The 57,218-nt window shown below is 66.3% G+C and carries 50 protein-coding genes and 1 riboswitch (1 of these 51 running past the window's edge); of the genes, 21 read left to right on the forward strand and 29 right to left on the reverse strand.

All coding sequences use genetic code 11. The annotated features are described in order from the left end of the window. Positions 1 to 1,184, forward strand: a 1,184-nt coding sequence (locus tag A9W99_RS20920; protein WP_067382664.1) for a DNA polymerase, incomplete at its 5' end; no start/stop codon positions are given. A 2-nt stretch (positions 1,185 to 1,186) separates the two neighbouring features. Here A9W99_RS20920 and A9W99_RS20925 read toward each other — a convergent pair. Both A9W99_RS20925 and A9W99_RS20930 read right to left on the reverse strand, forming a co-directional pair. Further along, on the reverse strand, positions 1,187 to 2,353 hold the full coding sequence (locus A9W99_RS20925) for an alpha-hydroxy-acid oxidizing protein (RefSeq protein WP_067382667.1): 1,167 nt from the start codon (positions 2,351 to 2,353) through the stop codon (positions 1,187 to 1,189). Positions 2,354 to 2,511: 158 nt separating this feature from the next. Beyond that, positions 2,512 to 3,252 (reverse strand): cutinase family protein, encoded by a 741-nt coding sequence (locus tag A9W99_RS20930; RefSeq protein WP_067382670.1) that lies wholly within the window; start codon positions 3,250 to 3,252, stop codon positions 2,512 to 2,514. 482 nt (positions 3,253 to 3,734) lie between these two features. Here A9W99_RS20930 and A9W99_RS20935 point away from each other — a divergent pair, with 482 nt between their 5' ends. Further along, a complete protein-coding gene (locus A9W99_RS20935) occupies positions 3,735 to 4,361 on the forward strand; it encodes a class I SAM-dependent methyltransferase (RefSeq protein WP_067382673.1) in 627 nt (208 codons plus the stop codon). Between the two features lie 50 nt (positions 4,362 to 4,411). Continuing rightward, positions 4,412 to 5,680 (forward strand): KasA/KasB family beta-ketoacyl-ACP synthase, encoded by a 1,269-nt coding sequence (locus A9W99_RS20940; protein ID WP_067382824.1) that lies wholly within the window; start codon positions 4,412 to 4,414, stop codon positions 5,678 to 5,680. Here A9W99_RS20940 and A9W99_RS20945 read toward each other — a convergent pair whose 3' ends face one another. The 3 genes from A9W99_RS20945 to A9W99_RS20955 form a co-directional block, all read right to left on the reverse strand. Next, positions 5,681 to 6,421: a cutinase family protein gene (locus A9W99_RS20945; protein WP_067382676.1), complete on the reverse strand. Its 741-nt coding sequence runs from the start codon at positions 6,419 to 6,421 to the stop codon at positions 5,681 to 5,683. 788 nt (positions 6,422 to 7,209) lie between these two features. Then, positions 7,210 to 10,320 carry an FAD-binding and (Fe-S)-binding domain-containing protein gene (locus A9W99_RS20950; protein WP_067382679.1) on the reverse strand — a complete coding sequence of 1,037 codons (3,111 nt, stop codon included), beginning with the start codon at positions 10,318 to 10,320 and terminating at the stop codon, positions 7,210 to 7,212. A 107-nt stretch (positions 10,321 to 10,427) separates the two neighbouring features. After that, the gene (locus tag A9W99_RS20955) at positions 10,428 to 12,218 is read right to left on the reverse strand and encodes a glycoside hydrolase family 15 protein (protein WP_067382682.1); all 1,791 of its coding nucleotides are present in this window, start codon (positions 12,216 to 12,218) and stop codon (positions 10,428 to 10,430) included. A gap of 44 nt (positions 12,219 to 12,262) precedes the next feature. Between A9W99_RS20955 and A9W99_RS20960 the strand changes: the two genes are divergently transcribed. Next, a complete protein-coding gene (locus A9W99_RS20960; protein WP_067382685.1) occupies positions 12,263 to 13,375 on the forward strand; it encodes an enolase C-terminal domain-like protein in 1,113 nt (370 codons plus the stop codon). Here the strand turns inward: A9W99_RS20960 and A9W99_RS27415 are convergent. Both A9W99_RS27415 and A9W99_RS27420 read right to left on the reverse strand, forming a co-directional pair. Next, on the reverse strand, positions 13,362 to 13,589 hold the full coding sequence (locus A9W99_RS27415; RefSeq protein WP_253870153.1) for a hypothetical protein: 228 nt from the start codon (positions 13,587 to 13,589) through the stop codon (positions 13,362 to 13,364). The two genes, A9W99_RS20960 and A9W99_RS27415, sit on opposite strands and share 14 nt — an antisense overlap. Further along, complete coding sequence (locus A9W99_RS27420) at positions 13,586 to 13,813, reverse strand: hypothetical protein (protein WP_253870156.1); 228 nt, start codon at positions 13,811 to 13,813, stop codon at positions 13,586 to 13,588. The genes A9W99_RS27415 and A9W99_RS27420 overlap by 4 nt, the downstream gene beginning before the upstream one ends. Before the next feature lie 105 nt (positions 13,814 to 13,918). Between A9W99_RS27420 and A9W99_RS20970 the strand changes: the two genes are divergently transcribed. Next, on the forward strand, positions 13,919 to 14,317 hold the full coding sequence (locus A9W99_RS20970; RefSeq protein WP_172828923.1) for a nuclear transport factor 2 family protein: 399 nt from the start codon (positions 13,919 to 13,921) through the stop codon (positions 14,315 to 14,317). On the opposite strand, the gene A9W99_RS20975 is transcribed toward A9W99_RS20970, so the two are convergent. Continuing rightward, complete coding sequence (locus A9W99_RS20975; protein ID WP_067382691.1) at positions 14,314 to 15,258, reverse strand: nucleoside hydrolase; 945 nt, start codon at positions 15,256 to 15,258, stop codon at positions 14,314 to 14,316. The two genes, A9W99_RS20970 and A9W99_RS20975, sit on opposite strands and share 4 nt — an antisense overlap. A gap of 60 nt (positions 15,259 to 15,318) precedes the next feature. On the opposite strand from A9W99_RS20975, the gene A9W99_RS20980 reads away from it, so the two are divergent. Beyond that, the gene (locus A9W99_RS20980) at positions 15,319 to 15,570 is read left to right on the forward strand and encodes a hypothetical protein (RefSeq protein WP_067382694.1); all 252 of its coding nucleotides are present in this window, start codon (positions 15,319 to 15,321) and stop codon (positions 15,568 to 15,570) included. Positions 15,571 to 15,813: 243 nt separating this feature from the next. Here the strand turns inward: A9W99_RS20980 and A9W99_RS20985 are convergent, their stop codons facing one another. The 4 genes from A9W99_RS20985 to A9W99_RS21000 form a co-directional block, all read right to left on the reverse strand. Continuing rightward, positions 15,814 to 17,400, reverse strand: a complete 1,587-nt coding sequence (locus A9W99_RS20985) for an HNH endonuclease signature motif containing protein (protein ID WP_067382697.1) — start codon at positions 17,398 to 17,400, stop codon at positions 15,814 to 15,816. A gap of 65 nt (positions 17,401 to 17,465) precedes the next feature. Next, positions 17,466 to 18,116 carry a 2OG-Fe dioxygenase family protein gene (locus tag A9W99_RS20990; RefSeq protein ID WP_082930138.1) on the reverse strand — a complete coding sequence of 217 codons (651 nt, stop codon included), beginning with the start codon at positions 18,114 to 18,116 and terminating at the stop codon, positions 17,466 to 17,468. A 125-nt stretch (positions 18,117 to 18,241) separates the two neighbouring features. Then, the gene (locus tag A9W99_RS20995) at positions 18,242 to 20,248 is read right to left on the reverse strand and encodes an SDR family oxidoreductase (protein ID WP_067382700.1); all 2,007 of its coding nucleotides are present in this window, start codon (positions 20,246 to 20,248) and stop codon (positions 18,242 to 18,244) included. Positions 20,249 to 20,303: 55 nt separating this feature from the next. Then, complete coding sequence (locus A9W99_RS21000; RefSeq protein ID WP_067382703.1) at positions 20,304 to 21,011, reverse strand: histidine phosphatase family protein; 708 nt, start codon at positions 21,009 to 21,011, stop codon at positions 20,304 to 20,306. 94 nt (positions 21,012 to 21,105) lie between these two features. Between A9W99_RS21000 and A9W99_RS21005 the strand changes: the two genes are divergently transcribed. Next, positions 21,106 to 21,969 carry a MaoC/PaaZ C-terminal domain-containing protein gene (locus tag A9W99_RS21005; protein WP_067382706.1) on the forward strand — a complete coding sequence of 288 codons (864 nt, stop codon included), beginning with the start codon at positions 21,106 to 21,108 and terminating at the stop codon, positions 21,967 to 21,969. Positions 21,970 to 22,171: 202 nt separating this feature from the next. On the opposite strand, the gene otsB is transcribed toward A9W99_RS21005, so the two are convergent. Next, on the reverse strand, positions 22,172 to 23,329 hold the full coding sequence (gene otsB / locus A9W99_RS21010) for a trehalose-phosphatase (protein ID WP_067382709.1): 1,158 nt from the start codon (positions 23,327 to 23,329) through the stop codon (positions 22,172 to 22,174). 79 nt (positions 23,330 to 23,408) lie between these two features. Between otsB and A9W99_RS21015 the strand changes: the two genes are divergently transcribed. Continuing rightward, complete coding sequence (locus A9W99_RS21015; protein WP_067382712.1) at positions 23,409 to 26,696, forward strand: error-prone DNA polymerase; 3,288 nt, start codon at positions 23,409 to 23,411, stop codon at positions 26,694 to 26,696. A 94-nt stretch (positions 26,697 to 26,790) separates the two neighbouring features. Here A9W99_RS21015 and A9W99_RS21020 read toward each other — a convergent pair whose 3' ends face one another. Beyond that, a complete protein-coding gene (locus tag A9W99_RS21020) occupies positions 26,791 to 27,201 on the reverse strand; it encodes a TIGR03667 family PPOX class F420-dependent oxidoreductase (protein ID WP_067382714.1) in 411 nt (136 codons plus the stop codon). Between the two features lie 23 nt (positions 27,202 to 27,224). Here A9W99_RS21020 and A9W99_RS21025 point away from each other — a divergent pair, with 23 nt between their 5' ends. Next, positions 27,225 to 27,869, forward strand: a complete 645-nt coding sequence (locus tag A9W99_RS21025; RefSeq protein ID WP_067382717.1) for a nitroreductase family protein — start codon at positions 27,225 to 27,227, stop codon at positions 27,867 to 27,869. A 3-nt stretch (positions 27,870 to 27,872) separates the two neighbouring features. Here A9W99_RS21025 and A9W99_RS21030 read toward each other — a convergent pair whose 3' ends face one another. Continuing rightward, positions 27,873 to 28,337 (reverse strand): tRNA (cytidine(34)-2'-O)-methyltransferase, encoded by a 465-nt coding sequence (locus A9W99_RS21030; protein WP_067382720.1) that lies wholly within the window; start codon positions 28,335 to 28,337, stop codon positions 27,873 to 27,875. 368 nt (positions 28,338 to 28,705) lie between these two features. Here A9W99_RS21030 and A9W99_RS21035 point away from each other — a divergent pair, with 368 nt between their 5' ends. Genes A9W99_RS21035 through A9W99_RS21055 form a run of 5 tightly spaced genes read left to right on the forward strand, consistent with a single transcriptional unit; the run spans position 28,706 to position 33,417 of the window. Then, positions 28,706 to 31,498 (forward strand): HAMP domain-containing sensor histidine kinase, encoded by a 2,793-nt coding sequence (locus A9W99_RS21035; protein ID WP_067382830.1) that lies wholly within the window; start codon positions 28,706 to 28,708, stop codon positions 31,496 to 31,498. Then, a complete protein-coding gene (locus tag A9W99_RS21040; RefSeq protein WP_067382723.1) occupies positions 31,495 to 31,911 on the forward strand; it encodes a serine protease inhibitor in 417 nt (138 codons plus the stop codon). Before A9W99_RS21035 ends, A9W99_RS21040 begins: the two co-directional genes overlap by 4 nt. 6 nt (positions 31,912 to 31,917) lie before the next feature. After that, positions 31,918 to 32,295: a DUF742 domain-containing protein gene (locus A9W99_RS21045; protein WP_067241253.1), complete on the forward strand. Its 378-nt coding sequence runs from the start codon at positions 31,918 to 31,920 to the stop codon at positions 32,293 to 32,295. Continuing rightward, entirely contained in the window at positions 32,276 to 32,860 is a 585-nt protein-coding gene (locus tag A9W99_RS21050; RefSeq protein WP_067382726.1) for an ATP/GTP-binding protein, read from the forward strand. Before A9W99_RS21045 ends, A9W99_RS21050 begins: the two co-directional genes overlap by 20 nt. Continuing rightward, positions 32,860 to 33,417, forward strand: coding sequence for a pentapeptide repeat-containing protein (locus A9W99_RS21055; RefSeq protein WP_067382730.1), 558 nt, complete (start codon positions 32,860 to 32,862; stop codon positions 33,415 to 33,417). Before A9W99_RS21050 ends, A9W99_RS21055 begins: the two co-directional genes overlap by 1 nt. Before the next feature lie 11 nt (positions 33,418 to 33,428). On the opposite strand, the gene A9W99_RS21060 is transcribed toward A9W99_RS21055, so the two are convergent. The 3 genes from A9W99_RS21060 to A9W99_RS21070 all read right to left on the reverse strand — a co-directional run bounded on the left by A9W99_RS21060 (position 33,429) and on the right by A9W99_RS21070 (position 39,946). Then, the gene (locus A9W99_RS21060) at positions 33,429 to 36,038 is read right to left on the reverse strand and encodes an ATP-binding cassette domain-containing protein (protein ID WP_067382733.1); all 2,610 of its coding nucleotides are present in this window, start codon (positions 36,036 to 36,038) and stop codon (positions 33,429 to 33,431) included. Positions 36,039 to 36,097: 59 nt separating this feature from the next. Next, complete coding sequence (locus tag A9W99_RS21065) at positions 36,098 to 38,683, reverse strand: FHA domain-containing protein (RefSeq protein WP_082930134.1); 2,586 nt, start codon at positions 38,681 to 38,683, stop codon at positions 36,098 to 36,100. A gap of 66 nt (positions 38,684 to 38,749) precedes the next feature. After that, on the reverse strand, positions 38,750 to 39,946 hold the full coding sequence (locus A9W99_RS21070) for an NADH:flavin oxidoreductase (RefSeq protein ID WP_067382737.1): 1,197 nt from the start codon (positions 39,944 to 39,946) through the stop codon (positions 38,750 to 38,752). 40 nt (positions 39,947 to 39,986) lie between these two features. On the opposite strand from A9W99_RS21070, the gene A9W99_RS21075 reads away from it, so the two are divergent. Next, the gene (locus A9W99_RS21075; RefSeq protein ID WP_067382740.1) at positions 39,987 to 40,832 is read left to right on the forward strand and encodes a bifunctional methylenetetrahydrofolate dehydrogenase/methenyltetrahydrofolate cyclohydrolase; all 846 of its coding nucleotides are present in this window, start codon (positions 39,987 to 39,989) and stop codon (positions 40,830 to 40,832) included. An 11-nt stretch (positions 40,833 to 40,843) separates the two neighbouring features. Then, positions 40,844 to 41,110, forward strand: coding sequence for a DUF3017 domain-containing protein (locus A9W99_RS21080; protein ID WP_172828924.1), 267 nt, complete (start codon positions 40,844 to 40,846; stop codon positions 41,108 to 41,110). A gap of 10 nt (positions 41,111 to 41,120) precedes the next feature. Here the strand turns inward: A9W99_RS21080 and A9W99_RS21085 are convergent, their stop codons facing one another. From A9W99_RS21085 to A9W99_RS21105, 5 genes are all read right to left on the reverse strand, one after another. Further along, positions 41,121 to 41,546, reverse strand: a complete 426-nt coding sequence (locus tag A9W99_RS21085) for a DUF732 domain-containing protein (RefSeq protein WP_082930135.1) — start codon at positions 41,544 to 41,546, stop codon at positions 41,121 to 41,123. Between the two features lie 132 nt (positions 41,547 to 41,678). After that, on the reverse strand, positions 41,679 to 42,410 hold the full coding sequence (locus tag A9W99_RS21090) for a class I SAM-dependent methyltransferase (RefSeq protein WP_067382748.1): 732 nt from the start codon (positions 42,408 to 42,410) through the stop codon (positions 41,679 to 41,681). Next, positions 42,407 to 43,549, reverse strand: a complete 1,143-nt coding sequence (locus A9W99_RS21095; RefSeq protein WP_067382751.1) for a homoserine O-acetyltransferase — start codon at positions 43,547 to 43,549, stop codon at positions 42,407 to 42,409. The genes A9W99_RS21090 and A9W99_RS21095 overlap by 4 nt, the downstream gene beginning before the upstream one ends. A 69-nt stretch (positions 43,550 to 43,618) precedes the next feature. Further along, the gene (locus A9W99_RS21100) at positions 43,619 to 44,797 is read right to left on the reverse strand and encodes a homoserine O-acetyltransferase (RefSeq protein ID WP_067382754.1); all 1,179 of its coding nucleotides are present in this window, start codon (positions 44,795 to 44,797) and stop codon (positions 43,619 to 43,621) included. An 11-nt stretch (positions 44,798 to 44,808) separates the two neighbouring features. Next, positions 44,809 to 46,152 carry a bifunctional o-acetylhomoserine/o-acetylserine sulfhydrylase gene (locus A9W99_RS21105; RefSeq protein ID WP_067382758.1) on the reverse strand — a complete coding sequence of 448 codons (1,344 nt, stop codon included), beginning with the start codon at positions 46,150 to 46,152 and terminating at the stop codon, positions 44,809 to 44,811. Positions 46,153 to 46,308: 156 nt separating this feature from the next. Next, positions 46,309 to 46,427: riboswitch (SAM riboswitch) on the reverse strand. Positions 46,428 to 46,532: 105 nt separating this feature from the next. Here A9W99_RS21105 and A9W99_RS21110 point away from each other — a divergent pair. Then, positions 46,533 to 47,768: an NADP-dependent isocitrate dehydrogenase gene (locus A9W99_RS21110; protein ID WP_067382836.1), complete on the forward strand. Its 1,236-nt coding sequence runs from the start codon at positions 46,533 to 46,535 to the stop codon at positions 47,766 to 47,768. A 20-nt stretch (positions 47,769 to 47,788) separates the two neighbouring features. On the opposite strand, the gene A9W99_RS21115 is transcribed toward A9W99_RS21110, so the two are convergent. Beyond that, entirely contained in the window at positions 47,789 to 48,643 is an 855-nt protein-coding gene (locus A9W99_RS21115) for an alpha/beta fold hydrolase (RefSeq protein WP_156623219.1), read from the reverse strand. Positions 48,644 to 48,744: 101 nt separating this feature from the next. On the opposite strand from A9W99_RS21115, the gene trpS reads away from it, so the two are divergent. Next, complete coding sequence (trpS, locus tag A9W99_RS21120) at positions 48,745 to 49,764, forward strand: tryptophan--tRNA ligase (protein ID WP_067382760.1); 1,020 nt, start codon at positions 48,745 to 48,747, stop codon at positions 49,762 to 49,764. 7 nt (positions 49,765 to 49,771) lie between these two features. Then, on the forward strand, positions 49,772 to 50,809 hold the full coding sequence (gene yhjD / locus A9W99_RS21125) for an inner membrane protein YhjD (RefSeq protein ID WP_067382763.1): 1,038 nt from the start codon (positions 49,772 to 49,774) through the stop codon (positions 50,807 to 50,809). A gap of 4 nt (positions 50,810 to 50,813) precedes the next feature. On the opposite strand, the gene A9W99_RS21130 is transcribed toward yhjD, so the two are convergent. After that, positions 50,814 to 51,401, reverse strand: coding sequence for a TetR/AcrR family transcriptional regulator (locus A9W99_RS21130; protein WP_067382766.1), 588 nt, complete (start codon positions 51,399 to 51,401; stop codon positions 50,814 to 50,816). A 100-nt stretch (positions 51,402 to 51,501) separates the two neighbouring features. Between A9W99_RS21130 and A9W99_RS21135 the strand changes: the two genes are divergently transcribed. After that, positions 51,502 to 52,662, forward strand: coding sequence for an acyl-CoA dehydrogenase family protein (locus tag A9W99_RS21135; RefSeq protein ID WP_067382770.1), 1,161 nt, complete (start codon positions 51,502 to 51,504; stop codon positions 52,660 to 52,662). Here the strand turns inward: A9W99_RS21135 and nagA are convergent. From nagA to A9W99_RS21155, 4 genes are read right to left on the reverse strand one after another with little or no spacing between them, the layout of a single operon-like run. Next, positions 52,643 to 53,800, reverse strand: a complete 1,158-nt coding sequence (gene nagA, locus A9W99_RS21140) for an N-acetylglucosamine-6-phosphate deacetylase (RefSeq protein ID WP_253870162.1) — start codon at positions 53,798 to 53,800, stop codon at positions 52,643 to 52,645. The two genes, A9W99_RS21135 and nagA, sit on opposite strands and share 20 nt — an antisense overlap. Continuing rightward, on the reverse strand, positions 53,779 to 55,113 hold the full coding sequence (locus A9W99_RS21145; protein WP_067382773.1) for a sugar porter family MFS transporter: 1,335 nt from the start codon (positions 55,111 to 55,113) through the stop codon (positions 53,779 to 53,781). The genes nagA and A9W99_RS21145 overlap by 22 nt, the downstream gene beginning before the upstream one ends. A 7-nt stretch (positions 55,114 to 55,120) precedes the next feature. After that, the gene (locus tag A9W99_RS21150; protein WP_067382776.1) at positions 55,121 to 55,447 is read right to left on the reverse strand and encodes a hypothetical protein; all 327 of its coding nucleotides are present in this window, start codon (positions 55,445 to 55,447) and stop codon (positions 55,121 to 55,123) included. Positions 55,448 to 55,457: 10 nt separating this feature from the next. Further along, positions 55,458 to 56,699, reverse strand: a complete 1,242-nt coding sequence (locus tag A9W99_RS21155) for a D-alanyl-D-alanine carboxypeptidase family protein (RefSeq protein ID WP_067382779.1) — start codon at positions 56,697 to 56,699, stop codon at positions 55,458 to 55,460. Positions 56,700 to 56,845: 146 nt separating this feature from the next. Here A9W99_RS21155 and A9W99_RS21160 point away from each other — a divergent pair, with 146 nt between their 5' ends. Then, positions 56,846 to 57,218, forward strand: the 5' portion of a protein-coding gene (locus tag A9W99_RS21160; RefSeq protein ID WP_253870165.1) for a MerR family transcriptional regulator. It continues 206 nt past the right edge of the window; only the first 373 of its 579 coding nucleotides appear in the window; its start codon is at positions 56,846 to 56,848; its stop codon lies off the right edge, out of view.

Consider the following 57,218-nt stretch of genomic DNA (forward strand, 5'->3'; position numbering starts at 1 on the left):
CCGCGGCCGGTGCCGAGTGTCAGGTAGGGATCGCAGACCAGCTGTCCAGCGCGGTCTTGGCTGCGCGGGCGGGCCGTGTCGTAGAGCCGGGAGGCGACGCGCGGTTTCTGTCGGTGCTGTCGATCCGGCAGCTTGCCACCGAGCCGAGCCTGTCTGGTCCGGGCCGGGAAGAGCTGACGGATCTGTTGTGGCGGATGGGGATTCGCACCATTGGTCAGTTCGCCGCACTGTCCCGCACCGACGTGGCTTCCAGATTCGGTGGCGACGGGGTGGCCGCCCACCGGTTCGCCCGCGGCCAATCCGAACGCGGGCCGTCCGGTCGCGAGCCACCGCAAGAGCTCGAAGCCGTGCTGGACTGCGATCCGCCGATCGACCGGGTTGATGCCGCGGCATTCGCGGGGCGCTCGCTGGCCGGAAGTTTGCATCAAATGCTGATGGCCGCCGGAGTGGGATGTACTCGGCTGGCCATACACGCCGTGACCGCCAACGGCGAAGAGCTGGAACGGGTGTGGCGGTGTGCCGAGCCGTTGACCGAGGATGCCACCGCGGACCGAGTGCGCTGGCAACTGGACGGGTGGCTGAGCAACAGAAAGGCCCTGGACCGGCCGACGTCGCCGGTGACGTTGCTACGGCTGCAGGCGATCGAGGTGGTGTCCGCCGAGGCGTTGCAGTTGCCGCTCTGGGGCGGTCTGGGGGAAGAGGATAGGCTGCGGGCCCGTCGCGCACTGATTCGGGTGCAGGGCCTACTCGGCCCGGAGGCGGTGCAGGTGCCGGTGTTGTCCGGCGGCCGCGGACCGGCCGAACGCATCACGCTTACTCCGCTGGGCGACGAGCCGGTGCCGCAGTCCGACCCGAATCAGCCCTGGCCCGGCCGGCTGCCCGGCCCGTCGCCGGCGGTACTGCTCGACGACCCGGTGGAACTGCTTGATGCCCAAGGCAATCCGATACGGGTGACCAACCGGGGAATGTTCTCCGCCGACCCTGCACGATTGACCTTCCGTGATCAAGACGATCGGCTGCGCTGGTGGTCCGGACCGTGGCCGGTCGACGAGCGGTGGTGGGATCCGGAGCGATCGGGGGTCGCCGGCCGCACGGCCCGTGCCCAGGTGCTGCTGGAAACCGAGCGCGCGCTACTGCTGTGCTATCGCAAAAGGAGGTGGTACCTCGAGGGAATCTACGAATAGGCTTATGCCCCAAGGTATTCGACACGGCGCAATGCATCAGGCGTCAGATCCTTCAGCGAGGGATACCCGTCGACGGCCATGATCAGGTCGGCCTCGGCCAGCAGGGAGCGCAGTACGTGCACGATGCCGTCGACGCCGCCGAGCGCCAGGCCGTAGGCGTATGGGCGGCCGATGCCCACGGCGGTCGCTCCCATCGCGAGGGCTTTGATGACGTCGGCGCCGCTGCGGATACCCGAGTCGAACAGCACCGGCAGCCCGTCGACGGCCTCGAGCACCCCCGGCAGGCACTCCAGCGCGGGCAGCCCGCCGTTGGCTTGCCGGCCGCCGTGGTTGGAGCAGTAAATGCCGTCGACACCAAGGTCTTTGGCGCGCCGCGCATCGTCGGGATGACAGATGCCCTTGACCATCAGCGGCAAGCTGGTCTGCGACCGTAACCACTCCAGGTCGTCCCACCTGAACGGGCCACCGAAGATCGGCAACTTGCGCACCGCCGCCTCGGTGGCGTCTTCGCCGGGATCCAGGCCGGCGCGAAAAACCGGGTCGCTGGTGTAGGTGGCCAGGCAGCCGCTGGGTACTTGCGGATAATTCCCGGCGCTCAGGTCACGTGGGCGCCAGCCGGTGACCCAGGTGTCGAGGGTGACCGCGATGCCCTTGAACCCGCAGGCTTCAGCGCGGTGCACCAGGCTGGCGGCCATCTCCCGGTCCGGGGGCGTGTACAGCTGGAAAAACCCCGGGGTGTCGCCGAGCGCGGCGGCGACGTCTTCCATCGGATCGGAGGTAAGCGTTCCCACGAAGAACGGCACGCCCGTGCGGGCGGACGCTCGGGCAGCAGCCAGGTCGCCGTGGCCGTCTTGGGCGCAAACTCCGATGACCCCGATCGGGGCCATGAAGATCGGCGCCGGCAGCCTCACCCCGAACAGCTCGACCGACATGTCGCGCTCGGTGGGCGCAATCCCCATGCGCGGGAACACACCCCAGCGCTTGAACGCCTCGACATTTGCCCGCTGGGTCAGTTCGTCTCCGGCGCCACCGGCGACATACCCCAGCACTTTCGGCGGCATCGCCGCGGCTGCCTTGGCTTCTAAATCGGCGAAGGCGATCGGGTACGGCGGCTGCCTGCCGGCCTGTCCTTGTTCATAGAGTTCGTTTTGATACTCGGCGAACGCCATGGCTCGCAGATACCCGGCGATTGGTCCCCTAAACGCGCGCCTCTGGCCGAACGGCCAGCTGCGCCCGAATCCGCGATGATCGTGGCACGCGGATTTCTATCGGCGGGGCGAATTGCGCTGGCCGCCAAGCAGTGCCGCGCTGTGCCGTCAGGAACCTGTCATTCTCCGAAGCCGGGTTGCGGAGTTCCCGCTGGCGGTGGTGCGCTGTGTCCTCCGAGGCGGCTTGCGGCGAATGCCGCGCCCTGGTCGATCACGGCGGCGTCCTCTGCATATGTGGTGTGCGCTGAGAAGTTCATCCCGTCCGAGCAAACGGGGTCCTCGACAGCGCACACCTTGATGGTCTTCGGCTGATAGAGCGGACCGATTACGACCTGCGGCTGACCGACGAAGTTCATAGCCCGGGCATTTGGCGTCCCGAACAGGACGACGGCGGCGACGTGGTCCGCCACCCCCGGATCCATCGGTTTGGGCACGGTGCCCGGATCGATCCCATCCGGAACCGCATTGGAGGTGACGAATCCCATCACCGCGGCGCCCTGAGAGAAGCCGCTTAGCACCATCTTGGTTTGCGGGCAGCTATTAGACATGGACACGATATGCGCGCCTGCGTCTCGAATGCCGTCGATGCCGGTATCCCACTGCTCGCTGGCGGGATAATTGACCGCATATACGTCCATCGACTTTCCGCTGATGCGCGGGCGCAGGGAATCGACGAATGCCTGTCCGGTCTTGCCGATGCCGGGAGGATCACCGGTGCCGCGGGCGAACACCACCTCTACGTCGGGACACGACTGGGCCGACGCGTGCGGGACAGCGGGAGTCCACAGGACAGCCGCGCCGACGCCTGCGGCGGTAAGGATTGCTGAACCAACTAGGCGAAGGATGTCACGTGCGTTCATGCCGCAGTACTTGCCCGCAGAACGACTGCCTAAACCGGCAATTTCGCCGGACGCGCCACCCGCGGTTCAGGCATTTCAGGTCGCTTCAGCGCTGGTCGCAGGCCACAGGCATTGGCGCGCAGGCATATTGGGCAGCTGACACCGGCCTCAGCGCGCTGGACCCACGGCTTGCGCTCAGCCCCAGTGACTTTCACGTCCATTGGACGTCCGCCACGGGTTGCCGATACCGGCGGGTCCGCACCCTATCCGAACGGAAAACGCAGCGTCTGGCCCGAAAACGAAAATCTGACGACTCGTATCCAAAACACTTTGCTTGCTGCTGTTTTGCCATCGCGCAGCTTCGATGCGATTGCATAGATATGAGCACAGTAATAAGTTCTTCTTATGGCCCCGGGCGCGAAAAATACGGGTTCCACCATGCTTAAACCTCGGCCATCGGCGTGTGGCGCTGGACCGTCCGGAGCAACGGAGGTGATGCGTGAATGCCGAAGTTGACGCCGTTCTACGAAGAGTCCCAATCGACCTACGACATCTCCGATGAATTCTTCTCGCTGTTTCTGGACCCGACGATGGCCTATACCAGCGCGTACTTCGAGCGCGACGACATGACTCTCGAACAAGCGCAGAACGCCAAATATGATCTGTCACTGAGCAAACTCGACCTCGAACCGGGCATGACACTGTTGGACCTCGGCTGCGGGTGGGGCGCGGGATTGGTCCGGGCCGTTAAACGTCACGACGTCAGGATGCTGCTGCACAGCATATTCACGCATTTACAGGCATACATGCGCGAGCATCGTATCCCGCTCACCATGCGCGATCTGCGATTCTTCCGGTTCCTGCGGACCGAAATCTTTCCCGGCGGGGAAATGCCGAGCCAAGAAGATATCGTCGAGCATTCAGAAGCCGGAAAGTTTTCGATCGAAAAGGTTCAACTTTTTCCTTCGCGTTACGTGCGAACGCTGGAAACCTGGGCGGTCAATCTAAAGGCCCACCGTGAACGCGCCATCGCCTGCGCCGACCTCTTTCGCAAGGGAATCAGCAACGTCGGACAGTTCACCCTGTCCAAGCGAAGGCAATCTGCGTTGGTCGGTGCTGAAGTTGGCTGACAGCATGGCTTTTGAGGAAACGAGGCAACGCTATGGCTGGGTTTTCGACCGTGGATAGGGTTCCCGCGATCCCCGAGATCCGCGCGATCCCCGAGATACCCGAGATAGTTGTCACCGGTGTCGCGATGACGACCGCGCTGGCCACGGATGCGGACGGCACCTGGAAGAAGCTGCTGGACGGGCAAACCGGGATCCGCCGGCTCGACGATCTGCATGTCGAGCTGTTGGACCGGCCGTTACGCATCGGCGGGCAACTGCTCGAGGATTTCGATTGCGAATTGACGCGGGTGGAGCGACGCCGACTGCTGTTCCTGCAGAAGATGGCCATAGTGCTGGGGCGGCGGGTGTGGGTGAGCGCCGGTTCGCCTGAGGCCGAACCCAATCGGTTGATGGTTTCCATCGGCACCGGGATGGGTTCGACGGAGCAAATGATCGTCTGGTACGACGACATTCGCAAGCGCGGGATGAAGGGCGTCAACCCGCTGGGCGTGCTGATGGCGATGCCCAACTCGGGTAGCGCCTGGGTAGGGCTCGAACATAAAGCCAGGGCCGGAATCCTCACTCCGACGTCGGCCGACGCCTCTGGTGCCGAGGCGATCGCCCGAGCCTGGCAGCACATCGTGCTCGGCGAGGCCGACATCGCGATCTGCGGCGGCATCGAGACCAGGATCGAGGCGGTGCCCGTCGCGGCGTTCGCCCAGCTGGGCTTGCTTTCGACGAAGTACGATCCCGCCGGCGCGTGCCGCCCGTTCGACAAGGACCGCGACGGCTTTGTGTTCGGCGAAGCAGGCGCGCTGCTGGTGGTCGAGACGAGAGAGCACGCCGAAGCTCGAGGTGCCCCGATCATGGCAAGGCTGATGGGTGCGGCCACCACCTCCGACGGCTACGACGTCTTGGCGCCTGATCCCAACGGCGTGCGGGCCGCGCACGCGATCACGAAGGCGATCCAGCTCGCCGGACTGACCCCCGCCGACATCGACCACGTCAATGCGCACGCCGCCGGCACCGACGTCGGTGACCGGGCCGAAGCGAAAGCGATCAACAACGCGTTCGGTGCCCACAGGCCAGCGGTTTATGCGCCGAAGGCGGCGCTCGGACATTCGATCGGCGCGGTCGGCGCGGTGGAGTCGATACTCACGGTTTTGGCACTGCGGGACGGCGTCATCCCGCCGACGCTGAACCTGCGTCATCTGGATCCGGAGATCGACCTGGATGTCGTGACAGGCGAGCCGCGGACGGGTGACTACGTGTATGCGATCAACAATTCGTTCGGTTTCGGCGGCCACAATGTCGCCCTGGCCTTCGGCCGGGGCTGGTAGCTATTCTCCGAAGCCGGGATGTGGAGTTCCCGCCGGTGGGGGGGCGCTTTGTCCTCCGAGGCGGCTTGCGGCGAACGCGGCGCCCTGGTCGATGACTGAGGCGTCGTCGGCGTAGGTGCTGTGGGCGGAGAAGTTCATTCCGTCTGAGCAGACCGGGTCTTCGACCGCGCAGACTTTGATGGTCTTGCTCGCGTAGGCCGGGCCGATGACGACGGGGGGCTCACCGAGGAAGTTCATCGCGCGCACATTGGGCATCCCGAAGAGCACGACGGCGGCGACGTGGTTGGCCACACTGGGGTCCATCGGCTTGGGCACGGTGGCCGGGTCCACCCCATCCGGGACGGAATTCGAGGTGACGAAGCCCATGACGGCCGCGCCCTGGGAGTAGCCGCCGAGCACCATGTGGGTTTGCGGGCAGCTGCCGGCCATGTTGACGACGTGGGCGCCGGCGTCTCGGATGCCGTCGATGCCGGTGTCCCATTGGTCGCTGGCGGGGTAGTTGACCGCGTAGACGTCCATGGATCGTGCGCCGATGCGTGAGCGCAGGTTGTTGACGAAGGCCTGACCGGTGGGGCCCACCCCGGGTGCCTCACCGGTGCCGCGGGCGAACACCACCTCTACGTCGGGACACGACTGGGCCGACGCGTGCGGGACAGCGGGAGCCCACAGGACAGCCGTGCCGACGCCTGCGGCGGTAAGGATTGCTGAACCAACTAGGCGAAGGATGTCACGTGCGTTCATGCCGCAATACTTGCCCGCTGAACCGTTGGCTAAACGGAAAATTTTTGCGGACCTGTAGCGCGGGGTTCGCTGCTGCCGGCAATGCCCGTTGCGGATGGCCAAATGCTGTGCCCGCCATAGCCTTCGCTCAGTCACGCGATCTCCTACCAATCTGTCGGTGAGCAACCCATCCTATCGTCCAGCCGCGGCCCTCGCAGACGTCGCCGAACTCCCAGTGCTCACGCCGACTTTCGCGCGGACGGCTTGACGAGACGCCGCGGTGCGAGGGAGTCGCCCGGAGTGATGCTCTTCACTGCGGACAGCGGCGGTCGCATCCCACGCGTGGGCGGCGGCAGCAAAAGACCGTAACCGTTGGCACGCAGACTTATTCGCAGTTCGACGCTAGGGTCGTTGTGCTCGAGCCAGTCAGCAATAGCTCCATGATGACCCGAGACGGGGACGTCCGGAATACCCAGCAGCCGCAACAACGCCGGCACGGTTGCGGGCTGGCGTGGCTGAGCCCGCGTTGTCGCTGTGTGATTCGGCTGGTTCATCTCACTCCTTTCCCGACTTTTTAAGCGTTTCCTATCAGGTACCCGGCACACGTGTCAGTACTCGCTAATTCGATCCGTTTGACAAAGAAAACGGCGCGCAATCGCCGCGGGAAAACGAATGGCGGTACCCCAGCCCCAGCCCCAGCCTGGCGCACATTTTCGCCGGCCACGCTCTCCCATCGATAAATGCAGCCGGTGAATGCGGCATCTCGAAACAATAGGCGAAAAAAAGCGCGTCGCTGGCTGCAGTGATCGCTAGCGCAGCGGCCGCTTCGCGGCCCAGTGCTTTCCGGCCAAGAGACCGCTCGTCACCGCGGCAACTCCCAAAGCCGCCATCGGAACGGCGACCCGGGCCGCGCGAGTTCGCGTCTGTGGCTCGGGGCGGCCGGGGGGAGTGGCAGAGCGAATGTCGGTCGATGCGTTGGCCATAGCCATGACCTGGCCGAGGTGCAGCGCGTTCGCCGCACCCGAATCGCTGATCTGTGTCTGACAGGAGAACCCGTTGGCCACCACCAAAGCATCGCGATTCTTCCGGATCGCGGGCAGCAGCGCCTGTTCGCCGCAGTCGAGCGAAAGCTGGTACTTGCCCTGCTCGAATCCCCAGGAGCCGGCCAGGCCGCAGCACCCGCCGGAAACCGGCTCTACGTCGACGCCCATTTTCTGCAGGACCTGCTGGTCGGCATCGACGCCGCCGGTGGCGCGCTGATGGCAGTGACCCCACAACAGTGCCCGAGCACCGGAAACCCGGGGCAACGGGACGTCGAACTCCGTCAGGAACTGTGCGAAGTGATAGCTGTTGCGCATTAACCGGTCTGCGTCGTCGTCATGCGGCAATAGCTTTTTCAGTTCGTCTTTGAAGACGGCCATACAGCTGGGTTCCATGCCGACAATGGGTGTGCCGGCGCGTATTTCGCTGCGCAGCTGGCTCAGTACTTCGAGCAGATAGTGCTGTGCGACATCGAGAAAGCCGTAGTCGTACAACGGGCGCCCGCAGCAGATGTGCCCCATCGGCATGACGACGTGCCAGCCGGCCGCCTCGATCGCCTCGACGCAGGCCACTCCGACGTCGGTGTGCAGCCGGTTGTTGAAGGTGTCGGGGAACAGGATCACCCGCGGCCCCGAGGAGTTGACCACCGGACGCTGAGCGAACCACTGCTGCAATGTCATCGGGGCAAAGGTCGGCAGGGACCGGCGCTGGTCGATCCCGCCGAGCGCCTTGGCGATGCGGGAAAGGCCGGGCGTCTGGGTGGCGAAGTTCGCCAGCTCCGGCATCGCGCTGGCCAATCGCGCGGCTTGGTCGATGAAGCCGAACGCATAGGCATAGCGGGGACGCCAGCGGCGCAGCGACCGGAAGTGGTGGTAGAGGAATTCCGCTTTGTAGGTCGGAATGTCGACGTCGACAGGGCAGTCGCTGGTGCAGCCTTTACAGGCCAGACACAGGTCCAACGCGTCGGCCACCTCGCTCGATTGCCAGCCGTCGGTGATCACCTCGCCGCGCAGCATCTCGAACAGCAGCCGCGCGCGCCCACGGGTGGAATGTTTCTCTTCCCGCGTCACCTGATAACTCGGGCACATGGTCAGCTGTGCATCGGGCACCCGGCATTTGCCGACGCCGACGCAGCGCAGCGCCGCGTGCGAGAAATCGCCGCCGTCCTCCGTGTAGGCGAACTTCACCTTGGGCCGCGCCGGGTTGTAGTCGGCGCCGAGCTTGAGGTTCTCGTCGAAGCGATATGGGTCGATCACCTTGCCCGGGTTCATCTTCCACTCCGGGTCCCAGATCAGCTTGAACTTGCGCATCGCATCGATAAGCCGCGGGCCGTACTGCTTGCCCAGCAGCTCGGCGCGCTGCTGCCCGTCGCCGTGCTCGCCGGACATCGACCCGCCATAGGACGCCACCAAATCGCCGGCGGCTTCCATGAAGTGACGATAGGTGGCCAGACCGTCCTTGTGTCGCAGGTCGAAACTGATCCGGGAATGGATGCAACCCTCGCCGAGGTGGCCGTACATGGCGCCGTGCAGATCATGGTCGGCATAGAGCTTTTGCAGATCGCGCAGGTAGTCGCCGACCCTATTCGGCGGGACCGCTGAGTCCTCCCAGCCCGGCCAGTGATCGCCGCCGTCCTTCGGGAACGCGGTCGACCCCAGACCGGCCTCGCGGATGGACCACAACTCGTCGCTGTTGCCGCCGTCCTGCTTGCTGCGGGCCAAAACGATGCGATCGTCGTCGTAGTCCTTCTTGCGCAGCCAGCCGGCGAATTCCTCGGCACGGCGCAGCGATTCGCGGGGATCGTCGGCTCCGAACTGCATGAACAGCCACGCGCCGCTGGACTTGGGCCTGGGCAGCGCGGCCCGTCCGGCGGTGTTGATGCCGGTCAGCTCCTGATCGTGGACCAGCATGTGGTCCACCGCCTCGAGGCCGATCGGCTTCCACGCCATCAGGTCCGGAACCGCGTCGCCGGCCTCGCCGAGCGAGTCGTAATGAATCACCACCAGAGTCCGGTGTTTCATCGCCGGCGTCAGCATCATCGTCGCGGTCAGCGCCACCGCACAGGTGCTTTCGGTGCCGACCAACGCTCGTGCGACGTTGAAACCCTTCTCCGGCAGCAGCTCGTCCAGGTTGTATCCGGACACCCGGCGCGGCAGCTCGTCCACCGACGGATATCCCTTGCGGATGTCGTCCGCGTACTCGTCGCGCAAATCCCGTAGTGCCGCGTAGATTTCGCCCTTTCGGCCGCCGGCGGCGATGATCGCGTCGAGATTGCCCTCCTCGTTCACGCCTACCGTGAACCGCGTGCCGTCATAGGTGACGACATCCAGTTCGTGGGTGTTGTCCGAGGTGCGCGGTCCGGGCCCGTACAGATGCGACTGGATCGAGTGCACGCCACAGGAATTGTTTCCAATGTTGCCGCCCAGGGTGCATCGCGAATGCGACGACGGGTCGGGACCGAACACCAGCCCGAATTCGCCGGTGGCCTTGTTGAGTTGTTCATTGATCACCCCGGTCTGCACGGTCGCCAGACGACGGCCCGTGTCGATGTCGACGATCTCGGTGAGGTACTTCGAGAAGTCGATCACGACGGCGACATTCACCGTCTCACCCGACAGGCTGGTTCCACCACCACGGCACAGCACCGGCGCGTGGTAAGCATGGCAGGCCCGCACAGTCTGGACGACGTCGTCGAGCGTCTTGGGGATCACGACCCCGATCGGGACCTGCCTGAAGTTCGATGCGTCGTTGGCGTACATCGCCAAAGTGGCTGTGTCGAAACGTACTTCGCCGCTGACGTGGCGGCGGAGCTGGCTTTGCAGGCCCGTCACGTTGACGCTGTCTACGGCCCGCACCTGATTGGCCCGAAGCAGGTTCATTCGCTGTCGGCGGTCTTGGGCATAAGGATCCTTTAGTAACTGTTGCCAATGGCTATGATCGGGGGTCTACCCATCGATACGCCGGTTAAACGGCGGAAACTGCTCCGTCAATTGGTGCCGGTGCCCACCGGCGGGCCGCTGGTGTCCGCGAGCCGGTGCGCCGCCTCAAACAGCAGCGCGTGCACGAAGGCCTGGGGCAGGTTGCCGCGCAGTTGGCGCTGTTCGATGTCGAATTCCTCGGTGAACAGACCGGGTGGTCCACACGCGGTGCGGTTGCGCTCAAACCATCGCACCGCCGCCAGCTCGTTGCCCTGCTGATGATCTGCCAGAGCCATCAGGAATCCGCAGAGCAGGAAGGCGCCTTCGTCCTCGCCGAGCGGTCGGTCGTCCGGGCGGAAGCGGTAGACGAAGCCGTCCCGGCCGAGGTCGGAGCGCACGGCCTGCAGAGTCGCGACGGTACGCGGATCGTTGACCGGGATGGCGCCGCGGATCGACGGCGTCAGCAAGGCCGCGTCGATCCGCGAATCCTTCGGTGCGCGTTGCCATCTCCCGCTGGAATGCAGGCAGTCCGAATTGGCGTCGTTGACGAGCAGGTCGGCCAAGCGCTGCCATTCCGCGCCGTGCCGCAGCGGCGCCACCTCTCCGATGCGCCGCAGTCCCGCCGCACATATCAGCCGTGAATGAGCCCAGCGCCGGTCGTCGACCTCCCAGATTCCGGCGTCTGGTTCGCGCCACCGCTGTTCGATCGCCTGCACCAGCGTGTGCACGGCCTGCCAATGCTCTTTGTCGAGGCGGTCCAGTCGAGCGGCACTGGCCAGCAGCAGTAATGCCTCGCCGAACGCGTCCAGCTGGAATTGGTCGGTCACCCAATTGCCGGACTTGACTGCGGCGCCCGGATAACCAGGCAGGTCTAGGGCTGCTTCTTCGGGAGGTGCGTCCCCGGTGACGCAGTAGGCCGGCTTGAGCCTGGGACCGTCGGCAAGAACGCGCTCGCTGACGAAGCGGACGGCGTCGTCGAGCAGGGGGTGGGCGCCGGCGGCTGCGACGGCTTGCCCCGCATAACACTGGTCGCGGATCCAGCAATAGCGGTAGTCGTAGTTGCGGCCCTGCTCGGCTCGTTCCGGCAGCGACATGGTGGCGGCGGCGACCATCCCGCCGCCGTTGCTGGTCAGGCCGCGCAGCACGGTGTACGCGGTCTGCGTATCCGCGTCGGCCAGCGTGTCGGAGAACGCCGGAACCGCTTGTGCCCAAGCGCTTTCGGTGTCGCGCCAGGCGTCGTTGGGTCGGGCCGGGCTGGTGGGTAACTCCTGATCGGAGAGTTCGAGGACCAGGTCGTGATCTTCACCGGGATTGACCTCGATAACCATCTGCAGCGAACCGTCCTCGCGGTGCGTGGCCGCACCGGCGCCGGTCCACCTGAAGCGGAGCGGTCCCGACCGTCCCGCCCACATTCCGTCGTCGCGGGAGAGTTGGCGCATGCGCTTGGCGCCGTAGTCGGCGCGCACATCGAGGGCAACGCGCATCGCGACCGGTTGGTCGATGGCGCGGATGCGGCGCAGTACCACCGCGGTGTGCGGGTCGCCCGGAAACGCCAGGGCCTCGCGGCATTCGACGATGCCGTCGGTGGTCACCCAGCGGGATACCCAAATCAGCGACCGCTGCTCGTAACGACCGCCCCAAACAAACCGGGGATGTTCCGGAGCGACGGCGTACACGCCGCGACCGCCGAGCAGCGAACTGAAGACCGCGGGACTGTCCCAGCGCGGCAGGCACATCCAGCAGCAGTCCCCGCGCGGCCCGACGACGATTCCGCGTTCCCCGTCGGCGAGCAACGCGTATTCGCGCAGGACGTGCGGCGGAGCCAGCTCGGCTTGCGGTCTGTCCTTGCGGTCTTTCACTGGATGCGGACATACCCGGTTTACCAGGCGGGTAGTCACCCGGCATGACGTTGCATGCGGGCGAACCGGTCCCCATTGAATCGGTGGAGGCGTCGGCCTACTCGATCGCCACCGACGCGCCGGAGTCGGACGGCACGTTGGCATGGGATTCCACCACCCTCATCCTGGTGAGCGTGCGGGCCGGCGGCCAGGTCGGAACCGGCTACACCTACGGCGGCACCTCGGTGGTGACCGTCGTGGACTCCAAGCTTGCCGATGTCGTCAACGGGTCCGACGCCCTGCAACCGCCGGCCCGGTGGGCGCAGATGCAGCACGCCGTCCGCAACCTGGGCAAGCCGGGAGTCGTGGCCGTGGCGATCTCGGCGGTGGACATCGCGTTGTGGGACTTGCGGGCCCGTCTCTTGGATGAACCGCTCGTCGTCGCTTTGGGCGCTGTGCACGACGCGACGCCGATCTACGGCAGCGGCGGGTTCACCTCTTACGACAACGACTCGCTGCGCTCCCAGCTACGGGGGTGGGTCGATGCCGGTATTCCGCGGGTCAAGATGAAGGTCGGCCGCGACCCCGGCGCCGACATCGGCCGAGTCGCGGCTGCCCGGTCGGCGATCGGCGACGACGTGGAATTGTTCGTCGACGCCAACGGCGCCTATCAGCGCAAGCAGGCGTTGTTGTGGGCTCACCGCTTCGCCGAGTACGACGTGCGGTGGTTCGAGGAGCCGGTGAGCTCTGACGATCTGGACGGTCTGCGCCAGCTCTGCGAGCAGGGGCCGCCGGGGATGGACATCGCTGCGGGCGAATACGGATATCACCTGCCGTACTTTCACCAGATGCTGGCCGCCGGGGCGGTGGACTGTTTGCAGGCCGACGTTACCCGTGCCCTCGGCATCACCGGGGTGCTGAAGGTGGCCGCACTGTGCGATGCGCGCGGCATGGACCTCTCGTTGCACTGCGCCCCACAGATCAGCGCGCAGGTAGGCACCGCGGTGTGGCACCAACGCCACCTGGAGTACTTCCACGACCATGTGCGCATTGAAGGGCTGGCGTTCGACGGGGTGATCGAACCCGAATCGGGTGGCCTGCTGCGTCCGGACCGGTCGGCACCCGGGCATGGGTTGACTGTCAAGGAGGCGGACCTCGAGCAGTTCAGGGTTGCCTGATCTGACGTGCGTGGGACATCAGCGCGCGTCCCCCGGGCAGATGCCCTATCACCAAGTACGCCAACCGATCACGCGCGCTAACGGGCCGTACCTCGAATTTGCCGGTGTGTAGGTGGCGCCAACCCAATAACGCCCACGCCGCGGCAACCACGCTGTCCGCCACGCCGCCCTGAATTCGGTTCCGGTCGGCGACCGCCAGACCCAAGGCCGTCATCGAGTGCACGGTGTCAACCCACACGCCGCAGCAAGCACTTCCGGGCTGGGATTGATGCCCGACGACAGCGCCTGCACAAGGTGGCGCGCTCCGAGGATGCGCACCACAATGATGGCCTTCCGGTCGACTTGCACTCCCCGCATCGACGTGAGCACCAGACCGGGGACGGCCAGCAGCACAGCACCCCATCCGGCGCGCCACAACTCGATAGCACGAACGTTCATGGCGTACAGATATGCCCGAATCCTGCCGGCTCCAATCGAGCGGGCGTAGTTTTAGGGTTCTGCGCGGGTCGTCGGGAGACCAGCCTTCATCGGTAGGTGATGCTCATGAGCTATTCGCCGGAGTCATTGGTACGCAAGTTCTTTGCCGCTTGGGAACACCCGAAGCCGGACGAACTGGGCGGCTTTTTTCACGACGCCGCCGAATGGGTGGACGGTCCGCAAGGTGTGCGCAAGGGTGCCGACGCCATCAAGTCCGAACTGACCGCGCAACTCACCGCGCTCGGCGGCGTGCGCGTTGAGGTGACGACACTGGTGGTCGACGGGCCGACCGTCATGGTGGAGCAAGTCAGCAACGCCACCTTCCGGGGGCGTCCGATTACGTCGGTGGTGATGGCGGTATTCGAGTTCGACCCGGACGGGCGAATCATGCAGTGGCGAGAAGCCTACGACCTGAAGTCGGTCATGAATCAGATCAAGGCGGTAGTTCAGGCGGACCCCGGTTAGGTGGCTAGTCCGCGGGCGAACGGCGCGACGCGGTCGAGGTAGCGGTCGAAAAACAGCGCGGGCTCGACGTCAGTTCCGATCTGCGCGTTGGCTTCTCGCGTTCCGGACCAGTCGGCCACCGTCGCGCCGCGCGGGTCTGCCAGTTGGACGTCCACGGTTGCCGTCTCGGTTGCCATCAACTCGGGGTCCAGTGCGACCGCTGCAGCCAAGGGATCGTGCATGTATGCGATATAGCCATGGCCGCGGGCTACGTGCGACTCGAAGTAGAACCGCATCGCGTCCTCGATCACCCGTGTCAACGCGGACTGGCCCGCGGCGGCCCCCAGTGTGCTCAGCTTGTCCGGCGTCATCGCGAGTTTACGAGTTACGTTCAGGCCGCACACTATTGGAAGTTGTTGCCGGCCTGTCCAAGCCGCGAATACCTCGGCGGCCGCCTCGGGATCGACTCTGATGTTCCATTCGGCAGTGGTGGCAGCCGTCTCGAAATCGCCGCCCATGATGACCAGTCGGCGCAACATCGTGGGCAGCGCGGGTTCGGCGCGCACCGCCAGAGCCAGGTTGGTCAGCGGACCCGTGACCACACCGATCAGCTCCCCGGCGTGGGTATGGGCCGCGTCGACCCAGGCGGTGACGGCGTCGTGGCCGGTGATCCGGCGGTTGGTCGGTGGCAGTTCCGCATAACCTAAGCCCTTGGGCCCGTGGAAGTTTGCGTGATCGGGCCATGTGCCGCAGAGTGGGTCGTCGGCGCCCTTCGACACGGGTATGTCTGCGGCCCCGCACAATTCGAGCAAACCGAGGTTGTTCGCGCACACCTGGTCGACAGAGATATTCCCGCCCGTCGAGGCAATGCCTACTAGCTCGGCATCCGGACTGGCCAGCAGGAATATCAACGCCATCGCATCATCGATGCCGGTGTCGACGTCGGCGAAAACGAGGTTCATCGCGGTAACGGTCGTCAGATAACCGCAGTTCGACGTTATCGGCTGGGGGTGAGGTTCACGATGACGCCGGAATCGACACTGTCGGTGCCGGAGATGCGCCCGTCGGCCTCGAGGGTCACATTCCAGACGTTGTCGCGGCAGGGCCCCCCGATGTTGTTCGCGGCCACCGTCCGCAACGTATCCGACGTGCGATTCGTCTCAGTCCAACTCGACGTGCAACCCATGCTGGGGACAACAATCGTTCCCTTGATGGGATCGGTGCTCGACAACGTCAAAGTGACTGGAACCGAGCGAGTTTGGTCGGCCGGATAGTCTGACCAAAAACCTTGCCACTTACCACTACTGGGAAACGCGGCTGAACTCGGAGCCAAGAACGTGCCCAGGAAAGCGCAGACAGCAAGACAGGTGCCGAGTCGCGCCCACCCTATGCGAGTTGTCTCTGTACACCGCGTCGTGAAACCCATTGGTGGCTCCGATGGTTGCTGTAACCAAGCTGGGCAACGACGCTACCTCGGCCGTCGGACGCGATGTTCGGAATCACCAAATTAACCACTTCTAGAAGGGTGGGTCGTCGGGCACGGGTTCTCGTTCGGGGGGTGTCCAGTCGGGTGGGAGCTCTTCGGATTCGTAGGGGTCGTTGATCCAGGGGGAGAACGGGCTGGTGCTGGGTGCGCCTTTGAACGCGAAGAGCATGTCGCGCATATGGTTGCGGAATTTGCGTGCGTCGATCTCGTCTTTGCGGTCCTGGTTGAGCTGGCGGCGGGCGCGGTTGAGCGGGCGCTGCTCGCGGTTGTGCTGGCGTGCGCGGGCGATGCGGGTGCTGCGCCGGCGGGAGCGGCTAGGTCGCCGCGGGGAGGTGGGGACCGCGCATGCCGGTGCGAGCGGCCCGAACAGATCCGCCCCGGCCGGGGCGGTGCGATAGGTGCGTCCGCTCGAGGAGGTCCACACCACCGTCCCGTCGGTCAGCTGCTCATCGCGCCACCCACCGAAGGTTTTCAGACGGTGGTGCAGTCGGCACAAACACTTCAGATTCGTCAATACCGTGCGGCCGCCGGCGGCGGGATGGGCGTGGTTGAACGGGATCGTGTGGTCGATATCGGCGTGCATGGCCGGGCGGCTACACCCGGGGAAGCGGCAGGTCAGGTCGCGGCAGCGCACCGCGCGCGCCAGCGCGGCCGAGGGTTGATAGCGCAGCGCCTCAGCGGCACTGGTGACCGGATCGACCACCGGCAGCAGACTCGCCGCGGCGGCGGCCAAAGCGCGGACCTGCTCAGCGTCGATCACCCCATAGCCCTCCAGGTAGCCGGGCTGGTCACTGTCGCCGTGGACGGTCTGCGCGCCGGCCAGCACATTGATCACGGTGGCCACCCCGCCTCGATCGGCCCTGACCGGCGCGGTCTTGTTGGCGCAGTGCGGCTGCCCGCACCCGCAGACCAGGGTCTGGCCTTGCGCCAGGGCCCCCAGCGCATCGGCGCGGCGCTGATCGAGGGTGCGTGGATCACCGGCGCACACCCCGTTGGCCAACTGCGCAAGCCGCCTGTCCAACGCCGCGGCGCCGGTCGCGGCCATGATGCCCGAGATCTCGCCCATGCCATGCTCGCCCGGGCGGATGTCGATACGGCGCTTGTCTTCGGCGTCTTGGCGGCGCTCGCGGATGGCATCGGGGTCCAGGGCACGTACCGCGGCATCGACGGCGTTGATGATCCGCCGGCGTGACCAGCCTTGCCAGCCAGCGATGCGCGCCGACATCGACGCATCCAATTCGGCGACCTTGTCCTCGCTGACCAATTCGCTGCGCCGGATGAACACCTTGACCGTGGCCCAATCGGTGTGCCCCGCCGCCAACACCGCGGCCAGCTTGGGGAACCGCCGATCCAGCGCATCGGCATCGGAGACCACAAAACCCGCGGCCAGCACCGACAAGTTCATCGCGGCGGCCACCTCGGCTGCGGTCTGCACATACGGGTCGACCTTGGCGTACCCGAGCTGCTCGACCTGATCGGCGGTCGTAGCCATCCGATGGCCCAACAGGTTCGCCACCGCCGCCAACCGCCGCGCCACCAACATCGACTCCTGCCGATGCACCGACTCGACCACCTCGACCAGCGCCGTGGGAGCCAAGACAACCAATTCATCGAACATGTGTTCGAGTATAAATCGATCGTATGACAAGTTCCGAGCCGGCCGGCCCGCCCCTCGCAAAAAGGTCAGCGCGACGCGAAGGTGATCACCAGGACGTCACGCACCGCCGGGCCCGAGCCGTCGATCGGCCGGATCGGCGAGACGCCGTGCTGCGTGCGACGGTCGTCGCCCAGCAGCAACGTGCCCGGCTCCTCCAGCGTCGTCGTCAACAATGTGTGGCCGGACAGATCGCACACGGTACTTTCGCCGCCGATGGCGTTGCGCCTCCCTACCAGTAGCGACGACACCAAAGTGACGCCGTCGCGGTGCAGGCCCTCCGGAGTGGGCCGGCCGTCGCCGTGGGCCGGCGATTCGAGGCGGAACGGATGAACCTTGACGTTCCATTCGGCCACGTCGTCCAGGGCGGCAGCCACCCGGCACAGCATTCGCAGCAGCCCAACCAGCAAGGGGTCGTCTGCAAACGCGTCGGTCAGCGGTTCGAAGTGGCGATCCCGGTCGATGTAAAGGGGGTTGCTGTTGTCCGGCTGCACAAACGGCTCGGCGGGCATCGGCTCCGCTATCCCGTCGCGCAACAAGTACCGCCCGTACCGGCGCAGCCGCTGGATCCCCAGCTCCGCGGCGTAGGGGTCCGGTGCCAAATCCTCCCAATGTCGGGCGAACCGAGTCCACTCATCGCGATCCACGCCGAGGCTTCGCGTCACACCGAACGAGCCCATCAACGACGCACCCGTCGTGACGAGCTGCTGGATTGCAACCGCCACCGGGTCGGCGCCCGTCGGCTTGTCGCAGAGAATCCGGGCCACAGCGCCGGAGTACCGCAATCCGGTACCGCTAAACACAATTACCAGTGCACTCCGGGCACCGACCGCATCAGCCGCTTCACCGGTTTCGGCACCGTCACGCGCGTGACCGCCCGCACTGGACGCTTAGGCCGACGGGGAACCGGTTTGCTGACAACAGATTTGGGCGATTCAGCCACTCCGCGCGCCGCGGGCGAATCGGGATAGCCCAGATACAGCTGATGCAGAATTCGCCGTGAAATCCGTGGCGTGAAGTAGTGGCCGACGTCGGCGAGCGTGCCCATCGGCGTGTCGATTCGCACCGGCTTCTCGACCAGGCCGCGCACCACCATCGCCGCCGCACGCTCGGCGCTGATCGCCGGCACCGCGTTGAGCCGCTTTGACGGCGCGATCATCGGTGTACGCACCAGCGGCATGTGGATGTTGGTGAAGGTGATGTGGTCGGACAGTGTCTCTGAGGCAACCACATCGGAAAACGCATCCAGCGCCGCCTTGCTTGGCAGGTACGAGCTGTACTTCGGGTTGCGCGCCTGCACGCCTGCACTGGAGACGTTGACGACGTGACCGAATCGGCGTTCTCGCCAGTGCGGCAACAGCGCCAGCACCATCCGTACTGCGCCAAAGTAATTGACCGCCATCACCCGTTCGTAGTCGTGCAACCGGTCGGTGGAGTTGACCACCGAACGACGTATCGACCGGCCGGCGTTGTTTACCAGGTAGTCGACGTGGTCGAAGCGGCCCAGGATGTCCTTGACCGTGTGCTCCACCGACGTGGAATCGGTTACGTCGCAGGTGAAGGCATACGCCTGCCCGCCGTTTGCGCGGATTTCGGCGACCAGCGTGTCCAGCGCCTCGGCGCTGCGCGCCAGCGCGAACACCGTCGCGCCCCGCTCGGCGCTCGCGCTCGCCGAAGCCCGGCCGATCCCGCTGGAGGCGCCGGTGATGATGACGTGCTTGCCTTGCAGCGGTCCCTTCGGATCGGTGCGACGGGCCCGGTCGGGATCGAGGTGTTCGGCCCAGTAGCGCCACAGCTTAGGCGCGTAGCTGGCGAACTCCGGCACTTCAATCCCGGTGCCCTGCAAAGCTTTCTGGGTCTCGTCGCTGATGAACGTGGGCGCGAGGTCGACGACGTCCAGAATCTCGGCGGGAATGCCCAACTGGGTGGCCGCCATGTTGCGCAGCACCTTGGCGCGACCGCTCACCTTGAGCACCGAGGTGGCCATCGACCGGGGCAACGCGCCACGCAACGGTGGCAGCCCGGCGGCATCGGCGACGCCGCGGTAGATTCCGCGCAGCCCAATGGTTTTCGGCGCGGTCAGATGGAACGCCTGCCCGTCGCGGCCGGGCGCGTGCATCAGGGCCACCAGCGCATCGACCACATAGTCGACCGGAACGATGTTGGTGCGCCCGGTATCCGGCAGCAGCATCGGCGTGAACGACGGCAATACGGCCAACTTTGCCAGCACGCCGAAGAAGTAGTACGGCCCGTCGATCTTGTCCATTTCGCCGGTGCGCGAATCGCCGACCACCACGGCCGGGCGGTAGATCCGGTAGCGCAGTCCGGTCGTGGAGCGGACCAGTGACTCCGCCTCGAACTTGGTCTGGTGATACGGAGTGGGCAGCTGCTGGCCGACGTCGAAGTCGTCTTCGGTGTACTCGCCGGGAAAGTCGCCGGCCACCGCGATCGACGAAACGTGGTGAAACACGGCGTCGAGCCGGCGCGCGAGTTCCAGGACCGCGCGGGTGCCCTCGACGTTGGCTGCGCGCTGCTCGGCCTCGCCGGCGGTCATGTCGTAAATGGCGGCGCAGTGCACCAGATGGTCTATCTGGCCCAGTTCGGCGATGGACTGCTCGGTCAGCTCAAGCTCGGGCAGCTCGCCCACCAGCGGCTTTGCGCGATCACCCCACTCTACTGCGAGGCGTTCGAAGCGGCCCAGCGACTGACGGCGGACCAGCACCCACACCTCGGCATCCGGCTGAGTGGCCAGTAAACGAGACACGACACGGCGCCCGATAAACCCGGTACCGCCGGTAACGACATACCGCATTCAGCCATGGTGGCGGCTGGCCGCCGCCCGCGTCAACAGTCTGTGATCTACCCGATCAACTGGTGAAGTCGCGGATGCCGTCCCAATCCTTGACCTCCCAGCCGTTGATCGGGTTGCCGGTGATCACCACCCGGCCGCCGTTCGGCAGGGGATGGGTGTCCAGCAGGGTGTTCTTCGGGTTCTTGACGTTCATCAGCGTCCAGATCATGATCGCCGTGCCCTGGGAGAACACCATGGGTTTGCTGTGGCCGCTGTCGTAGATCTTCTTGACGGCCTTGGTGAACTGCTCGTTGAAGTCTTTTCCGTTAATGGACCCCGGGATGCTGTTCTTCATGTCGCCGTGGTTGACCCAGTCCAGCGGCGCCAACATATACGTCGTGCTCGCCATCGACTGAGGTTTGCCGTTGAACCAGCCCGCATTGATCGGCTGCAGGCCCGGCAGGACCTCGACCTGCTTCCCGAGCTCGCTGGCCAGCGGCGCGGCGGTCTGCTGCGCTTCCGCCATGCCCGAGGAGTAGATGCTGTCGACGTCTTTGTGGACGATCTTGTGCACCAGCTGCTGGGCCTGGTCTTGGCCCTCCTGGCTGAGTCCCGGACCGGGCATGTTGGTTTCGATGATCCCGTCGGCATCGGCCTGGGACTGCGCGTTTCGGACGAAGGTCACCGTTATGCTGCGCGCCTGCGGTTCTCCGCCGCAGGCGCCGACGACCAGCGTTGCGGCGAGCACGGCCGCCGCTTTCCAGACCAGGGTGCGGTTACGCATGGCGATAGCCTGCCCTGCCGATGGGGTCGATGTGAAGTGTTTGCGATGGTTGGGTGCAGAAAAGGCTCGAAATTTTCATCGATAGGAGACTGGTATGGCGATTGACCCCAATGCCGTGGGCGCGGTGACCGAGCCGATGTTGTTCGAGTGGACCGACCGGGACACGATTCTCTACGCGCTCGGGGTCGGTGCGGGAACCGAGGATTTGCAGTTCACCACCGAAAACAGCCATGGCATCACCCAGCAGGTGCTGCCGACGTATGCGGTGATCTGCTGCCCGGCGTTCGGAGCTGCCGCCAAGATCGGAACGTTCAACTGGGCCTTGCTGTTACACGGATCCCAGACCATTCGCCTGCACGCGCCCCTGCCGCCCGCCGGGAAACTCTCCGTCGTCACCGAAGTCGCCGACATCCAGGACAAGGGCGAGGGCAAGAACGCCATCGTCGTGTTGCGCGGCAAGGGCAGTGATCCGGATTCCGGTGCGCTCGTCGCGGAAACACTCACGACGCTGGTCATCCGCAAAGAGGGTGGGTTCGGCGGGCAGCCGGGCGAGCGGCCGGCCGCACCGGAATTTCCGGACCGCGAGCCCGACGCCCGCATCCCGCTGCCGACCCGGGAAGACCAGACGCTGATCTACCGGCTGTCCGGCGACCGCAACCCGCTGCACAGCGATCCCTGGTTCGCCAGGGAGATGGCCGGTTTCCCGAAGCCGATCCTGCACGGGCTGTGCACCTACGGGGTTTCGGGCCGGGCGCTGGTGGCAGAACTCGGCAAGGGTGACGCCACCAAGATCACTTCGATTGCCGCACGGTTCACCTCGCCGGTGTTCCCCGGCGAGACGTTGACCACGCTGATCTGGCGCACCGAACCGGGCAAGGCGGTGTATCGCACGGTGGTCGACGGCGCCGACGAGCCCCGGGTGGTGCTGGACGACGGCGCGGTCGAATACGTGGAATAGCCCTTGGTACTCAGCGGGCGGTCATTCGGCGCAGCCGTGTGGTTTTGAATGTGAAATGACGGCTTTTGGTGTGAAGCTACGGCCTTCGCTGTGAAGCCACGGCGGCGATTCGGCGATTTTTCCGCCCAGGATGCACTTCGAAAGCCAACGATTCACATTTAATGCCAACGATTCACACGCAAGCTCGAGAGCGTGTCGAGATCTACGAGCTTTCCCGACTGCCGAGCCGACGGGCCAGACGTTCGGTGAACTCGCTGACTCGCGCGGGACTGTCCAGGGCGAACAGCGCCGCGGTCGCCCGGTCGCCATCCTCGTTGTGCCGCACCACAATTGGGACACCGTCGTGGCGCACCGCGTCGAAGGCGTCCTCATCGGTAATGTCGTCGCCGAGATAGATCGGCAGCAGCGGCCCGGAGCCCGCATGGTGCAGGTGATCGATCACCCAGCGCAGCGTGTTGCCCTTGTTCCAGTCGATATCGGGTCGCAGCTCGATGACTTCGCGGCCCGTCGTCACCCGCAGCGCGTCGCGCTGGCCCGCGGCACGCACCGCGGCGGCCACCTCGCCCACCCGGTCACGCGCGGCATTCCGGTAATGGACTGCGACGCCAAAGCGCTTGTGTTCCACCACAACACCGTCGATCGGCCCCAGCTGGTCGCGAAGTTGGGCGGCCGCCTCGGCCAACACAGATATGGCCTGCGCGGCGGCGTCGTTCTGGTGATGGGCTCCGTCCGGTGCGCTCAGCTCGAACCCGTGGCTGCCCGCGTACCAAATGCCGGGTAGCCCTACCCGGTCCGTCACGTCGGCGAGGTCACGGCCCGACAGCACCGCGACCGGGCAGTGCGTGGCCAGCCGCTGCAATGCCTCAACCGCACCGGCGGCCGGCTTGGCCGAGTCGGGATCGTCGACGATGTCGGATAGCGTGCCGTCGAAATCGAAGAACACCGCGGGCTGGCGGGCGATCAGGCCCTCTGCCAGTCCCAGGGCCTGCAGCGCGTCGGGAAGCTCCGACATTCGCCGATCTCCGGTCCGTACCTGGACCTCCGCCAAGTCGGCGATGACCGTGTCCGCGCCATGGCTGCGCAGCGCGTCGCGGTGTCCGGTCTGGTCGACGCCTATCACCAGTGCGAATCCGCCGTCTCGCGCGGCTGCGATGCCCGCCTCGTCATGGGCGACGACCACACAGCGGCCCGGCCGCACCGAAAGCTGTTGCGCCGCATCGAGCAGAGCGCCTCCGTCCGACGCGAAGACCCCGCTTCCGATTCCGACTTCCTGTAATTGCCGGACCAGCGTTTGGGTGGAGTTCAACGAGGTGTCGAACAGCACCGCGTCGTGGCGGCGCGGGTCGATCGTGACCGGCATTGACCCACCTTCTCACGTTGGTCACTATCGTTTCACGACCCGGGCAGCTATTCGAACAAACTTTCGATACACTTACGGCATGGGATGGTTTAACGGGCCGCCGAGCTGGTCGGAGATGGAGCGGGTGCTCGACAGCAAGCCGCGTCATGCCGGCGCGCCGGTGGCCGCCGAAATACCGGAAGACGGTCCGTTATCGCGTAGGCGCCCGACGTACCAGCCCCCCGCCACCGACAGGGTGGTGCGTTCATCCATCCCGTATGCCGAGTTGCATGCGCATTCGGCGTTCAGCTTCCTGGACGGGGCCAGCACGCCGGAAGAGCTGGTCGAGGAGGCATCCCGACTGGATCTGCGCGCCCTCGCGCTGACCGATCACGACGGCCTGTACGGAGCGGTGCGGTTCGCAGAAGCTGCCGCGGAACTCGACGTGCGTACGGTGTTCGGCGCGGAACTGTCCTTGGGGTCTGGCGCCCGCACCGAGCTGCCCGACCCGCCCGGCCCGCACCTGCTGGTGCTGGCTCGCGGCCCGGAAGGCTACCGGCGGCTGTCGCGGCAGCTGGCCGCGGCGCATCTGGCCGGCGGCGAGAAGGGCAAGCCACGCTACGACTTGGACGCGCTGACCGAAGCGGCCGGCGGACACTGGCACATACTGACCGGGTGCCGCAAAGGTGCTGTGCGCCAAGCGCTTTGTGACGGCAGCCGGGAAGCGGCAGAGCGGGCGCTGGCCGAGCTGGTGGACCGGTTCGGCGCCGACCGGGTGAGCATCGAGTTGACGCATCACGGTCAGCCGCTCGACGACGAGCGCAACGCAACGCTGGCCGGGCTGGCGCCGCGCTTCGGTGTCGGCGTCGTCGCCACCACCGCAGCGCATTTCGCGCATCCGGCGCGCCGACGGCTGGCCATGGCCATGGGTGCGATCCGGGCCCGGCAGTCGCTGGATTCGGCCGCCGGATGGCTGGCCCCGCTGGCCGGATCGCACCTGCGGTCCGGCGAGGAGATGGCCCGGTTGTTCGCATGGTGTCCCGAGGCGGTCACCGCCGCCGCCGAGCTCGGCGAGCAGTGCGCGTTCGGACTGGCGCTCATCGCACCGCAGCTGCCGCCGTTCGACGTACCCGACGGGCACACCGAGGACAGCTGGCTGCGGTGGCTGGTCATGGCGGGTGCGCGCGACCGCTACGGGTCGCCCGGGGCGGCGCCGCGCGCTTACAGCCAGATCGAGCATGAGCTGAAAGTCATTGCACAGCTGCAGTTTCCGGGCTACTTCCTGGTGGTGCACGACATCACCCGGTTCTGCCGGGAGAACAACATCCTTTGTCAGGGCAGGGGGTCGGCCGCCAATTCCGCGGTCTGTTATGCCCTCGGCGTCACCGCCGTCGACCCGATAGCCAACGAGCTGCTGTTCGAGCGCTTCCTCTCGCCCGCCCGCGACGGGCCGCCCGACATCGACATCGACATCGAGTCGGACCAGCGGGAAAAGGTCATCCAGTACGTCTACGACAAATACGGCCGCGACTATGCCGCCCAGGTCGCCAATGTCATCACCTACCGGGGCCGGATTGCGGTGCGCGACATGGCCCGCGCGCTGGGCTTCTCGCAGGGCCAGCAAGACGCGTGGAGCAAGCAGATCAGCCACTGGAACGGGCTCGCCGACTCTGCCGATATCGAGGACATCCCGCCGCAGGTGATCGACCTGGCCACCCAGATCAGGAATCTGCCGCGGCACATGGGCATCCATTCCGGCGGCATGGTGATCTGCGACCGCCCGATCGCCGACGTGTGCCCGGTCGAGTGGGCGCGCATGGAAAATCGCAGCGTCCTGCAGTGGGACAAAGATGACTGCGCGGCAATAGGTTTGGTGAAGTTCGACCTGCTCGGCCTGGGCATGCTCTCGGCGCTGCACTACGCGAAGGACTTGGTGGCGGAGCACAACGGCATCGAGGTGGACCTGGCCAGACTCGACCTCTCCGAGCCGGCGGTGTACGAGATGCTGTCCCGCGCCGATTCCGTCGGCGTGTTCCAGGTGGAGTCGCGTGCGCAGATGGCCACCTTGCCGCGACTGCGGCCGCGAGTGTTCTACGACCTGGTGGTCGAGGTCGCGCTGATCCGTCCCGGTCCCATCCAGGGCGGGTCCGTACACCCGTACATCCGGCGCCGCAACGGTCTCGACCCGGTCGTCTACGACCACCCGTCTATGGCGCCGGCATTGCGAAAGACGCTGGGAGTGCCGCTTTTTCAGGAACAGCTGATGCAGCTCGCGGTCGACTGCGCCGGATTTTCCGCCGCCGAGGCCGACCAGCTGCGGCGGGCCATGGGTTCCAAGCGTTCGGCCGAACGCATGCGACGGCTGCGCGGCCGGTTCTACGACGGCATGCGCGCGCTGCACGGTGCGCCCGACGAGGTGATCGACCGGACCTACGAAAAGCTGGAAGCGTTCGCTAATTTCGGCTTCCCCGAGAGTCACGCGCTGTCCTTCGCGTCGCTGGTGTTCTACTCGTCGTGGTTCAAGCTGCATCACCCCGCGGCGTTCTGCGCCGCACTGCTGCGGGCCCAGCCGATGGGCTTCTATTCGCCGCAGTCGCTGGTGGCCGACGCCCGACGGCACGGTGTGCTGGTGCACGGCCCATGCGTCAACGTCAGCCTGGCGCACGCCACTTTGGAGAACTCGGGCACCGAGGTCCGGCTCGGTCTGGGCGCCGTTCGCCACATCGGCGACGATCTGGCAGAACAGCTGGTCGAAGAGCGAAAAGCCAACGGCCCGTTCGCCTCGCTGCTGGACCTGACCTCGCGGCTGCAGCTGAGTGTGCCGCAGACCGAGGCGCTGGCAACGGCCGGAGCCCTGGGCTGCTTCGGGATGTCCCGACGGGAGGCGTTGTGGGCGGCCGGTGCCGCGGCCTCCCAGCGGCCGGATCGGCTACCCGGGGTGGGCTCGTCGTCGCACATCCCGGAATTGCCGGGGATGAGCGAGCTGGAGTTGGCTGCCGCCGACGTGTGGTCCACCGGCATCTCCCCGGACAGTTACCCGACCCAGTTCCTGCGGGCGGACCTGGACGCGATGGGAGTGGTCCCCGCCGGCGCGCTGGGGTCGGTGCCCGACGGTGACCGGGTGCTGATCGCCGGCGCGGTGACACACCGGCAGCGGCCCGGCACCGCCCAGGGAGTGACCTTTCTCAACCTCGAGGACGAGACCGGGATGGTCAACGTGCTCTGCACGCCAGGGGTGTGGTCGCGACACCGCAAGCTGGCGAACACCGCCCCGGCGATGCTGATCCGCGGCCAGCTCCAAAACGCCAGCGGCGCGATCACCGTCGTCGCCGAGCGGATGGGCCGCATCTCCCTGGCCGTCGGATCAAAGTCCCGCGACTTCCGCTGACCGGCCTCGCCGAGCGTGCACAAAATGCCGGAAAACACCGGGCGTGTCGCGTATTTATGCGCACGCTCGCGGGGAAGGGGACGCGCGAGGCCCGCTAACCCGTTGGCGTGGTCCACACCCTGGTCGGAGTGATGGTCATCCGGGTGCTGTAGGAGGCAATCGCCTCGGTCAGACCGAAATTCGCGGCGTCGTCGCGGTACTTCGCCCAGTACGCCTCGTCCTCCCGGCAATCGACATCGGTGGCGTCTATCGCCGCGGTTCCGCCGACGACGATGATGCCGCCGCCGTTGCCGTCGGAGTCCAGGTTCAGGCTCACCTGCGGGCGGGCCTTGATGTGGGCGACCTTAGCCGCCTGCGGCATCGAGTACACCCGCAGGCGCGACCCGTCGAAATAGAACCAGATCAGCCGTGGCACCGGCTGCCCCGATTTGGCCACGGTGGTCAGCCATCCGTAGTGGTCGGAGCTGAGTCTGCTGGAAACCTCTTGTGTCAGTTCGACGCTCATGATCTAACGGTAGCCTCCACGTCATGACCCTCAACCTGTCCGTCGACGAAGTGCTCACCACCACCCGTTCGGTCCGCAAACGCCTCGACTTCGACAAGCCGGTGCCCCGCGACGTGCTGATGGAATGCCTCGACCTGGCGCTGCAGGCGCCCACCGGCTCCAATTCGCAGGGCTGGCAATGGGTGTTCGTCGAAGACGCCGAAAAGAAGAAGGCGATCGGCGATGTCTACCTGGCCAACGCCAGCGGCTACCTCAGCTCGCCCGCGGCCGAGTACGCCGAAGGCGACACGCGCGGCGAGCGGATGGGGCGCGTCCGCGACTCCGCCACCTTTCTCGCGGAGCACATGCACGAGGCGCCGGTGCTGATGATCCCCTGCATCTACGGTCGGGAAGACAAACAGCCCTTGGGCGGTGTGTCGTTCTGGGCGTCCCTGTTCCCGGCGGTGTGGAGTTTCTGCCTGGCGCTGCGTTCGCGCGGGCTGGGCTCTTGCTGGACGACGCTGCATCTGCTGCACGACGGCGAACGCAAGGTGGCTGACGTACTCGGGATCCCCTACGACCAGTACAGCCAGGGCGGGTTGTTTCCGATCGCCTACACCAAGGGCACCGACTTCCGGCCGGCCAAGCGGCTGCCCGCCGAGAGCCTGACGCACTGGAACGCCTGGTAGCGGCTAGCCGGCTCCGCCATAACCGTGCTGCCGCCACGCCTCGTACACGGCGATGGCCGCGGCATTGGACAGGTTGAGCGACCGCCGGCCGGCCAGCATCGGGATGCGCACCCTATGGGTGATGTGCGCGTCGGCCAGGGTGGCCGCATCCAGCCCGGTGGGCTCCGGCCCGAACATCAGCACGTCGCCGGCCCGGTAGCCGATCTCGGCGAACGACGCCGTCGCCCCCGCGGTGAACGCGACCACCCGGGCCGGCATGAGCACTTCCCACGCGGCCTCCAGCGAAGGATGCACGGTGACCGAGGCCAGGTCGTGGTAGTCCAGGCCGGCCCGGCGCAGTTTGGGTTCGGACAAGTCGAAGCCGAGGGGCTCGACGAGATGCAGTTCGCAGCCGGTGGCGGCGGCGGTCCGGATGGCGTTGCCGGTGTTCGGCGCGATGCGCGGGGAAACGAACATCAGCTTGAACACGGCTTCCTCTCAAACGGCCGACGGCTTATATCAATACTTTTCCGTCGAGCCCGCCACCTGAATATCGGAACCCGTCGTTTTCCGGATCGGATTGGCTGGTTATCTGGAAAATCCGGGCTTGGCACCGTATATAGAGGCAGAGGAAATATGCGCTTGTAAATTCCGCGTGTGCTGTGAACAGTGGGAGGAGTGTGGTGACCGGGGGCGCGGGCTGTCATACTCGCAGGATCGCCAGGCGTTTACCGCTCGCGCCGATCTGCCTGGGGCGGGCGACATAAAGCAGGAAGTTTCATGAGCCTCTTATTTGTCGGAGCGCCGTGTGTCAGCGCAGCGGCCGGTTGCGCCAAACCAACGAAAGCCGAAGCAACGTGACCGCTTTCACCCGCCCGGCCCACCTGGCCCCGGCGGAGATCCCGGAAGTACCTCCCGCCAAACCGGTGAAGCGGCCCCTGGCCTGGTCGCTGAGTAACTGGCCGGTGCGGTGGAAGGTGCTGGCGATTGTGCTGGTGCCGCTGATTCTGGCCACTGTTTTCGGCGGTTTGCGGGTATCGGATGCGATGGCCAGCTCCAAAGCGCTCCGGCTGGCCGCTGCCCGCGCCGACGTGATACCGGCGATCACCAAGTACATGTCGGCATTAGACGTGGCGCTCAAGGCGAGCTCCGCGGGGAACGACGTGGGCGGGGCGAAGAACAACTTCGAGGCCCGCAAGGACGAACTGCAGACCCGACTGGCCGCCACCGACGTCAACCCCGATGTCCGATCCGGAGTGAACAGCCTGTTGAACGGCGGCCAGGCGCTGCTGGACAAGGTATTTGCGAACAGCATCGGATTGCGCGACCGGGTAACCACGTACGCGCCGCTGCTGTTGACGGCCGAGAACGTGATCAACGCTTCGGTGCAGGTGGACAGTGAGCAGATCCGCGCCCAGGCACAGGGCCTGAGCCGGGCGGTCGGTGCCCGCGGGCAGATGACCATGCAGGAGCTTTTGGTGACGCGCGGCGCCGAGCTGCCCGAGCCACAGTTGCGCACGTCGATGATCACCCTGGCTGGAACCGAGCCGTCGACGCTGTTCGGGATGGCCGAGGTGCTCGGTGCCGGCTCGCCGGACGCCAAGACCCTGCAGCAGCAGATGGTGACCCGGATGGCGATCATGTCGGATCCGGCCAGCGCGCTCGTCAACAACCCCGCGCTGCTGCACTCCATCCAGGTCACCGACGGGATCGCCGATCAGGTCATCAACAACTCGACCATGGCGGTCACAAAGTCAGTGCAGAGCCAGGCGAATGTGCGGCGCGATGCGGCCATCCGCGACGCCGTACTGGTGCTGGCCGCCATTGCAATCGCGGTGTTCGTGGTGCTGCTGGTGGCGCGCGCGCTGGTCGCGCCACTGCGCGTGCTGCGCGACGCCGCACTCAAAGTCGCGCACACCGACCTAGAGGAAGAGATAGCCCGGGTGCGAGCCGGCGACGCCGAGCCGACCCCGCATCCGCTGCCGGTGTACACCACCGAGGAGATCGGCCAGGTTGCGCACGCGGTCGACGAGCTGCACACCCAGGCCCTGCTGCTGGCCGGGGACGAGGCGCGGCTGCGGTTGCTGGTCAACGACATGTTCGAGACCATGTCCCGGCGCAGCCGTTCGCTGGTCGACCAGCAGCTGTCGCTCATCGACGGCCTGGAGCGCGACGAGGAGGACCCCGAGCGGCTGGACAGTCTCTTCCGCCTCGATCACCTGGCGGCGCGGCTGCGCCGCAACAGTGCCAACCTCCTCGTGCTAGCCGGTGCCCGGCTTTCGCGGGACCGGCGCGATCCCGTGCAGCTGTCGACGGTGGTGCAGGCCGCCGTCTCCGAGGTCGAGGATTATCGCCGGGTGCAAATCGCGGCCATGCCGGAATGCACCGTAATCGGTACGGCGGCCGGCGGGCTCATCCATCTGCTCGCCGAGTTGATCGACAACGCGCTGCGCTATTCGCCCCCGTCGTCGCCGGTTTCGGTTTCAGCGGCGCCCGCCCGGGACGGGGGAGTGCTGCTGCGCATCTCGGACACCGGTCTGGGTATGAACGATTCCGATCGGCGCATCGCCAACATGCGGCTGCAGTCCGGCGGCGAGGTCACTCCCGACAACGCCCGCCACATGGGGCTGTTCGTGGTCAGCAGGCTCGCCGCCCCGCACGGCATCCGGGTGCGGCTGCGCGGTCCGGCGATGTCGGAGGGCGGTCACGGCACGACCGCCGAGGTATACCTGCCGTTGTCGGTGTTCAGCGAGGCCTCCGTCGTGGTTCGCGGTACGCGATCGCGGGCACGCGAACGAGCCGGAGCGCCGAGCGTCCAGCCCGACCGCGCGGCCGGTTCGCCGTTGGCCGCCGCTCCGGCAGCCGCACCTGCCGCGGAGCCGGACACCGTCGTGCTGGAGACGTCGGACCGCAACGGCGCGCCCGGCTCGGAAACGGAATCCGGGCCGCCGGTCACGCTGCTGCCGCGTCGCAGTCCGGGCTCCAGCGGTATCACCGACGTCCCCCCGGTCGAGGAACAGCCCCGACAGCAGCGGCGTGAGCTGCCCACGCCATGGTGGGAGCACGGGCAAGCGCCCGAGCCGCAGCAAGCGCCGGCCGCGGAGCCGGCGCAGACGGCGTCGGACACCTCGGGGTTCTTCGCCGCGCGCTCCGCTGTGCAGTCGGCGGGACGTTCCTCGGGCCCGCCGCCACCGCCGCAACCGCCGGTCAGGCGGGCCGCCATACCACCGGCCCCGCCCGACGCGGCCGCTGACGACGTGATCTACCAGCGGATGCTGGCCGAGATCGCCGGCGACCCGCACGAACTGGCGCAACACCACGACCTCGATTGGAAGTCGGTGTGGGACCGCGGCTGGGTCCTCGCCGCGCATGCCGAGGAGACACCTGTCGAGTCCCAGACCGAAACCGGCCTCCCGATGCGCAAGCCCGGCGCCCGGCTGGTGCCTGGGGCCGCCAACGGGACCGAAACGGGGGAGGCGAGCACCTGGCTGGTTTCGGGCGAACATCAGGAACCGGGCAGGGAGGTCGAGCACGCCGCCGCGGGTCGCGATCCGGAGGCGATTCGAGCCTCGATGAGCAGCCATTTCGGCGGTGTGCGCAGCGCTCGCTCGCACGCCCGGGAAGAAACTCAAGGACCGGGTGACGAATGACGACGCAAACGTCGGGCGACACGCTGGACTGGCTGGTGTCGAAGTTCGCGCGGGAGGTCCCCGGCGTGGCGCATGCCCTCTTGGTGTCCGTCGATGGCTTGCCGCTGGCCGCCAGTGATCGGCTTCCGCGTGAGCGCGCCGACCAGCTGGCCGCGGTGGCGTCCGGGCTGGCCAGCCTGGCGACCGGCGCCGCGCAGCTGTTCGACGGTGGGCAGGTGCTGCAGTCGGTGGTCGAGATGCAGCGGGGCTATCTGTTGTTGATGCATGTCGGCGACGGCTCGCATCTGGCAGCGCTGGCTGTGACGTCCTGTGATATCGGTCAGATCGGTTACGAGATGGCGATGCTGGTCGAACGGGTGGGCGGAGTCGTGCAGTCCACCCGCCGCGCAGCGCCGGGCCCGGCGTATTCCTGAGCCGCGATGGACGGACGCGAGCCGCGCAAATCCCGATCAACCGCGCGGGAGGCCAACCTGGTCCGCCCGTATACGCTGACGGCCGGACGAACCGGCACCGACGTCGACCTACCGCTGGAAGCGCCGGTGCAGACGTTGGGACTGGCGCACTCCTGGCCGGCCGGCGACGTGCGAAGCAACATCATCCGGATGGGCGTCAAGAGTCCCTCGGTCGCGGAAATCTCGGCCCGGCTGGATTTGCCCGTGGGTGTCGCGCGCGTCTTGGTCGGCGATCTGGTCAATGCCGGTTACCTTCGGGTGCACAGGACGTTGACCGATCGTTCGACCCGCGACGAGCGCCAGGAACTCATAGGAAGGACGCTGCGTGGCCTTAAGGCACTCTGAGGCGCATTCCGACGGGCATGCCACGGCGTCGACGAAGATCGTGATCGCGGGCGGGTTCGGCGCCGGAAAGACCACGTTCGTCGGCGCGGTTTCGGAGATCATGCCGCTGCGCACCGAGGCGATGGTGACCGACGCCTCGTCCGGCGTGGACGTGCTCGAGTCCACTCCGGGCAAGCAGACCACGACGGTGGCGATGGACTTCGGTCGGATCACGTTGGAAGAGGATCTGGTGCTCTATCTGTTCGGGACGCCGGGCCAGCGCCGGTTCTGGTTCATGTGGGACGACCTGGTGCGCGGCGCCATCGGCGCGATCGTCCTGGTCGACGTCCGCCGCCTGCAGGACAGCTTCGCCGCCGTCGACTTCTTCGAGCACCGCAATCTGCCGTTTTTGGTCGCGGTCAACGAATTCGACGGCGCGCCAACGTATCCGCTCAACGCCGTGCGCGAAGCGCTCACCTTGGCGGATGACATTCCGGTGATCACCGTCGACGCCCGCGATCGCCGGTCGGCGACCGACGCGCTGATCGCGGTGAGCGAATACGCGCTGGCCACCCTGGCCGGCTAGTGGCGACCGCGGGCCAATGGACTGACCGCGACTACACCGGCCATGATTTCGTCGACGCGGACCTCAGCCGGTTGTGCACCGAACGGGTCGTGTTCACCGAATGCGATTTCAGCGGTGCCAACCTGGCCGAGTCGCAGCATCGCGGGTCAGCCTTTCGCAACTGCACTTTCCGGCGAACATTGCTGTGGCACAGCACATTTGCGCAATGCAGCATGCTGGGCTCGGTCTTCGAGCAGTGCCGGATGCGGCCGCTGACCTTCGACGAGGTGGATTTCACACTTGCCGTGCTGGGCGGCAACGACTTCCGCGGCGTCGACCTGAGTGGCTGCCGGCTGCGTGAGGCCAGCCTGGTAGAGACCGACCTGCGCAAGGCCGTGCTGCGCGGTGTAGACCTCAGCGGTGCGCGCACCACCGATGCCCGCCTGGACGAGGCCGACCTGCGCGGCGCGACGGTGGATTCCACATTGTGGCGAAGCGCGTCACTGGCCGGTGCCCAGGTGGACGTCCCGCAAGCCCTGGCTTTCGCGGTGGCACACGGGCTCCGTCTGGATGGGTGAGCCGACGCAGGTCAGCGCTTGAGCCGGATTTGCCATCGCACGGCGACGGCGTAGACAACCGACAACAGCGCGAGCATGCCCATGTCGAACAGCCAAGCGTGGGACGTGTGCTTGAAGAGGTCGTCCTTGGGGGTTTGCGGACCAGGCGAGACCGCCACCAAGTCGACTGTCGACGCCTGCGCCGCATACCCCCACCGCGCGGGCACCACCCACGACATCTGTTCCAGCGCGATCCGGTTGGTGACCGGCACGATGCCGCCGGAGAGCACCATCTGCATCATCAGCGACACCACCAGCAGCGGCATGATCTGTTCATTGGAGCGCGCCAGCGCCGACAGCAGCAGGCCGAGCATCGCCGCGGCCACGCACGTCGCCGCAACACCCACAAACAATTCGAGCGTGGCGTTCCCAAGCACCAGGGCGGGCTTGGTCGGCCCCTTTTTGCCCAGAACCACGATGGCGGTGGTGATTACCGACTGGGCGATCGCGAACACGCAGAACACCGCGATCTTGGCCAGTAGGTAAGCCGTGGTGGACAGCCCGACCGCTTGCTCTCGCCGGAAGATCGGACGCTCGCCGATGAGGTCGCGCAGCGTCAGGGCGGTACCCATGAAAACGGCGGCCATGGTGAGCAGCGTCATTATGGTCGAGGCTTCGCCGGCCGACTCGCTCGTCGGATCGGCGTACCCGAAACCGGTACTTCCCGGCACCGTGAGCGCCAGCAAGCCCATGGCGAACGGCAACAGCGCCAGGAAGATGAAGTAGGCCCGGTCGGCGACGACCAGCCGGATCTGCCGGCGCGCGATCGTCGAGAATTGGCGACGCATGCTGGTATGCGCCGGTTCACCCAGATCGCCCGGAACCTCGGCCAGCATCGGTGGCGGCGGCTCGTTCTGGGCCAGGAAACGGCGATTGGCCTCCTCAGGATCGGCGCCCACCTTCGCGAAAATGTGGGCCCAGTTGGTGGTCCCCATGACCTCGCCGATCTGGTCCGGAGGACCCAGATACGCGGTCTTGCCGCCGGGTGCCATCAGCAACACCTGATCGCAGACTTCGAGATAGGTCAGGGAGTGGGTGACGACGAGCACCACGCGACCGGCGTCGGCAAGCTGCCGCAGCATGTTCATCACCTGCAGGTCCAGCGCGGGGTCCAGGCCTGACGTGGGCTCGTCGAGAATCAGCAGTGAGGGTCCGGTGAGCAGTTCCAACGCCACTGACGCGCGCTTGCGCTGGCCGCCGGAGAGATTGTCGACCCGCTTGTCGGCGTGCTCGGTAAGGCTCAGCTCTTCGAGTACCTCGGCGACCACCTGGTCCCGATCGGCCTTGGTGGTGTCGGGCGGCAGCCGCAATTCGGCGGCGTAGCCGAGCGCTTGGTTGACGGTGAGCTGGCGGTGCACCACGTCGTCCTGCGGGACCATGCCGATCCTGCTGCGCAACGACGCGTATTCGGTATGGATGTCGTGGCCTTCGAAGGTGACCGACCCGGAGGTGGGCGTGGTATAGCCGGCTATCAATCGCGACAGCGTGCTCTTGCCGGCGCCGGACCCGCCGATGATGGCGGTCAGCGTGCCGGGCCGGGCGATCATCGAAACGTTCTGCAGCAGCGCCTTTTCACCGATGGTGAACACGATGTCACGCACCTCCAGGCCGCCGCTCCGCGTCGCGACCTCGGTGCGGCGGACCAGCTCGCCGCCGGTGAACGCCAAGTCGACGTTGCCGATCGTGACCACGTCGCCCTCGGTCAGCACCGCCGATCCGACGCGCATCCCGTTGACGAATGTGCCGTTGGCACTCTGCGCGTCGCGGATCTCGGTGCCCAGCGGCGTCGACACCAAATACGCGTGATAGCGCGATGCCAAAACGTCGTGGATCACGATGTCGTTGTCGATCGCGCGGCCGATCTTGGCGCCGCTGGTGGCGGGCGGTTTCGAGCTCCGCCCCAGGGCCCGCAACCTCCTGGTGGGGCCTTCCTCCTCCGCTCCGGCCTCAGTCGGCGGCTTCGGCCGCATGATCCGTGGGCCCCGGCTGCGCTCCGCTTCGTCAGGCGGCGACACCTGCTGGCTCAGCTGTGTCGCCGGATCAGCCTGCGCTGGCTGAGCCGGTGGCGCGGACTGCCGAGGCGGGTTGGTGGGCGGCCGGGACAGGGACTGCTGCCGCGACGGGTTGGTTTGCGGCCGCGACAGGGGTCCGGTGGATCGGGGTATGGGACCACTCGGCCGCGACCGCGGCCCGGTGTTAGGCGACGCCGGTGACGCGGGCGGCACGATCGCCTGATGTTTTTCGGTGGGCGGCAGCAGACCGACGGCCCCGCTGTGGCGACCGACCTTGAAGGACAGCTGCGGCCCGTCGGGCTTGCCGATGTTGATTGCCTGCCCGTCGCGGATGTCGACCGCCGGCACCCGCTGGCCGTTGACGAACATCCCGTTGAGGGAGTTGTTGTCGATCGCCACCCACCTGCCCTTGTCGAAACGCAGCAGCAGATGGGCGCGGGCGATCAGCGGATGAGCAATGCGCAAGTCGGCGCGTAGGTCGCTGCCGACGAAAACGTCGCGGCCCGCAGCGAAGCTGCCTTCCGATCGGCCGGAACGAACCGTCAGCACGGGTGAGGAGGGTCGGCTCATCCGTTCAGATTAGATAGCCGCACGGCGTTCCGTAGGCCGTTTAGTCGGCGCCTACGTCGTTAATGCCGCTTGAGCCGGATATGCCACCGGATGTAGACCATGTAACCCACCGACAGTATCGCCAGCATGAACATGTCCAGCAGATAAATATGTTTGGAGTGCTGCCAGATCGGATCGTCCGTCGGTATCTGTGGCACGTTCACCAGCGCCTTGATCTCGATCGACGACGCACCGGCGGCGTAACCCCAGCGGCCGGGCGTCACCCAGGCAAGTTGCTCCAGGCCGGTGCGCTGGTAGACCGGGATCATTCCGCCGCAGAGCACCAGCTGGGACATGAGCGACACCACCAGTAGCGGCATGATTTGCTCGTTGGATTGCGCGATCGCCGACAGCAGCAGGCCGAACATCGCCGACGCGACACAAGTGCCTGCCACCGTGAAGAACAGCGCGAGCGTGGAATTGCCGAAGAACAGAGCGGGTTGGGTGGGTGCGCCCTTGCCCCATCGGACGATCAACGTCGCGATTGCTGCCTGGGCGGTCGCGAACGCGCAGAAGACCGCGGCCTTCGCCAGCAGATAAGCGGTGGTGGACAACCCGACGGCTTGTTCACGCTTGAAGATGGGGCGCTCGCCCACGAGGTCGCGGATGGTCAGCGCGGTTCCCATGAACACCGCGCCGATGATCAACAGCACCATGATGTACTGCGGTTGGGTCGGCGCCAGTTTTGGGTCGGCAGGGCCCAGGCCAGGTTTGGGACCTTTCACCGACAGCGACAGTCCGCCCATGACGAAAGGCAGGATGGCCAGGAAGATGGTGTAGCCGCGGTCGGAGACGATGAGCCGAACCTGGCGGCGCGCGATCGTGGAGAACTGGCGCCCCAGGCCGGTTTTCGGCGGCTCCCCAAGGTCGCCGGGAATCTGGGAGGCGACGGGCGCCTGCGACACGTGCTGACTTCGCTCCTTGAAGCGGCGGTTGGCCTCGTCGGGATCGGCGCCCACCTTGGCGAAGATGTCGGCCCAGTTGCGGGTTCCCATGGCAGCCTCGACCTGGTCGGGAGGTCCACAGAACGCGGTCTTGCCGCCGGGCGCCAGCAGCAGGATCTGGTCGCAGACGTCCAGGTAGGAGATCGAGTGGGTCACCACCAGAACCACACGGCCGGCGTCGGCGAGTTGGCGCAGCATCAGCATCACCTGGCGGTCCAGCGCCGGGTCCAGCCCGGAGGTTGGCTCGTCGAGGATAAGCAGCGACGGTTGGGTCAGCAGCTCCAGCGCCACCGAAGCACGTTTGCGCTGCCCGCCGGACAGCTTGTCCACCCGGGTGTCCGCGTGCTTGGTCATCTCGAGTTCCTCGAGCACCTGAGCCACGACTTGCGCGCGTTCCTGTTTGCTGGTGTCGGGCGGCAGGCGCAGCTCGGCGGCGTAGCCAAGGGCCTGGTTGACGGTCAGCTGGCGGTGCACGACGTCGTCCTGCGGGACCATCCCGATCCTGCTGCGCATTGACGCGTACTCGGTGTGGATGTTGTGGCCCTCGAAGGTCACGCTGCCTTCGCTGGGACTGGTGTATCCGGCAATCAACCGGGACAGCGTGCTCTTCCCGGCGCCGGATCCCCCGACGATGGCCGTCAGTGTGCCCGGCCTGGCGGTCACCGAGATGTGGTCCAGCAGTTGCTTGCCTTTGTCGACGACGAAGCAGACGGAGCTCACCTCGAGGCCGCCGGTGCGCGTCTCCGCCGCGGCGGTCCTGCGGACCAGGTTGTCGCCGGTGAAGACCAGGTCGACGTTGCCGATGGTGACCACGTCGCCCTCGGACAGGATCGCCGACCCCACCCGGACCCCGTTGACGAACGTGCCGTTGACGCTGTTCGCGTCGCGGATCTCGGAGCCCAGCTGGGTGCGCGTCAAGAACGCGTGATGCCGCGACGCCAAAACGTCCTGGATGACGATGTCGTTGTCGGTCGCGCGGCCGATGCTGGCCGCCCCGGGTGGCGCATTTCCCCCCGCGGCGCGGGAAGGCCGCAGTGCGTTGAACATCTTCGTCGCCAAATTGCCGGCCTCCGGGGGCCGGATGGCGGGTTCCAGCTCGGTTCGCGGCGCCGCGTCGTAGGCGGCGCTGGACGAGCGCGCGTAGTTGGGCTGTGACGGCGGGTGCACAGGCGGCCGTCCGCCGGGCGGGTACCCCGGACCGCCAGGTGGGCGTGGCGGCGGTGCGCCGCGGGGTGGGGGGGGGGGGGGGCCTGGCGGGCCGCCGACGGTGGGGCTGACCTGACCGGACGCCTGGCCGGCCATCGACGGTATGCGCATCCCTGAGGTTTGGGGTGGACGTCCGGCCATCCCATGGTGCCGCCCGACCTCGAAAGTCAGCGCCGGCCCGTCCGGATTGCCGATGTTGACGGTTTGGCCGTCGTGGATGTCGACCACCGGCACCCGCCGGCCGTTGACGTAAGTCCCGTTCAGGGAACCGTTGTCGATCGCCAGCCACCTGCCTTGATCGAAGCGCAGCAGGAGATGGGCGCGCGAGATCAGCGGATGCGTGATCCGCATGTCGGCCCGGAGATCACGGCCGACCACTACGTCATGGCCTGCCGCGAATGTCCGCTCCGACCCGTCGTGCCTGACGGTTAGCGCAGGCGGGGCTGGTGGAGTCATCGAAACAACTTTAGCGGTTCAGGCCCGCCCGGGAACTGCAACGTTTAGATAACGCTTGCCCGCAGGTCAGTCGGGCGCCCCGGTCACCACACAGCGCGTGCGGCTGAAGATCGTCGGCATGCACTGGTTGCAGTGCGTACACGCCGAATGCACGGTATGCGCGGCGCCGTCGGCGGCGATCCGGGTGATCAGATCGGGCTCGGCCAGCAGCGCCCGGCCCATCGCGACGAACTGGAATCCCTCGGCCATCGCCAGGTCCATCGTCTCCCGGTTGGTGATGCCGCCGAGCAGAACCAGCGGCATCGACAGCTCGGCGCGGAACCGCCTGGCGTCATCCAGCAGGTATGCCTCCTGGTAGGGATATTCGCGCAGGAACTTCGTGCCCATCGCTCGTACGCCCCACCGCATCGGGCGATGAAATGCCTTGGCGAATTCCTTGACTGGCGCGTCGCCGCGAAACAGGTACATCGGGTTGACCAGCGAGCTGCCAGCGGTGAGTTCGATGGCATCCAGGCCGCCGTCCTCCTCAAGCCACTTGGCGGTCTGCAGCGATTCTTCGATCGGGATGCCGCGGCGTGCACCGTCGGTCATGTTGAGTTTGGCCGTTACAGCGATCGGGGTGCCCTGATTCGCCACCTGGTCGCGCACCGCCAGCACGATGTTGCGCGCTACCTTGGCGCGGTTCTCCAGCGAGCCGCCGAACTCGTCAGTGCGCTTGTTGATCAATGGACTGAGGAAAGAGCTGGCGAAGTAGTTATGGCCCAGGTGAACCTCGACCGCATCGAATCCGGCCTCGATCGCGAAACGGGCCGCCGCGGCATGGTCTTTGATCACCCTGTCGATGTCCGCACGCGCGGCCATTCTGGAAAATTTGAGCGCGGCGGGGTTGAACTGCCGCATGGGCGCCAGCGCCCTGCCTCGATAGGTGCGGACATGTGCGATTGGACCGGCGTGTCCGATCTGTGCACTGGCGGCCGCGCCTTCGGCGTGGACGGCCTCGGTCAGCTTGCGCAGGCCCGGTATTGCCTCTGGTCGCCACCAGATCTGCTCGAATTCGGGGCGCCCGTCCGGTGACACCGCCAAGAAGGCGACGGTGGTCATGCCCACCCCGCCCGCGGCGGGCAAGCGGTGGTACTCGATCAGGTCGTCGGTGACCAGCGCGTCGGGCGTGCGGGCTTCGAACGTCGCCGCTTTGATGATCCGGTTGCGCAACGTGATCGGACCGAGCTTGGCGGGGCTGAAGATGTCCGGTGTCTCGGGCATGACAGGAGCCTAACTCCGCGGGCGTGCCAGACTGTTCGGCGTGGGCGCAATCACGCTGGACGGCAAGGCCACCCGGGACGAGATCTTCATCGACCTGAAGCAACGGGTGTCGGCGCTGACCGGATCGGGCCGCACCCCCGGACTGGGGACCATCCTGGTCGGCGAGGACCCCGGCTCGCAGGCCTACGTCCGCGGTAAGCACGCCGACTGCGCCAAGGTGGGCATCACCTCGATTCGCCGCGACCTGCCCGCCGACATCTCCACGGCCACGCTCAACGACACCATCGACGAACTGAACGCCAATCCCGAGTGCACCGGTTACATCGTGCAGTTGCCGTTGCCCAAGCACTTGGACGAGAACGCGGCTCTCGAGCGCGTCGACCCGGACAAGGACGCCGACGGCCTGCACCCGACGAACCTCGGCAGACTGGTTCTCAACACGCCGGCGGCATTGCCGTGCACCCCACGCGGCATCGTGCACCTGCTGCGGCGCTACGACGTCGAGATCGCCGGTGCGCATGTGGTCGTCATCGGCCGCGGTGTGACGGTGGGCCGCCCGCTGGGGCTGCTGCTCACCCGCCGCTCCGAGAACGCCACTGTGACGTTGTGCCACACCAAGACTCGCGACTTGCCCGCGCTCACCAGACAGGCCGACATCATCGTGGCCGCCGTTGGTGTGCCGCACCTACTGACGGCCGACATGGTGCGTCCCGGCGCTGCGGTCGTCGACGTGGGTGTCAGCCGGGTGGACGGCAAGCTCGCCGGCGACGTGCATCCGGACGTGTGGGACGTCGCGGGTCACGTGTCGCCGAATCCGGGCGGTGTCGGCCCGCTGACCCGGGCGTTTCTGCTGACCAACGTCGTCGAGTTGGCCGAACGCCAGTGAGTCTGCGGTCGATGGCCAAGGCCCAGTGGCCGATTCTGCTCGTGGGGCTGATCTTCGTCACGGCTCTTGCCCTGGTGGGCGCCAACTTCTGGCGCCGCGGCGCGCTGTTGATCGGCATCGGGGTCGGGGTGGCCGCGGTGCTGCGGCTGGTGCTGACCGACGGGGGAGCCGGCTTGCTGGTGGTGCGCAGCAAGGGCACCGACTTCCTCACCACGGCGTCGGTTGGTGCGGCGATGGTCTATATCGCGTGGACGATCGACCCGCTGGGCACCGGCTAGCCGCGTTTGCCTACAGCCCTGGCAGCCCTGGCATGCCGGGGATTTGCGGCAGGTTGGGCATGTGGCCGTTGGCCACGTCGGCCATCATGCTCGGGCAGTACATCGAAATGGCGATTTTGGTGAACATGTCGGCCATTCCGGGGGACATGCCATTGCCCCTGACCCGCGCGGCGGCCGCGGCGAAGTTCCCGCCGGGCTCGGCAAGCATCGGGCAGATCGACTGACCCATCGTCACCGCGCTGCCCGGGTCGCCGTAGTTGACACCGGCGTTGCCAAGCGCGCCGATGAACGAGTCGTCGATCGGGCTGGCGTCGGCCGGAGCCGCGAATATTGCTGCTGCGCTGAGGATTCCGGCCGCGGCGGCGAACAGACGAATGGTCACGGGTTGTGAACGGAAGGTCCAGATCCATCCTCGAGCTCTAGCCGCTGCCTTCATGCAAGCTCCCATCGGTCCTCGGAGTGCACTTGAGACACTCTAATCACTCTAGGAACCTTGATCTATAACTGTCACATTTACAACACGTTCGGGTAAAGGTTTGCGCTCTATGCGTGTCGGGGCGGCGCGGCGTTAGGTCAGTGTTGCCCGCACACACACCGTGACGTACGGCAGTGCAAGGCCGTTCGTGTTCGCCAGCGCCGGATGGGTGGCCAACAACTCGCGCACCTGGTCGAGCGTTCGGACGCGGACCTCGGTCGGCGAGGTGATGCAGTAGCTGCGGGAGGCCACCAGGTCGATAAGTGCTTGTGGAGTCAGATAATTCGTCCACTCGACCTGATAGCGCTCCACCGCGCTGAACGGCGCGGGCAGGGTCAGCTCCGTGCGACCCGAGTCGCCGTCGCTCCCGATGATGTGCCCCAGCTCGCGGACCCATCCCAGTCGTTCGTCGCGGGTGTTCCACACCAAACCCAGTCGCCCGCCGGGCCGCAGCACGCGGGCAACCTCGGGAATTGCCCGCTCCGGATCGACCCAGTGCCACGCCTGGGCGACCAGCACCGCGTCGACGCTGTTGTCCTGCAACGGAATCTCTTCCGCGGTGCCCAGCAGCGTCACGGTCTGGGGAAGCGAGGCGCGCAGCACTTCCAGCATCTCGGGAATCGGGTCGACGGCCACCACGTCCAAGCCGCGCTCGACCAGCCGGGTGGTCAGCTTCCCGGTGCCAGCCCCCAGGTCGAGCACGTTGCGGGCACCTTTGGGCAACAGCCAGTCGATCGCCTGCGGAGGATACGACGGGCGACCCCGCTCGTAGGCAGCCGCCGCCGAGCCGAAGGACAGGGAGCGGTCGTGCCAGCAGCGGGTCACCGTGCGGAGTCCCGACACGCGCCTTCGGCCAATTTCAATGTCTGGCGGATCATTTCGTTGACCGTCTCGGTTTCCACCAGGAAGCTGTCGTGCCCGTAGGGGGAGTCGATGACCTGCAATCCGGTGCAGCCCGGCATCAACTCGGCCAATTCCTCCTGCAACCTCAGCGGGTAGAGCCGGTCGGAGGTGATGCCACCGACCACGACTGGTACCGGGCAGCCGCGCAGCGCCGCGGCCACCCCACCACGCCCGCGGCCGACGTCATGGCAGGTCATCGCCTCGGTCAAAGCCACATAGCTGCCGGCATCAAATCGGCTCAACAGCTTTTCGCCCTGGTATTCCAGGTAGCTTTGCACTGCGAAGCGGCCGCCGGACGTCGGGTCCTCGTCGCCCTGGCTGTCGTTGGCGAACCGGGTGTCGAGTTCCTCCTCGCCACGGTAGCTCAGGTGCGCGAAACGTCGTGCGATTTTCAGGCCCTCATCGGGACGGCGCCCGGTGCCGTAATAGTCGCCGCCCTGCCAGTTCGGGTCGGCCTTGATGCCCGCGAGCTGGGTGGTCACGTGGCCGATCAGGTCGGCGGTGGAACGCGCACTGACCGCCAGCAGCAGCCCCGCCCGAACTCGGTCCGGGTGACCGACGATCCATTCCAAAGCCCTTGCGCCGCCCATTGATCCGCCGACGATGGCGGCAACCTGATCGATACCTAGTGTGGCCAGCGCGGCGATGTCGGCCTCCACGCTGTCGCGCATCGTTATCACCGGGAACCTCGAGCCCCACGGCTTTCCGTCGCGGGCCAGCGAGCTGGGCCCGGTCGAGCCGCGGCAGCCGCCGAGCATGTTGGTGGCTACCGCACACCAGCGGTCGGTGTCGATCGGCGCTCCCGGGCCGGCCACCCCGTCCCACCAGCCAGGCGTCGGATGCCCCGGTCCGGCGGGCCCGGTGATGTGCGAATCCCCGGTGAGTGCGTGCATTACCACCACCACGTTGTCGCGCGCGGGCGACAACTCGCCCCAGCGCTGCACGGCGATACTGACGTCGTCGATGACGGCGCCGTTCTCCAGCTTCAGCGAGCCGATGTCGACCAAGCCGATTTCGCCTTCTGCAGGCAGTGTTGCACTGGGATCGTCGGAAATCGACATGTCAGAACTCGTCACAATGCCACCATTGCCTTCGGTCACCACTCGAGCGGATGGGACGGACGGCCACGCTCATGCGCAGCAGCCGCGGAGCTGAACGACATCGCCTTGGACGTCATGGACACGTGCCTCGTTCTCGACCATTTCGAGAGTCTTGCTGATCAATTCGCCGACCGCCTCGGTTTCCACCAGAAAGCCATCGTGCCCGTAGCTGGACTCGACCACCTGCAGGCTAGTGCAGCCCGGCAGCAGCTCGGCCAATTCCTCCTGCAACCGCAGCGGGTACAGCCGATCGGAGGTGATACCACCGACCACGACGGGTACCGGACATCCGCTCAGCGCCTTGCGCACCCCGCCGCGCCCGCGGCCGACGTCATGGCTGTTCAGCGCCTCGGTCAGCACCACGTAGCTGCCGGCGTCAAAGCGGTCCACCAGCTTGTCGCTGAGGTATTCCAGGTAGCTCTGCACCGCGTATCGGCCGCCATTTGCCGGGTCTTCGCCGCTCTGGCTGTCGTTGCCGAACCGGTCGTCGAGTTCGACCTCGCCGCGGTAGGTGAGGTGCGCGAAACTCCGGGCGATCTTCAGACCGGTGTCGGGCGCCGTGCCAGTCCCGTGGTAATCGCCGCCCTGCCAGTTCGGATCGGCCTTGATGGTCGCGATCTGAGTGGTCTGGGTTCCGATCTGGTTGGCGGTGGCGCGCGCACCGACAGCTAGCAGTAGCGCGGCCCCAACGGTGTCCGGGTGGCTGACTATCCATTCCAAAGCCCTTGCGCCGCCCATGGATCCGCCGACGACGGCGGCAACCTGATCGATTCCCAGTCCGGCCAGCGCGGCGACATCGGCTTCCACCTGGTCCCGCACCGAAATCTGGGGAAACCTGGAACCCCACGGCTTTCCGTCCCAGGCAAGCGAACTCGGCCCGGTAGAACCATCGCAACCGCCCAGCACATTGGTGGCGATCGCACACCAGCGGTTGGTGTCGATCGGCGCCCCCGGGCCGGCCACCCCGTCCCACCAGCCGGGCGTCCGATGTCCGGGTCCGGCCGGGCCGGTGATGTGCGAATCGCCGGTGAGGGCGTGTAACACCACCACCACGTTGTCACGCGCGGGTGACAACTCGCCCCAGCGCTGTACGGCGATACTCACGTCGTCGAGGACCACGCCGCTTTCCAGGCTCAGCGAGCCGATGTCAACCACGCCGATCTCACCCTCGGCGGGCAGCGTCTGGTTGGGCAATTCGGAGATCGTCATGTCCGCGGTCCTCAGACGGCCGCCACCGAATGCGATTCGCCACTGAACTTCCTAGCTGCGGCGAATCCGAGGTCCAGGTCGGCGATGATGTCGTCGATCCCCTCGATGCCGACCGCCAGCCGCACCAGCCCGGGGCTGACGCCGGTGCTCAACTGCTCCTCGGGGCTCAGCTGGGCGTGGGTGGTCGATGCCGGGTGGATCACCAGCGAACGCACGTCACCGATGTTGGCGACGTGACTGTGCAGCTGCAGCGCGTTCACGAACGCCTTGCCGGCGTCTGCACCACCGGCCAGCTCGAAGGCCAGGACAGCGCCGGTTCCCTTGGGCGCCAACTTCTTTCCCAGCTCGTACCACGGAGAGCTGGGCAGCCCCGCGTAATTGACCGACAGCACGCTGTCGTGGGCCTCCACGTATTCGGCGACGCGCTGCGCATTGGCGACGTGACGCTCCATGCGCAGACTCAACGTCTCCAGGCCCTGGGCCACCAGGAACGCGTTGAACGGCGACGCCGCCGATCCCAGGTCGCGCAGCAGTTGCACCCGGGCTTTGAGCGCGAAGGCCGGCGGTCCCAGCTCGGCGAACACGACTCCGTGGTAGCTCGGGTCGGGTGTGGTGAACCCGGGGAAGCGGCCCTGCGTCCAGTCGAAGGTGCCGCCGTCGACGATCACCCCGGCGATCGCGGAGCCGTGGCCTCCCAGGTACTTGGTGGCCGAGTGCACCACGATGTCGGCGCCCTGGGTGAAGGGCTGGATCAGGTAGGGCGTGGCGATGGTGTTGTCGACGATCAGCGGCACCCCGTTGCGGTGTGCGACTTCCGACACGCCCGGGGTGTCCAGTACGTCGATCTGCGGGTTGGAGATGGTCTCGGCAAAGAAAGCCTTGGTGTTGGGCTGCACCGCCGCCTGCCACGAGTCCAGATTGTCGGGGTCGTCGACGAAGCTGACCGCGATGCCGAGCTTGGCCAGCGAATAGTGGAAGAGGTTGTAGGTTCCGCCGTACAGGCGCGGGCTGGAGACGATGTGATCGCCGGCGCCGGCCAGGTTGAGGATGGCGAAGGTCTCGGCGGCCTGTCCGGAGCTCAGGAACAGCGCCGCCACGCCGCCCTCCAGAGCGGCGATGCGTTGCTCGACGACGTCGGTGGTCGGGTTGCCGATCCGGGTGTAGATGTTGCCCGGCACCTCGAGCCCGAAGAGCGCGGCGGCGTGCGCGACGTTCTCAAAGGTGTACGACGTGGTCTGGTAGATCGGCAGGGCGCGGGCATTGGTCGCAGCGTCGGGTCGCTGGCCCACGTGAACCTGCTTGGTCTCGAAAGACCAATGCGCGCTCGGATCGGTGTCGATGCTGTCGGTGCTCATCTACGGACGCTTTCTGCTCGGAAACGGGCTGGCAAAACGGCTTGGCAAGGGCTCGGCGGCGGCCATCACGCGACAGGGCATTCGGCAGACAGAGCCGATTGGAGTGAGTGGATGCGCATAACCGTTCCCTGTCAGCTCAAGGGGCCCGTTATGGCGGACCCGCGCTTGCCGCGTAGCCGGTTGGGCTACTCAACCTGGTCATCACCCGGGGCACCCCACCGCGGTTGGAGGGTTGCCGGCCAGCAAGCCGGGGCTTGACGCTGGCGCTCATGACCGACCTGCAGCCTATCGCATGGCGGCGAGTCGATGCCAACTCGCACGTACGCTGGCGTCAAGGGCGACCGCTCGCCAAGCTCACCCGGCCGGGAGGACTCGACAAGGTGTCCAAGGAACCCAAGATCAAAGTCAAAGGGACGGTGGTAGAGCTCGACGGTGACGAGATGACCCGCGTCATCTGGAAGCTCATCAAAGAGATGCTCATCCTTCCGCACCTCGACATCGAACTGGACTACTACGACCTGGGCATCGAGCACCGCGATCGCACCAACGACCAGGTGACCATCGATGCGGCCTATGCCATCAAGAAACACGGCGTAGGCGTCAAGTGCGCGACGATCACGCCCGACGAGGCCCGCGTGCAGGAGTTCAACCTGAAGAAGATGTGGTCGTCGCCCAACGGGACCATCCGAAACATCCTGGGCGGCACCATTTTCCGGGAACCGATACTGATCTCGAATGTGCCGCGGCTGGTTCCGGGCTGGACCAAGCCGATTGTCATCGGCCGCCACGCTTTTGGCGATCAGTACCGGGCGACGAACTTCAAGGTCGACCAGCCGGGCACCGTCTCGATCACCTTCACTCCCGCCGACGGCAGCGACCCGATCGTGCACGAAATGGTGTCCATTCCCGAAGACGGCGGAGTCGTGATGGGGATGTACAACTTCACCGAATCCATCCGCGACTTCGCGCGTGCGACGTTCTCCTATGGCCTGCACGCGAAATGGCCGGTGTACCTATCCACCAAGAACACCATCCTCAAGGCCTACGACGGCATGTTCAAAGACGAGTTCGAGCGCATCTACACCGAGGAGTTCAAGGAGCGGTTCGAAGCCGAAGGGCTGACCTACGAGCATCGGCTGATCGACGACATGGTCGCCGCCTGCCTCAAATGGGAGGGCGGCTACGTGTGGGCATGCAAGAACTACGACGGGGACGTCCAGTCCGACACCGTCGCGCAGGGCTACGGCAGCCTGGGCCTGATGACGTCGGTGCTGATGACCGCCGACGGTCGGACCGTCGAGGCGGAAGCCGCCCACGGCACCGTCACCCGGCATTTCCGGCAGTACCAGCAGGGCAAACCGACCTCGACCAACCCGATCGCCTCGATCTTCGCCTGGACACGGGGGCTGCAACATCGCGGCAAGCTGGACCAGACGCCGGAGGTGAACGAGTTCGCCGAAACGCTGGAAGATGTGGTCGTCGGCACGGTCGAGGGCGGGAAGATGACCAAGGACCTCGCCCTGTTGATCGGCGCCGATCAGGAGTGGCAGAACAGCGAGGACTTTCTCGAATCCCTCGCCGACAACCTGCAGAAGGCGCTGGTCGATCAGCGCTAACAGACAGCGCGGGCGAGCTTCTAGCTAGCCGGCGGATCGATCACCCGGGCCGGCTTCGTGCATTCCTCGAGGAACTCGGTAATGACCTCGGTGACGCGTCCGGGCGCCTCGAACATCGGTACGTGCCCGACGTTGTCGAGCTCGATGACCCGATAGCCCTCCGGCAAGTTGGTGGTGAAATGCCGGGTGAACCTGGGGGATGGGACGACGCGGTCCTTTTCGCACATCACCAGTTGCGTGGGCACCGAGATACGCGCGAGCTCACGAAGGCCCGGCAGCAGCGTTGCCTTGACCAGTAATTGCAGGTAGGCGGGGCAGTGTGCGACGTCCTCGATGCAGCCGACCAGATCGGCGTGACTGACCGCGTCCGGTGATGCACTGAGCGCGTAGGTGGCCAACCGACGGCTGAACGGCAGGCTCAAGACCCGCTCGCCGAACAACCAGGCGAGCGCCAGCACCGGAACGCCAACGATGAACTTGGCGATCACCTCGAACTTGGCCGGAGTCCACCGCGTCCAACCGCCCGCCGGGGCAATGCCGGTGACGCTGCGTGCCCGCCCGCGGCACGCCAGCTCGAATGCGACCCAGCCGCCCAGCGAGTTGCCGACGATGTGGGCGGTCTTCCACCCCAGTTCGTCCATCTGGCGCTCGACGTGGTCGGCCAGCACCTCCGAGGACAGAAAGTATGTGCCGGCCCGCGGCCCTCCGTTGTGGCCGGCCATCGTGGGCGCGAACACTTCGTACCGGCCGGTGTCGGCCAATTGCTGAGCTACCGTGTCCCACACCCGCTGGGACAGCAGGAACGGGTGTAGCAGCAGGACCGGTTCCGCGGATCCGTCTGTGGGACCCAAGTGAATCGGCTCGCGAGGCGTCATGCTCATGATGCCGACACTAAATGCGGTACCGCCGGTATCGCAAGCGCCTCCGCCGGTCGTAGGGGCGGGTGGTCTGATGCCGTGAAAAGATCGACGGCATCATGAGCACCCCAACCGGATCCGGCCGGATCTTATCCGGCGTCCAGCCCACGTCCGATTCGCTTCACCTAGGCAACGCGCTGGGCGCAGTCATGCAGTGGGTGCCGCTGCAGGACAACCACGACGCGTTCTTCTGCGTGGTGGACCTGCATGCCATCACCATCCCGCAGGATCCGGAGGCGTTGCGGCGCCGCACGCTGGTCACCGCCGCCCAGTATCTGGCGCTGGGTATCGATCCGGCACGTAGCACCGTTTTCGTGCAGAGCCACGTACCCGCGCACACTCAGCTGGCGTGGGTGCTCGGCTGCTTCACCGGTTTCGGGCAGGCGTCGCGGATGACGCAGTTCAAAGACAAGTCGACGCGGCAGGGCAGCGACTCCACCACCGTCGGGTTGTTCACCTATCCAGTGCTGCAAGCGGCCGACGTGCTGGCCTACGACACCGACCTGGTTCCGGTAGGGGAGGACCAGCGCCAGCACCTCGAGCTGGCGCGCGATGTCGCCCAACGGTTCAACAGCCGGTTCCCGGACACCTTCGTGGTCCCGGATGTGTTCGTGCAAAAGGTCACCGCCAAGATCTACGACCTGCAGGACCCGACGTCGAAGATGAGCAAGTCGGCGAGCACCGACGCCGGACTCATCAACCTGCTCGACGATCCGGCGTTGTCCGCCAAGAAGATTCGTTCAGCGGTGACCGATAGTGAACGCGAGATCCGCTACGACCCGGACGCCAAGCCGGGCGTGTCCAACCTGTTGAGCATCCAGTCCGCGCTCACCGGCGCCGACATCGACACCCTGGTCGACGGCTACGCGGGTCGCGGCTATGGCGACCTGAAGAAGGACACTGCCGAGGCGGTGGTGGAATTCGTGCGCCCGGTGAAGGCCCGAGTCGACGAATTGACCGCCGATCCCGCCGAATTGGAGGCGGTGCTGGCGGCCGGCGCGCAGCGCGCCGACGAGGTAGCCAGCAAAACCGTTCAGCGGGTTTACGATCGGTTAGGTTTCCTTCCGCGGCGGGAATAGGTGGACCATGGACGAGCCGGCTGAGCAGGGCAAGCCGGGAATCTTCGATCGGCTCCGGACCCGCTACCAATGGCTGGACCATGTGGTGCGCGCCTACCAGCGCTTCGACGAACGCAACGGCAGCTTCTTCGCGGCCGCCCTCACGTACTACTCGATCTTCGCCTTATTACCGCTGCTGATGGTCAGTTTCGCCGGCGTGGGGTTCCTGCTGGCGAGCCGGCCGGATCTGCGGAGCTCGTTCGAGCACCACATCTGGTCCTCGGTTTCCAGTCAGCTGGGGCAGCAGCTGGTCAACGGGATGAATTCGGCCATCCGGGCGCGCACGTCGGTTGGGGTGATCGGCCTGGCCACCGCGGCCTGGGCCGGGCTCGGGTGGATGTCCCGGTTGCGCGCCGCGCTGACCGAGATGTGGTATGAGCATCGCGTCGACTCACCGGGGTACGTGCGCAACAAGCTTTCCGACCTGTCAGCGATGGTGGGAACGTTCGTGGTCATGCTCGCGACCATCGGACTCTCCGCGCTGAGCCACGCCCAGCCGATGGCCGCGGTATTGAGATGGGTTGGCATACCCGAGTATTCGGTGTTCGACTCAATCTTCAGATTGGCTTCGTTCGCGATGTCGATGCTGATCTCATGGCTGCTGTTCACCTGGATGATTGCCCGGTTGCCGCGCGAGAAGGTCAGCCTCGTCGCCTCGATGCGGGCCGGGTTGCTCGCGGCAGTGGGGTTCGAAGTGTTCAAGCAGCTGGGGTCGATCTACTTGCGAGCGGTCACCGGCAGCGCGGCGGGCCGGGTGTTCGGACCGGTTCTGGGTCTCATGGTATTCGCTTATATCACCGGGTATCTCGTCTTGTTCGCCACGGCCTGGGCGGCGACGGCATCGGTCGATCCGCGGGCCAAGCCCGTGGATCCTCCGCCACCGGCGATCATCGCGCCTCGCGTGCAGTTCGACGAGGGCCTCAGCACGCGTCAGACGGTAGCCGCGGTTGCCGTGGGAGCCGTTGGAGCGCTTACGCTTTCGCGCCTGATGCACTGGCGGCGTTAACTGGTCAGTTCTCCACTGTGATACGCAGCCGCGGCTTGTGGCGGTCGCGGGGTGCGGCGACACGATCCCACACCGCGTCGACCATCGGCTGTAACAGAAGTTCACCCATCTGCCGCACCAACACGCCTAGGATCTGGGCAGATTCGGTGCGTTTGGTGGAGGTCAGTCCGGAGCCGCGCAGCGCAGCGACTTCGCGTCGAGTCAGGTCGACGAGCATGTCGAGGAGTTGGAGCCGATCCTCGGAGGGCTCCAAAAACGTGCGCCGCACGTAGTTGACGACGGGTGGGTTGTCATGCAGCATGCGAGCGACCGCTTTGTCGCGCGACGCCGCGACGTGTGGGGCACTGCCCTTCGCCGGTACTTCGGCGATCGCATGAGCGAAATAGTCCACCACCAACTGGTCGACGGCTTCGCGTAACCCGGCCTTGGTCTTGAAGTGATGCTGCACCAATCCCAAAGTAACGTCAGCCTCGGCAGCTATGTCGCGCAACGAGATTCGATCCTCACCGTATTGCGCATACAGATCCAGCGCGGCGTTTCGGATCCGCGCCTTGGCCGTCAGGTCTTCATTGGTGGCCCGTGGGTTGAGCACGCGTCCTCCTGTGCCGCAAGTTATGGCCCTGGCTTTACAACTGTCATAGTTACGATACAGTTGTATCGTAGCGAATTTCTGGGACAGATTGAGGTAGCCCGTGTCAGCGTTGTTCCCCGATTACCGTCCGAGCTGGGAAACCGACCAGCACCGCGAGCTCCGGAAGCACGCGGCGGAGTTCTTCCGCAAGGAAGCGGCACCGAATCAGGAACGTTGGGTCGCGCAGCACGCCGTGGACCGAGACTTCTGGAACAAGGCCGGCGCTACCGGGTTGCTCGGCCTGGATCTGCCCGAGCAGTTCGGCGGCATGGGCGGCGATTTCGCCATGCAGGCTGTCGTGCAGGAAGAACTCGTGTACGCGCACGACCAGGCTTTCGGCTTCGCGGTGCACTCGCCGATCGTCGCCCACTACATCTACACCTACGGTAACGAGGAGCAGCGCCGGCGATGGCTGCCCAAGATCATCAGCGGGGACGCGGTGCTGGCGATCGCGATGACTGAGCCGGGTACCGGCTCGGACCTGCAGTCGGTGAAAACGACCGCACGGCGGGACGGGGACATGTATGTCATAAACGGCTCGAAGACGTTCATTTCCAACGGAACTCATTGTGATCTCCTGGTGATCGTGGCGAAGACCGATCCGTCCAAGGCTGCCGCTGGGGTGTCGCTGATCGTGGCCGAGACCACGGATCTGACGGGTTTCGAACGTGGCCGGGTGCTGCAGAAGATCGGCCAGCACGGCCAGGACACGCGCGAGCTGTTCTTCTCCGACATGCGAGTGCCGGTGGCGAACCTGCTCGGCGAACAAGAGGGCCAGGGCTTCTATCAGTTGATGCAGCAGCTCGCCCGGGAGCGGCTGATCATAGCCACGCTGTGTTCGGCGCTGGCCGAGGCCGCCGTGGTAGAGGCGATCAAATACGCCAAGGACCGGGAGGCATTCGGCCGCCCGATCGGCAACTTCCAGAACACCAAATTCACTCTGGCCGAATGCAAAACGGACGCACTGGCGATCAAGACGTTCGTCGACTACGCCATACAGCGTTACCAAGACGGAAGCAACGACCCGATGACAGCGTCGATGGCCAAGCTGTTCGCGGCCGAGAAGTGCGACCAGATCGTGGACAAGTGCCTGCAGATCTTCGGCGGCTACGGCTACATGGCCGAATACCCGATCGCGAACATGTACACCGGGTCCCGGGTGAACCGGATCTACGGCGGCACTAGCGAGATCATGAAGGAAATCATCGGCCGCTCCCTGTGACCCGCCAGTCGCCGTCCACCATGACGGCGCTAACCCGCAAATCACGGTCCAGCACAACCAGATTGGCTTCATACCCGGGTCGCAGGCTACCCACGCGGTCCAGCCCGAGGGCGTGCGCCGGTGTCGCGGCGGTCATCTGAACCGCGGCGGCCAACGCCGCGTCACGGTCCGCGCCGAGTTCGGCCACATTGCGGAAAAGCTGATCCATGGTCGCGGTGCTGCCAGCGATTGTCGACGTTCCCCGCACCCGCGCCACACCGGACACCACGTCGATCGGTACTGCGCCGAGCCGGAACTCGCCGTCTGGGCAACCCGCAGCGGCGATCGCGTCGGTGACCACGGTGACCCGGTCAGGACCGGCGGAATCGATCACCGTGCGCAGTACTGCGGGATGGACGTGCACGCGGTCGGCGATCAGCTCGACGGTCACCCGTGGGTCTGCCAGCAGCGCGAGCACGGGTCCCGGGTCGCGGTGGTGCAGCGGCGGCATCGCATTGAACAGGTGAGTGCCGACCGTCGCGCCCAGCGCAACGGCACGCTCGGTCTGCTCATAGGAAGCGTTGGTATGACCCACGGCGACAACAACTCCCGCGTCGACAAAGCGCCGGATCGCCGCGTCGCTTCCGGGTAGCTCCGGCGCCAGCGTCACCATCCGGATGGCGTCGCCGCCGGCGGCCAGCAGGGCGTCGACCTCGGTGGAGTCCGGATCACGCATCAGCTCGGGATCGTGCGCGCCGCAACGCGACCGGCTCAGCCAGGGCCCCTCCAGGTGGATGCCCGCGATCACGCGGTCTCGGGTCGCCGCAGCCAGTGCTCGCACGCCGGTGAGCAGTTTCGCGGGTTCGGCGGTGACCAGACTGGCCAGCGTCGTGGTGGTCCCGTGCCGCAGGTGGAAATCCGCGGCCCGCGCGATGTCATCCTGATCGGTGTAAGAGGCTCCGCCCCCGCCGTGCACGTGCGTGTCGATAAACCCCGGCACCACAAGGGAATCGGGAAGGTCGACGTCAGCAGGGCGAGGAGGTGCGCCGGCCCCGCAGGCCTGGATCTGAGCACCGCGGATCTCCAGCCACCCCGGTCGGCAGATCCGTCCGTCCAGGGCGACGGCGTCGGCGCGGATCACGCGCGAGTTTTCTCCCACTGCCCACCGTTTTCCCAGAAGTGCCTGATGTCCTCGAGTTGGCGACCCTTGGTTTCGGGTGCGTACCTGAAGACGAATACGAAAGACACCACCGCGAAGGCCCCGAACACAGCGAAAGTGCCTGCGCCGCCAAGGGCTTCCTTCATCGTCAGGAATCCGCCCGCAACCACCGCCTGGGTCATCAGGTTTGCGGTCAACATGGTGCTCGATCCGAGCGAGCGCAGCCGGGTGGGGAAGCTTTCGCTGGCGTACACCCAGCCCAGCGAACCGAAACCCAGCGTGTAGCCGATGATGAACAGCAGCACGGCGCCGAACCCGAAGATCGCACCGCCGAGGCCTCGGGAGAACACGACCATCAGCACGATGTCGGCGGCGATCATCATGGCTATGCCGAACAACAGGATTGGACGCCGGCCCACCCTGTCGACGAGAAGCACCGAGATGCCCACCGCCGCCAAACCCGCCACCTGCACCAGGGCCGGGACGGCCAGTCGCGCGAAGTAGCCGCTGAAGCCCATGTCCTTGAATATTTCTGGGCTGTAGTAGACGAACGCGTTGATGCCGGTGATCTGGATCAGCAACCCGAGCAATATCACGAAAGCCGTGGCCCGCGAATACGGCCGGCGCAGCATCTCGGAGATGCCGCCGCTGCCTTCGCTCAATGCGCGGCGAATCTCGGCGAGCTCTGCATCCGCGTTCGCGGTGGGCTCCACCCGCAGCAGCGTCGCCCGGGCGTCGTCCACCCGGCCCTTGAGCATGTACCAGCGGGGACTGTCGGGCAGGCGAATCACCAAGAGCAGCAGCACTATTGCCGGCAAGACGGCCAGCCCCAGCATCCACCGCCAGCCGTGGGCACCGGCAAGCAGATAGCCGGTCAGATACCCGGCAATGAGCCCGCTGACGATGGCCAGTTGATAGGCCGTCACCAGCGATCCGCGCACCGCCGCCGGAGCCGATTCCGCCACGTAGACCGGGACGACCACCATCGACACCCCGATCGACAGACCCAGCAGGAACCGTGCCGTCAACAGCATTGCCAGCGACACGGAGACCGCTCCCAGCAGAGCGAACATCGCGTAGGCGACGAGGACCAGCACCACCGACTTCTTGCGCCCGATGGCGTTGGCGAGCACGCCGGCGCCCAGCACCCCGAAGATCTGGCCGATCACCACCATGGTCGTCAGCACTTCTCGCTGCAACGTCGTGCGCGCGAAATCGACGAACAGCTGCACGGCGGCGATGATGGCCAGGTCGTAGCCGTAGATCAGGCCGACGCTGGCCGCGGCGAGTCCGACCAGTAATCCCCGTCGCACGGACCGGTCAGCCGGCCTGGACGCGGGTCTTCAGCAGACCGATCACCTTGTCGGGGTCCTCGGGAGTGATGCACGGCCGCACGCGACGGCCGACGTCGAGAACCAGCAGCGTCTGCTTTTTGCCCCGCTGCATGTCGAGCGGGAACCAATAACGCGGATCGCCGGCGCCCCAGAAGCGCCCCTTGCCGGAGTTCCAGCCCATCGGCTTTGCCTTGATGCCCTTGATTGCGCTGTAGGCCACCCGCTTCGGCGTAGCAAACGGGAAGTAGTAGCGGCGAATCGTGATTCCGTCCTCGTCGAGCGTCAGGCCGGCGTCCTGATAAAGGGCAGTCATCCCGCAGAGTCTAGTTCTCGAGCCGGTTGTTCATAGACCGCGCGACCATGATCAACCCGAACACGACGAGCACCCCGATGACCGCCACGCCGACGCGTACCGGCAGCGCGTCGGCCGACGAGATCGGCCCGGCTGCCTGCGCGTCAGCCGGCCGGTCGGAGGGACGTGCGGCGCTGGCCAACGAGGGGTCGGGTTCGACCAGCATGCCGACCTGCGTGCCCGGCGGGGTGCTGAACCCGTAGTCCAGCAAATGCGCGGCCTGTTCCCATGGGGCGATCGGCTGGCGGGTTCCGTGCAACAACACCGCCACCAGCCGACGCCCGTTGTGGTTGGCCGCTCCGACGAAGGTCTGGCCGGCGTCGTCGGTGTAACCGGTCTTGCCGCCCAGCGCGCCCGGGTAGTGGTAGAGCAGCTGGTTGTCGTTCTCCAGCTGATAGCCGGGATGGTCGCCGTGGCCGGGGAAGTCGAATGTTCGGGTCGCGACGATGTCGCTGAACGTCGGGTTCTGCCAGGCGTACCGATAGAACAGGCCCATGTCGTAGGCCGACGTGCTCATGCCCGGCCCGTCCAGTCCCGACGGCGTGGCCGCGCGGGTGTCGCGACCGCCGAGCTTGGCGGCCAGCACGTTGATCTTCTCCAGCGCGGCCTGCATGCCGCCGAGCTGCCCGGCCAGCGCGTGCGCGGCGTCATTGCCCGAATGCATCAGCAGCCCGTGCAGGAGCTGGTTGACGGTGTACATGCCGTCGGCGTCGACGCCGACCTTGGTGCCCTCGGCCGCCGCGTCGTCGGCGGTCCCGGGAACCGACTTGTTCAGGTTGAGCGCGTTGATGGCGGCCATCGCCACCAGCACCTTGATGATGCTGGCCGGACGGTGGCGACCGTGTGGGTCACGGGCGGCGATCACCGCGCCGCTGTCCAGATCGGCCACCAGCCATGCCTCGGCGGAGACGTCGCCCGGCGTTGGCGGGGTGTTGGGTGCGGTGACGATGCCGCAACTGCCCAGCGCGTCGCCGCCGACCGGTTTCGGCGGCACCGCGAGCGGTGCCGGCGCTTCGCCGGCCCGCGGGACCTCGGACGAGTCCACCGCCGGCGGCGTGGACACCTTGTAGGGACAGGTTGCCGGTGCTGCGTTGGGTCCGGCGTCGGGCTCGGCCAGGGCGAGGGGCAGAGCCGGACCGGCCGGTGCCGCAGTCAGAAAAAGTGCGGCGGCCAGACATGCGGCGCCGCGCGACGAAGACGGTAACCGAAGCATCGTCTGAGCAGCGTAAGCGAAAGGCGGTGGCATTGCAGGGAGCCGCGCTGTGACTGTTGAGGCTGAAGTTGCAAGTGGGTTGCAAGGGGCCACTCGATGCAGCTCGCTTGACAGTGTCAGAAGTTGTATGACACTGTCAAGTAGATATGAAGCTGCTCAGCCTGCCCGAATTCGCCGCCGTCGCCGCCCACGCGGTCAAGGCGTCCGGAGCAGTGCCGGAAAATCGCCAGGCAAAGCCCATCCCGGCCGAGCGAATGGTCCGCTACTACACCTCTCGCGGCCTGCTGCCCCGGCCCGGGACGCGCGGGCGCGCCCTCACCTACGGACGCACCCACCTGATCCACCTGGTGGCCGTCAAACGGCTGCAGGGCGAGGGGTTGTCGCTGGACCAGATCGCGCAACGGCTCGACGGGATGACGCAGGCGGAGCTGGAGACGCTGGCCGCGATCCCGCCCGACGCCATGCCCGCCGGCCTGGGCGACCCAGAGCCCGCTGAGGCATCCGTCCCGTCGCGGGCGG

Source organism: Mycobacterium sp. 1164966.3 (assembly GCF_001665395.1).
Classification (GTDB): Bacteria; Actinomycetota; Actinomycetes; order Mycobacteriales; family Mycobacteriaceae; genus Mycobacterium.

Excerpts from the sequence above, each read along its gene's own strand:
- A9W99_RS20925 (WP_067382667.1), bottom strand. The coding sequence starts at position 2,353 with ATGGCGTTCGCCGAGTATCAAAACGAACTCTATGAACAAGGACAGGCC.
- A9W99_RS20930 (WP_067382670.1), bottom strand. The coding sequence starts at position 3,252 with ATGAACGCACGTGACATCCTTCGCCTAGTTGGTTCAGCAATCCTTACC.
- A9W99_RS20935 (WP_067382673.1), top strand. The coding sequence starts at position 3,735 with ATGCCGAAGTTGACGCCGTTCTACGAAGAGTCCCAATCGACCTACGAC.
- A9W99_RS20945 (WP_067382676.1), bottom strand. The coding sequence starts at position 6,421 with ATGAACGCACGTGACATCCTTCGCCTAGTTGGTTCAGCAATCCTTACC.
- A9W99_RS20950 (WP_067382679.1), bottom strand. The coding sequence starts at position 10,320 with ATGAACCTGCTTCGGGCCAATCAGGTGCGGGCCGTAGACAGCGTCAAC.
- A9W99_RS20960 (WP_067382685.1), top strand. The coding sequence starts at position 12,263 with ATGACGTTGCATGCGGGCGAACCGGTCCCCATTGAATCGGTGGAGGCG.
- A9W99_RS27415 (WP_253870153.1), bottom strand. The coding sequence starts at position 13,589 with ATGACGGCCTTGGGTCTGGCGGTCGCCGACCGGAACCGAATTCAGGGC.
- A9W99_RS27420 (WP_253870156.1), bottom strand. The coding sequence starts at position 13,813 with ATGAACGTTCGTGCTATCGAGTTGTGGCGCGCCGGATGGGGTGCTGTG.
- A9W99_RS20970 (WP_172828923.1), top strand. The coding sequence starts at position 13,919 with ATGAGCTATTCGCCGGAGTCATTGGTACGCAAGTTCTTTGCCGCTTGG.
- A9W99_RS20975 (WP_067382691.1), bottom strand. The coding sequence starts at position 15,258 with ATGAACCTCGTTTTCGCCGACGTCGACACCGGCATCGATGATGCGATG.
- A9W99_RS20980 (WP_067382694.1), top strand. The coding sequence starts at position 15,319 with ATGACGCCGGAATCGACACTGTCGGTGCCGGAGATGCGCCCGTCGGCC.
- A9W99_RS20985 (WP_067382697.1), bottom strand. The coding sequence starts at position 17,400 with ATGTTCGATGAATTGGTTGTCTTGGCTCCCACGGCGCTGGTCGAGGTG.
- A9W99_RS20990 (WP_082930138.1), bottom strand. The coding sequence starts at position 18,116 with ATGGGCTCGTTCGGTGTGACGCGAAGCCTCGGCGTGGATCGCGATGAG.
- A9W99_RS20995 (WP_067382700.1), bottom strand. The coding sequence starts at position 20,248 with ATGCGGTATGTCGTTACCGGCGGTACCGGGTTTATCGGGCGCCGTGTC.
- A9W99_RS21000 (WP_067382703.1), bottom strand. The coding sequence starts at position 21,011 with ATGCGTAACCGCACCCTGGTCTGGAAAGCGGCGGCCGTGCTCGCCGCA.
- A9W99_RS21005 (WP_067382706.1), top strand. The coding sequence starts at position 21,106 with ATGGCGATTGACCCCAATGCCGTGGGCGCGGTGACCGAGCCGATGTTG.
- otsB (WP_067382709.1), bottom strand. The coding sequence starts at position 23,329 with ATGCCGGTCACGATCGACCCGCGCCGCCACGACGCGGTGCTGTTCGAC.
- A9W99_RS21015 (WP_067382712.1), top strand. The coding sequence starts at position 23,409 with ATGGGATGGTTTAACGGGCCGCCGAGCTGGTCGGAGATGGAGCGGGTG.
- A9W99_RS21020 (WP_067382714.1), bottom strand. The coding sequence starts at position 27,201 with ATGAGCGTCGAACTGACACAAGAGGTTTCCAGCAGACTCAGCTCCGAC.
- A9W99_RS21025 (WP_067382717.1), top strand. The coding sequence starts at position 27,225 with ATGACCCTCAACCTGTCCGTCGACGAAGTGCTCACCACCACCCGTTCG.
- A9W99_RS21040 (WP_067382723.1), top strand. The coding sequence starts at position 31,495 with ATGACGACGCAAACGTCGGGCGACACGCTGGACTGGCTGGTGTCGAAG.
- A9W99_RS21045 (WP_067241253.1), top strand. The coding sequence starts at position 31,918 with ATGGACGGACGCGAGCCGCGCAAATCCCGATCAACCGCGCGGGAGGCC.
- A9W99_RS21060 (WP_067382733.1), bottom strand. The coding sequence starts at position 36,038 with ATGAGCCGACCCTCCTCACCCGTGCTGACGGTTCGTTCCGGCCGATCG.
- A9W99_RS21065 (WP_082930134.1), bottom strand. The coding sequence starts at position 38,683 with ATGACTCCACCAGCCCCGCCTGCGCTAACCGTCAGGCACGACGGGTCG.
- A9W99_RS21070 (WP_067382737.1), bottom strand. The coding sequence starts at position 39,946 with ATGCCCGAGACACCGGACATCTTCAGCCCCGCCAAGCTCGGTCCGATC.
- A9W99_RS21080 (WP_172828924.1), top strand. The coding sequence starts at position 40,844 with ATGGCCAAGGCCCAGTGGCCGATTCTGCTCGTGGGGCTGATCTTCGTC.
- A9W99_RS21085 (WP_082930135.1), bottom strand. The coding sequence starts at position 41,546 with ATGAAGGCAGCGGCTAGAGCTCGAGGATGGATCTGGACCTTCCGTTCA.
- A9W99_RS21095 (WP_067382751.1), bottom strand. The coding sequence starts at position 43,549 with ATGTCGATTTCCGACGATCCCAGTGCAACACTGCCTGCAGAAGGCGAA.
- A9W99_RS21100 (WP_067382754.1), bottom strand. The coding sequence starts at position 44,797 with ATGACGATCTCCGAATTGCCCAACCAGACGCTGCCCGCCGAGGGTGAG.
- A9W99_RS21105 (WP_067382758.1), bottom strand. The coding sequence starts at position 46,152 with ATGAGCACCGACAGCATCGACACCGATCCGAGCGCGCATTGGTCTTTC.
- A9W99_RS21115 (WP_156623219.1), bottom strand. The coding sequence starts at position 48,643 with ATGACGCCTCGCGAGCCGATTCACTTGGGTCCCACAGACGGATCCGCG.
- trpS (WP_067382760.1), top strand. The coding sequence starts at position 48,745 with ATGAGCACCCCAACCGGATCCGGCCGGATCTTATCCGGCGTCCAGCCC.
- yhjD (WP_067382763.1), top strand. The coding sequence starts at position 49,772 with ATGGACGAGCCGGCTGAGCAGGGCAAGCCGGGAATCTTCGATCGGCTC.
- A9W99_RS21150 (WP_067382776.1), bottom strand. The coding sequence starts at position 55,447 with ATGACTGCCCTTTATCAGGACGCCGGCCTGACGCTCGACGAGGACGGA.
- A9W99_RS21155 (WP_067382779.1), bottom strand. The coding sequence starts at position 56,699 with ATGCTTCGGTTACCGTCTTCGTCGCGCGGCGCCGCATGTCTGGCCGCC.